This is a genomic window from Mesobacillus zeae, assembly GCF_003570705.1.
GTDB lineage: Bacteria > Bacillota > Bacilli > Bacillales > Cytobacillaceae > Mesobacillus_C > Mesobacillus_C zeae.
Map to the genome: position 1 here is coordinate 57,672 of NZ_QWVT01000023.1, position 50,973 is coordinate 108,644.

General features: G+C 43.0%; 52 protein-coding genes, 1 other RNA gene and 1 riboswitch (1 of these 54 cut by a window edge). Of the genes, 13 read left to right on the top strand and 40 right to left on the bottom strand.

Translation table 11 applies throughout. The annotated features are described in order from the left end of the window. From D1970_RS13705 to D1970_RS13765, 12 genes are all read right to left on the bottom strand, one after another. Nucleotides 1–541 carry the 5' end (the start) of a glycosyltransferase family 4 protein gene (locus D1970_RS13705; RefSeq protein ID WP_119113436.1) on the bottom strand. 551 nt of this gene lie to the left of the window's left edge, so only the first 541 of its 1,092 coding nucleotides appear in the window; its start codon is at nucleotides 539–541; the stop codon falls past the left edge of the window. A 52-nt stretch (nucleotides 542–593) separates the two neighbouring features. Continuing rightward, nucleotides 594–1,103: a PIG-L family deacetylase gene (locus D1970_RS13710; protein ID WP_119113437.1), complete on the bottom strand. Its 510-nt coding sequence runs from the start codon at nucleotides 1,101–1,103 to the stop codon at nucleotides 594–596. Nucleotides 1,104–1,138: 35 nt separating this feature from the next. Continuing rightward, nucleotides 1,139–1,828 (bottom strand): serine/threonine protein kinase, encoded by a 690-nt coding sequence (locus D1970_RS13715; protein WP_119113438.1) that lies wholly within the window; start codon nucleotides 1,826–1,828, stop codon nucleotides 1,139–1,141. 63 nt (nucleotides 1,829–1,891) lie between these two features. Continuing rightward, nucleotides 1,892–2,908, bottom strand: a complete 1,017-nt coding sequence (locus tag D1970_RS13720; protein ID WP_119113439.1) for a glycosyltransferase family protein — start codon at nucleotides 2,906–2,908, stop codon at nucleotides 1,892–1,894. Between the two features lie 34 nt (nucleotides 2,909–2,942). Next, entirely contained in the window at nucleotides 2,943–3,884 is a 942-nt protein-coding gene (locus D1970_RS13725) for a CgeB family protein (RefSeq protein WP_119113440.1), read from the bottom strand. An 895-nt stretch (nucleotides 3,885–4,779) separates the two neighbouring features. After that, nucleotides 4,780–5,547 (bottom strand): GNAT family N-acetyltransferase, encoded by a 768-nt coding sequence (locus D1970_RS13735; RefSeq protein ID WP_246370256.1) that lies wholly within the window; start codon nucleotides 5,545–5,547, stop codon nucleotides 4,780–4,782. A gap of 85 nt (nucleotides 5,548–5,632) precedes the next feature. After that, on the bottom strand, nucleotides 5,633–6,325 hold the full coding sequence (locus tag D1970_RS13740) for an AIM24 family protein (protein WP_119113443.1): 693 nt from the start codon (nucleotides 6,323–6,325) through the stop codon (nucleotides 5,633–5,635). A gap of 1 nt (nucleotide 6,326) precedes the next feature. Further along, nucleotides 6,327–7,013, bottom strand: a complete 687-nt coding sequence (locus tag D1970_RS13745) for a class I SAM-dependent methyltransferase (RefSeq protein WP_119113444.1) — start codon at nucleotides 7,011–7,013, stop codon at nucleotides 6,327–6,329. Between the two features lie 134 nt (nucleotides 7,014–7,147). Then, nucleotides 7,148–7,567, bottom strand: coding sequence for a transcriptional regulator MntR (gene mntR, locus D1970_RS13750; protein WP_119113445.1), 420 nt, complete (start codon nucleotides 7,565–7,567; stop codon nucleotides 7,148–7,150). A gap of 90 nt (nucleotides 7,568–7,657) precedes the next feature. Further along, nucleotides 7,658–9,814 (bottom strand): DNA topoisomerase III, encoded by a 2,157-nt coding sequence (locus D1970_RS13755; protein ID WP_119113446.1) that lies wholly within the window; start codon nucleotides 9,812–9,814, stop codon nucleotides 7,658–7,660. A gap of 417 nt (nucleotides 9,815–10,231) precedes the next feature. After that, nucleotides 10,232–10,543 carry a hypothetical protein gene (locus tag D1970_RS13760; protein ID WP_119113447.1) on the bottom strand — a complete coding sequence of 104 codons (312 nt, stop codon included), beginning with the start codon at nucleotides 10,541–10,543 and terminating at the stop codon, nucleotides 10,232–10,234. Between the two features lie 51 nt (nucleotides 10,544–10,594). Continuing rightward, the gene (locus D1970_RS13765; protein WP_181213413.1) at nucleotides 10,595–11,584 is read right to left on the bottom strand and encodes an HD-GYP domain-containing protein; all 990 of its coding nucleotides are present in this window, start codon (nucleotides 11,582–11,584) and stop codon (nucleotides 10,595–10,597) included. A 285-nt stretch (nucleotides 11,585–11,869) separates the two neighbouring features. Between D1970_RS13765 and cspD the strand changes: the two genes are divergently transcribed. After that, on the top strand, nucleotides 11,870–12,070 hold the full coding sequence (gene cspD, locus D1970_RS13770) for a cold-shock protein CspD (RefSeq protein ID WP_119113449.1): 201 nt from the start codon (nucleotides 11,870–11,872) through the stop codon (nucleotides 12,068–12,070). Nucleotides 12,071–12,134: 64 nt separating this feature from the next. On the opposite strand, the gene D1970_RS13775 is transcribed toward cspD, so the two are convergent. Both D1970_RS13775 and D1970_RS13780 read right to left on the bottom strand, forming a co-directional pair. Then, nucleotides 12,135–12,326, bottom strand: coding sequence for a zinc-finger domain-containing protein (locus D1970_RS13775; protein ID WP_310648622.1), 192 nt, complete (start codon nucleotides 12,324–12,326; stop codon nucleotides 12,135–12,137). A gap of 13 nt (nucleotides 12,327–12,339) precedes the next feature. After that, on the bottom strand, nucleotides 12,340–12,996 hold the full coding sequence (locus D1970_RS13780; RefSeq protein ID WP_119113450.1) for a ribonuclease H family protein: 657 nt from the start codon (nucleotides 12,994–12,996) through the stop codon (nucleotides 12,340–12,342). 134 nt (nucleotides 12,997–13,130) lie between these two features. On the opposite strand from D1970_RS13780, the gene D1970_RS13785 reads away from it, so the two are divergent. Continuing rightward, nucleotides 13,131–13,538 carry a reverse transcriptase-like protein gene (locus D1970_RS13785; RefSeq protein WP_119113451.1) on the top strand — a complete coding sequence of 136 codons (408 nt, stop codon included), beginning with the start codon at nucleotides 13,131–13,133 and terminating at the stop codon, nucleotides 13,536–13,538. After that, on the top strand, nucleotides 13,538–14,482 hold the full coding sequence (locus D1970_RS13790; RefSeq protein ID WP_119113452.1) for a DMT family transporter: 945 nt from the start codon (nucleotides 13,538–13,540) through the stop codon (nucleotides 14,480–14,482). Before D1970_RS13785 ends, D1970_RS13790 begins: the two co-directional genes overlap by 1 nt. Nucleotides 14,483–14,499: 17 nt before the next feature. Here the strand turns inward: D1970_RS13790 and D1970_RS13795 are convergent, their stop codons facing one another. Both D1970_RS13795 and D1970_RS13800 read right to left on the bottom strand, forming a co-directional pair. Next, nucleotides 14,500–14,769 carry a DUF6123 family protein gene (locus D1970_RS13795; protein WP_119113453.1) on the bottom strand — a complete coding sequence of 90 codons (270 nt, stop codon included), beginning with the start codon at nucleotides 14,767–14,769 and terminating at the stop codon, nucleotides 14,500–14,502. Between the two features lie 69 nt (nucleotides 14,770–14,838). Then, nucleotides 14,839–15,300 (bottom strand): divergent PAP2 family protein, encoded by a 462-nt coding sequence (locus tag D1970_RS13800; RefSeq protein ID WP_119113454.1) that lies wholly within the window; start codon nucleotides 15,298–15,300, stop codon nucleotides 14,839–14,841. A gap of 163 nt (nucleotides 15,301–15,463) precedes the next feature. On the opposite strand from D1970_RS13800, the gene sspL reads away from it, so the two are divergent. Continuing rightward, nucleotides 15,464–15,595, top strand: a complete 132-nt coding sequence (sspL, locus tag D1970_RS13805) for a small, acid-soluble spore protein L (protein WP_119113455.1) — start codon at nucleotides 15,464–15,466, stop codon at nucleotides 15,593–15,595. A gap of 157 nt (nucleotides 15,596–15,752) precedes the next feature. On the opposite strand, the gene D1970_RS13810 is transcribed toward sspL, so the two are convergent. The 8 genes from D1970_RS13810 to D1970_RS13850 form a co-directional block, all read right to left on the bottom strand. Beyond that, nucleotides 15,753–16,619, bottom strand: coding sequence for a 5'-3' exonuclease (locus tag D1970_RS13810; protein ID WP_119113492.1), 867 nt, complete (start codon nucleotides 16,617–16,619; stop codon nucleotides 15,753–15,755). 114 nt (nucleotides 16,620–16,733) lie between these two features. Beyond that, nucleotides 16,734–17,567, bottom strand: coding sequence for a sulfurtransferase (locus D1970_RS13815; protein ID WP_119113456.1), 834 nt, complete (start codon nucleotides 17,565–17,567; stop codon nucleotides 16,734–16,736). 183 nt (nucleotides 17,568–17,750) lie between these two features. Next, nucleotides 17,751–21,425 (bottom strand): dynamin family protein, encoded by a 3,675-nt coding sequence (locus D1970_RS13825; protein ID WP_119113458.1) that lies wholly within the window; start codon nucleotides 21,423–21,425, stop codon nucleotides 17,751–17,753. 326 nt (nucleotides 21,426–21,751) lie between these two features. Then, nucleotides 21,752–22,324, bottom strand: a complete 573-nt coding sequence (locus D1970_RS13830) for an isoprenylcysteine carboxyl methyltransferase family protein (protein ID WP_119113459.1) — start codon at nucleotides 22,322–22,324, stop codon at nucleotides 21,752–21,754. Beyond that, on the bottom strand, nucleotides 22,324–23,409 hold the full coding sequence (locus tag D1970_RS13835) for a type III polyketide synthase (RefSeq protein WP_119113460.1): 1,086 nt from the start codon (nucleotides 23,407–23,409) through the stop codon (nucleotides 22,324–22,326). The genes D1970_RS13830 and D1970_RS13835 overlap by 1 nt, the downstream gene beginning before the upstream one ends. A 212-nt stretch (nucleotides 23,410–23,621) precedes the next feature. After that, the gene (locus D1970_RS13840; RefSeq protein ID WP_119113461.1) at nucleotides 23,622–24,395 is read right to left on the bottom strand and encodes an SDR family NAD(P)-dependent oxidoreductase; all 774 of its coding nucleotides are present in this window, start codon (nucleotides 24,393–24,395) and stop codon (nucleotides 23,622–23,624) included. A 353-nt stretch (nucleotides 24,396–24,748) separates the two neighbouring features. Continuing rightward, on the bottom strand, nucleotides 24,749–26,056 hold the full coding sequence (locus tag D1970_RS13845) for a nucleobase:cation symporter-2 family protein (protein ID WP_119113462.1): 1,308 nt from the start codon (nucleotides 26,054–26,056) through the stop codon (nucleotides 24,749–24,751). After that, a complete protein-coding gene (locus tag D1970_RS13850; protein WP_119113463.1) occupies nucleotides 26,053–26,649 on the bottom strand; it encodes a xanthine phosphoribosyltransferase in 597 nt (198 codons plus the stop codon). Before D1970_RS13850 ends, D1970_RS13845 begins: the two co-directional genes overlap by 4 nt. 121 nt (nucleotides 26,650–26,770) lie before the next feature. Then, nucleotides 26,771–26,871: riboswitch (purine riboswitch) on the bottom strand. A 413-nt stretch (nucleotides 26,872–27,284) separates the two neighbouring features. Here D1970_RS13850 and D1970_RS13855 point away from each other — a divergent pair. From D1970_RS13855 to D1970_RS13865, 3 genes are read left to right on the top strand one after another with little or no spacing between them, the layout of a single operon-like run. Further along, nucleotides 27,285–27,434, top strand: a complete 150-nt coding sequence (locus D1970_RS13855) for a cytochrome c oxidase subunit 2A (protein ID WP_119113464.1) — start codon at nucleotides 27,285–27,287, stop codon at nucleotides 27,432–27,434. A 28-nt stretch (nucleotides 27,435–27,462) separates the two neighbouring features. Next, a complete protein-coding gene (locus tag D1970_RS13860) occupies nucleotides 27,463–27,942 on the top strand; it encodes a cytochrome c oxidase subunit II (RefSeq protein ID WP_119113465.1) in 480 nt (159 codons plus the stop codon). Beyond that, on the top strand, nucleotides 27,939–29,591 hold the full coding sequence (locus D1970_RS13865; RefSeq protein WP_119113466.1) for a b(o/a)3-type cytochrome-c oxidase subunit 1: 1,653 nt from the start codon (nucleotides 27,939–27,941) through the stop codon (nucleotides 29,589–29,591). The genes D1970_RS13860 and D1970_RS13865 overlap by 4 nt, the downstream gene beginning before the upstream one ends. A 61-nt stretch (nucleotides 29,592–29,652) precedes the next feature. Here D1970_RS13865 and yunB read toward each other — a convergent pair whose 3' ends face one another. Continuing rightward, nucleotides 29,653–30,405 carry a sporulation protein YunB gene (yunB, locus tag D1970_RS13870; RefSeq protein WP_119113467.1) on the bottom strand — a complete coding sequence of 251 codons (753 nt, stop codon included), beginning with the start codon at nucleotides 30,403–30,405 and terminating at the stop codon, nucleotides 29,653–29,655. 168 nt (nucleotides 30,406–30,573) lie between these two features. On the opposite strand from yunB, the gene D1970_RS22435 reads away from it, so the two are divergent. After that, on the top strand, nucleotides 30,574–30,714 hold the full coding sequence (locus D1970_RS22435; protein WP_181213414.1) for a hypothetical protein: 141 nt from the start codon (nucleotides 30,574–30,576) through the stop codon (nucleotides 30,712–30,714). 192 nt (nucleotides 30,715–30,906) lie between these two features. On the opposite strand, the gene D1970_RS13880 is transcribed toward D1970_RS22435, so the two are convergent. The 10 genes from D1970_RS13880 to D1970_RS13920 all read right to left on the bottom strand — a co-directional run bounded on the left by D1970_RS13880 (nucleotide 30,907) and on the right by D1970_RS13920 (nucleotide 40,693). Continuing rightward, nucleotides 30,907–32,832: an ATP-dependent DNA helicase gene (locus D1970_RS13880; protein ID WP_119113469.1), complete on the bottom strand. Its 1,926-nt coding sequence runs from the start codon at nucleotides 32,830–32,832 to the stop codon at nucleotides 30,907–30,909. 145 nt (nucleotides 32,833–32,977) lie between these two features. Then, on the bottom strand, nucleotides 32,978–33,148 hold the full coding sequence (locus D1970_RS22440; RefSeq protein WP_181213415.1) for a hypothetical protein: 171 nt from the start codon (nucleotides 33,146–33,148) through the stop codon (nucleotides 32,978–32,980). A 73-nt stretch (nucleotides 33,149–33,221) separates the two neighbouring features. Continuing rightward, nucleotides 33,222–33,404 (bottom strand): hypothetical protein, encoded by a 183-nt coding sequence (locus tag D1970_RS13885; protein WP_119113470.1) that lies wholly within the window; start codon nucleotides 33,402–33,404, stop codon nucleotides 33,222–33,224. Nucleotides 33,405–33,501: 97 nt separating this feature from the next. Further along, nucleotides 33,502–34,641: a THUMP domain-containing class I SAM-dependent RNA methyltransferase gene (locus D1970_RS13890; RefSeq protein ID WP_119113471.1), complete on the bottom strand. Its 1,140-nt coding sequence runs from the start codon at nucleotides 34,639–34,641 to the stop codon at nucleotides 33,502–33,504. Nucleotides 34,642–34,812: 171 nt separating this feature from the next. Beyond that, an RNA gene (gene rnpB, locus D1970_RS13895) (RNase P RNA component class B) lies at nucleotides 34,813–35,200 on the bottom strand. Between the two features lie 82 nt (nucleotides 35,201–35,282). Continuing rightward, complete coding sequence (gene gpsB, locus D1970_RS13900; RefSeq protein ID WP_119113493.1) at nucleotides 35,283–35,582, bottom strand: cell division regulator GpsB; 300 nt, start codon at nucleotides 35,580–35,582, stop codon at nucleotides 35,283–35,285. Between the two features lie 84 nt (nucleotides 35,583–35,666). Continuing rightward, on the bottom strand, nucleotides 35,667–36,227 hold the full coding sequence (locus D1970_RS13905; protein ID WP_119113472.1) for an SLOG family protein: 561 nt from the start codon (nucleotides 36,225–36,227) through the stop codon (nucleotides 35,667–35,669). A gap of 139 nt (nucleotides 36,228–36,366) precedes the next feature. Further along, nucleotides 36,367–36,738, bottom strand: a complete 372-nt coding sequence (locus tag D1970_RS13910) for a spore coat protein (RefSeq protein WP_119113473.1) — start codon at nucleotides 36,736–36,738, stop codon at nucleotides 36,367–36,369. Between the two features lie 380 nt (nucleotides 36,739–37,118). Then, the gene (locus D1970_RS13915) at nucleotides 37,119–38,396 is read right to left on the bottom strand and encodes a ribonuclease H-like domain-containing protein (protein ID WP_119113474.1); all 1,278 of its coding nucleotides are present in this window, start codon (nucleotides 38,394–38,396) and stop codon (nucleotides 37,119–37,121) included. A gap of 14 nt (nucleotides 38,397–38,410) precedes the next feature. After that, entirely contained in the window at nucleotides 38,411–40,693 is a 2,283-nt protein-coding gene (locus D1970_RS13920; RefSeq protein ID WP_119113475.1) for a DEAD/DEAH box helicase, read from the bottom strand. A gap of 186 nt (nucleotides 40,694–40,879) precedes the next feature. Between D1970_RS13920 and D1970_RS13925 the strand changes: the two genes are divergently transcribed. Beyond that, the gene (locus D1970_RS13925) at nucleotides 40,880–41,572 is read left to right on the top strand and encodes a Crp/Fnr family transcriptional regulator (RefSeq protein ID WP_119113476.1); all 693 of its coding nucleotides are present in this window, start codon (nucleotides 40,880–40,882) and stop codon (nucleotides 41,570–41,572) included. A 50-nt stretch (nucleotides 41,573–41,622) separates the two neighbouring features. Here D1970_RS13925 and hcp read toward each other — a convergent pair whose 3' ends face one another. Further along, nucleotides 41,623–42,912: a hydroxylamine reductase gene (gene hcp, locus D1970_RS13930; RefSeq protein ID WP_119113477.1), complete on the bottom strand. Its 1,290-nt coding sequence runs from the start codon at nucleotides 42,910–42,912 to the stop codon at nucleotides 41,623–41,625. Between the two features lie 205 nt (nucleotides 42,913–43,117). Between hcp and D1970_RS13935 the strand changes: the two genes are divergently transcribed. Further along, entirely contained in the window at nucleotides 43,118–43,585 is a 468-nt protein-coding gene (locus D1970_RS13935) for an Hsp20/alpha crystallin family protein (RefSeq protein WP_119113478.1), read from the top strand. Between the two features lie 42 nt (nucleotides 43,586–43,627). On the opposite strand, the gene D1970_RS13940 is transcribed toward D1970_RS13935, so the two are convergent. Then, nucleotides 43,628–44,113, bottom strand: coding sequence for a YppG family protein (locus D1970_RS13940; RefSeq protein WP_246370259.1), 486 nt, complete (start codon nucleotides 44,111–44,113; stop codon nucleotides 43,628–43,630). Between the two features lie 197 nt (nucleotides 44,114–44,310). Here D1970_RS13940 and D1970_RS13945 point away from each other — a divergent pair, with 197 nt between their 5' ends. Beyond that, nucleotides 44,311–44,505, top strand: coding sequence for a YppF family protein (locus tag D1970_RS13945; protein ID WP_119113479.1), 195 nt, complete (start codon nucleotides 44,311–44,313; stop codon nucleotides 44,503–44,505). Nucleotides 44,506–44,896: 391 nt separating this feature from the next. On the opposite strand, the gene D1970_RS13950 is transcribed toward D1970_RS13945, so the two are convergent. From D1970_RS13950 to D1970_RS13960, 3 genes are all read right to left on the bottom strand, one after another. Next, nucleotides 44,897–45,298: a YppE family protein gene (locus D1970_RS13950; protein WP_119113480.1), complete on the bottom strand. Its 402-nt coding sequence runs from the start codon at nucleotides 45,296–45,298 to the stop codon at nucleotides 44,897–44,899. A 75-nt stretch (nucleotides 45,299–45,373) separates the two neighbouring features. Next, nucleotides 45,374–45,643, bottom strand: coding sequence for a hypothetical protein (locus tag D1970_RS13955; protein WP_119113481.1), 270 nt, complete (start codon nucleotides 45,641–45,643; stop codon nucleotides 45,374–45,376). A gap of 417 nt (nucleotides 45,644–46,060) precedes the next feature. After that, nucleotides 46,061–47,044: a DUF2515 family protein gene (locus tag D1970_RS13960; protein WP_119113482.1), complete on the bottom strand. Its 984-nt coding sequence runs from the start codon at nucleotides 47,042–47,044 to the stop codon at nucleotides 46,061–46,063. A 126-nt stretch (nucleotides 47,045–47,170) separates the two neighbouring features. Between D1970_RS13960 and recU the strand changes: the two genes are divergently transcribed. Both recU and D1970_RS13970 read left to right on the top strand, forming a co-directional pair. Continuing rightward, the gene (recU, locus tag D1970_RS13965; RefSeq protein ID WP_119113483.1) at nucleotides 47,171–47,794 is read left to right on the top strand and encodes a Holliday junction resolvase RecU; all 624 of its coding nucleotides are present in this window, start codon (nucleotides 47,171–47,173) and stop codon (nucleotides 47,792–47,794) included. Between the two features lie 30 nt (nucleotides 47,795–47,824). Next, nucleotides 47,825–50,485, top strand: a complete 2,661-nt coding sequence (locus tag D1970_RS13970) for a penicillin-binding protein 1A (RefSeq protein ID WP_119113484.1) — start codon at nucleotides 47,825–47,827, stop codon at nucleotides 50,483–50,485. Nucleotides 50,486–50,973: the final 488 nt, after the last annotated feature.

A 50,973-nucleotide genomic window follows, 5' to 3' on the forward strand; every position in this document is an offset into this window, starting at 1 on the left:
GTGAAATGGTAAACCCGTCACGATTCAATCCAAGCTCCTTCATCAGGTGCTTATCCTTTTTCCTAGGATGGAAGATATCAAAATTAATGCCATTCCTTATGATTGAAATCTTCTCGGGTTCTACAACGTTGTTGAGCAAATGCAGCGCCACTCTATAGTCAACAGCAATAATCCTTTTTACACTTTGGCTGATTTCATTGCCGAGTGGAGAATCATCAAAACCAAAATCGTATAGCCCGTGCATGGTTACAACTAAAGGCTTTTGAAGCATAGCAGCGATTTCTTTCCCTTTAATGATCGCTGTAAACGGATGCGAGTGTACGATATCCGGATTGAACCTTTTTATTTCCTCGATGGAATCCTCAGACCAACTTAAGAATGTAAAATTGTCGGGAGAGATTTGCGAGAGGATTGAGGAGGAGCAAGATGCAACATAAAGAAGAACTTCATGACCAAGCTCGGTTAGTCCATTAATTATTGTTACGATATGGGTTTCCAATCCTCCAAAAACTAAATGATCTGCCAGCATAACAATTCTCAACAATATTCCCCCTTTTAGGCTATGCGTTTTTTTAAATTCTTTACCGAAGAGTTTAGTAAACTTTATGAATTTGCTCGTATTTCAATTCTCTTAAAGTTAAGAAATAATCTTTCTGAAGCTTAAAAAGGGAATAGTGATGGAGGAGTGCTAGCTTTTTTCTGTAAATGTCTGGGGAAAGCTTTTGGTCACCAAAGCCAAAGACATATAAATTTTCCTTTACAAGGTCATGAAGGACTTGGGAGAGGGCTATATGCTGAGTATGCCCATACTCGCCCTTTAAATTATGTGTAACGATTTTTGTAAATTTATTTTCATCCAGGATTTTTTTAAGTTTTCGGCTAAGCAGTTTTCTGTCAAAATCTCCTTTCCACTCATCTGGAAAATCCCAAATTTCATGTTCTGCTTTTACTATGTTCATTACGTGAGTGAATTCCTTCGCCCTCTGCACGTTCCCCCCGTTTGTTACACATATGACCTTCCAGCCTGATTCTTTTATTAATTCTCCACCGCCAAAAAGAAGTTCGTCGTCCGGGTGTGCTACAACTAAAAGTTTATCAGCCATTTCATGCACACCTCCCCACTTTTTAATCGTAAAAACTATAATTCTTCCAGGGCTTTTATAAAATCCGTGGCTTTCCGGTATCGCCGTTTAGGATCCTCACGCATTGCTTTCTCTAATATTTCTTTTAGTTTAGCGTGCTTGATCTTTTGTGCCTTGACATCTCCTGTTAAAATATACGTACATACTGCAGCAGCTGAATAAAGGTCATAACTGTCATCTATTTCTTTAGAAGAAGATGGTGCGAAAATCCAGTTCTTCACATCCCCCCTGAAAACGCCTTCAGAGTCTTTTAATCGTGCAGATTCAAAATCAATAATTTTAAGACTCAGCGTTTTATTGTTTGTTAGGATGATATTACTGGGAGCGATATCGGCATGTATGATACCTTTTGAGTGAAGGTACTGTAATCCTTTGAGAATATTGACCGTAACTTGGACAGCTTCCTTTTGACCAAGAGTGTCAAATTCATTGACGTTGAGTAGCTCCATGACAATACACGCATGATTATCATGGATGAAAAAATCGTAAAATTCCACAAGCCGTTCGTTTAGTCCGTAGATGTTCATAATCCATGCTTCTTTTAATCCAAGGGTTATATCCGGCATCTTTTTTATGGCAACTTTTCTTTGATAGAGTGGATCAAAACCAAAATATACAGAACTTGTTCCCCCATACCCTTCTTGGACTAAATTGACTTCATACCTTCCCCATAACTCGGTTTGCAATTTGGTTGTTTCCTCCCTTCTTTAAATTTGCAGATTGAGAGACATTATTTTTAGAGCCAGGAATCAAGTTTTTTCATTTAATTTTTGTTTAATTATCCTCAAGGCTTCCTTTCCACGGTCTAACCAAGAATTTTCACTTGCAGCTTTTTGCCTTTCACTAACCTTTTCCAGGGTGTTCGTATCAATTGCATCCTGAATCTTTTCCAAAACAGTATTTTCATCGGCAAAGAAGCATAAATGCTTGTATATTTCCAGTTCTGGCAGCGGGGCACTTACTACAGGTTTTCCGGCAGACAGATATTCAAAAAATTTAATAGGATTTGTCGCTTTAATCATTTTGGTCATTTTAAAAGGAATAATTGCTAAGTCAAACCAACTAAGGTATTGTGGCAAATCTTCATAAAACTTCATGTCAAGAACCTTAATATTCGGATGATTAATTTCGATGATCTTTGAACCTATAAGGACAACGGGATAACGAGAGGCTATTTTCTTAATTACTTCCACATCCAGCCACGAATAAATGGCACCGTAATAACCTATTAGAGGCTTGCCTTTTGTGACTGGTAAATCCTTTGGCCGATCACCAATTGGAGTGGATGCTACTCTAAAATGGTCGAAATCCGCTCCGTTTGGCAGTAGCCATACGTCTTTTCTCTTTTTTTTATGGGATTGATAAATAGACTTAGAAGTAGCAAAAATAATGTCGCACTTCTTTTCCATTTCGGGAATTAGATCTTTCCATACCGCAAACTCATCTGAAGGAAGGTCGCATGAGTCGAAAATGGTCAAATCTGGCTTCAGGCGGTTTATTTCTTTTCCTTGATTGACTGCACACCAAAGAACTACTTTGCCCACAAGGAAAGGTGATATATCGACATCCTTTTTGACAACCTTGAAATTGGGGAGAGAAGGAAATGGAAGCTCTATTGGCTTATCTTGTTTGAAAAATGTTTCCGGGTTAATAAATAATACATTGGCTCCCAGTACAGCAAGCACCTTCATCATTTGTTGCGGCCTTTGGTGCATGAACTTGTAGTCAATTGCGGGGGGATAAATAATTGTGATCGTTTCTTTCATATAGTAAACCCCTTTTCTTACACTTTTTATAAGTTCATAGGTTAAGCTGGCTTATTATTTCTGCAGCTCTTTGCTTGTACGTATGGTTGTTATATACATACTTTTGTCCATTTAAAGCGATCTTTTCTCTTGCCGAGCCATTTGCAAGATAATAATCCATTAATTCAACAGTTTCTTCATAGCTTTCAGACGAAACCAAATGCTCGTGATTTATAAACATCGCATCAATTGCTTTTGTTCGTTGAGTCAAAAAGAATCCGGAACAACCCAAAACTTCAAAAGTCCTCATCGACTGCATGGTGAGCGAATCCTCGATGGAGTGAACCCCCAACGTGATTTTTGCCGAAGAATACGCATAAACGGTTTCCTCATGTGCGATATAGCCTTTTGCGTAAGGGTCAGGGACGATAAATCGATGATTCGGGTTTTGCCAATCCATTCCGTATATTGCAATCTTTTTTCCCTTATCAATAAAAGGTTTTAAAATATAGTTATAAGCTTTATACCTCTCATCAAAAACATCATAATTATTGCCAATATGGACAGCATCCAAGTCCGAGAAAACTTTTTTAGGGATTTTTTTCTGGTAATAATCCGGGTCAATGGCAAAAGGTATGCAAATAGCCGTTAGTTTTTCCTTTTTGTAGTTTTCAAGCATTTCTACGCAAGGCGTAAGCGTGAGTTCGGATTTTTTTGCCCACTCCATAGCCAGTGAACTGTTGGCTACAGGATCCTCAATTGCCCAATAGATATGAGGGATAGAGTACTTTTCCAAAACGGGGAAAACAAATCTTTTTGTATCTACCCCACCTTCTGTAAATAAATAATCCGGTTTAAAATCCTCAATTTTTTTTATTAGGCCTTCCTCTGACTGTTCAGGTACCTCCAACCGATCGGTTATCCAACCGTTTTTTTCAAACCCGGGCTGCATTCCATATTTTATGATTGGAGGTGGATTAGTGAATAATATCTTCAATATTAAGCTCTCCCTTTAATAACCATTAATAATAAATTGATACTCGCAGTTTCCACACAAAAAAGCATCTCATTGAGTTATTCTCATGATATGCTTATCTCAAAGATGAGTGAGGCATTTGCGCACATTTCAAAAAAATTGGGTTAAACTGTAGCTTTTAAATTAAGTTTGATTAAAATAAACCTAATTAAGGTTGATAAATGAACAAATAGAAAGTGGTAAGGCCTGTTAAATTTCCCTCAATATCGCCGGTTTAGAATTCCCCGGAAGGACTTCTCAGTCCTGCTATTTTTGTGTACTCATTTGCTTCTCTTTAAGACTGTAATCATTTGAAGATGTCTTTAATTAAACGAAAAAAGAGACCTTTTAGTCTAAAGGTCCCCCCCTCTTTTAATATTTTATCAATGAGCATTTATCTCCTCCAAGGATTTATTTAGTATGCTGCCCACCAATGGCTTACAACACTTCTATGCATGCTTGTGGTAGGAAACAAATAAGAGAAGTCGTTATTTCCGCCATATTGCCTAGGTTTAACATGGTGAAGTTCGAATTCCTTCCAATTCCATTTTAGGTCTCCGTAAGTTTCTTTGTATTTTTTTTTCTCTCTTTCTTTTTTGCTATTCCATTTGACCCATTTATCAACTGGAACTATGGCCATCCGCTCTTTTCGGAAGATGTATATACTTTTTGTTATGATTGTTATAGATATTTGGATAGATACCTGCTTTCTTATTGGCTAATACCTGCCCTTGCTGACCAACATCGGTTTTTGGAAGTGAGCCTATCCAACCTGCCGTAACAATATTTCTTATTATTCAGAAATTTGTCGAGGAAACTTTATTGGTTTTTGAATCAATTTCTACATTCTCAGCGCCTGCAATGGCAGCCGCCCTTTTTATCCAATTCCTTTATAATCAAAGTAATCCTGTCCCTGAAATGTTTTAAAACCACAAGACTCATACAGTCCTAAAGCACGGGAATTTTTCGCTTCTACTTCAAGAAAGATTGGAAGTTCTTTCTTGCTCTCTCTCTCAATCACTTTCGACAATGCTTGTCTCCCTATTCCCTTCCCTTGGTACTCGGGCAGAACAGCAAAGCCAAAAATCCATGATTCTCCATCCACTTGGGAAACCCTGATTTTCCCCGCCGATTCCCCTGAGTATTCTATTATATATTGTTGGGTCATTTTCTCGTGACTGATGCTTTGGTTGATTTCTCTTGCACTGAGTTGATCATATCCAAAACAATTGATATCCAATTTTATCACCAATTCGAGATCTTCCTGCATTGCAGGCCTAAGTTTTACATCCAGGCCGTTTTCAGGCATTCTTTCTCCATTCCATTTCATCTGGTATTCAGTCATGATATATTCATTGGGTACTGTTTTCAGAAAGCCTTTCGCTGACAGGGAGGCTGAAGGAGCATTAAGCAATATCATTTTATTTTTATTTTCATATTGATTAATCTCCGCCATTGCAGAAGAAAATAAATTTGTGAAAATTTTATGCCGGCGATACAACGGATGGACCATCCCAGTCAGTTCAACTTTATTTCCGATCCAATAGACTCCCAGAAAGCCCGCAAGCATTCCGTCATGATAGTAAAAAAAAGACTTTACTTCTTGCTCTTTGCTTTCCTGCAGCATATCCCAGTTCAACTTCAATAAGATTCCCTCTTGTTCACAGGTCTGCTGAAGGGCTCGGATTTCATTTAATTGAGTTTGTGTATGCATTTTACATTTCACATCCTTACTGTTGTTCTGCAAAATAGACTTCTTCAAAAGGCTGTACAACCACAAAACCTTCACCTGAAAACTTCATTTGAATGGATTCGCCGCTTCCACGGCCAAGAAATGTTTTAAAAGAAATATCTGTGACGAATTCGGGTTCCAGACTGCCTGACCAGGCTACAGTGGCATTTGGGTCAGTATAAACTGGATTTGATGGCGTGACCATCAAAGTCAATGGCTCGTAATGAGAGGTGATAGCCACCATGCCCGTTCCTGCGAGGCGGACATTAAACAAACCGCCGGAAAGCATTCCTGCCATTCTCCTCATTAGTTTGATATCCCACTGAATGGAAGGCTCAAACGCAAGCAAATCATTTCCGTTTACAAATATCGAATCCCCCTCAAGTTTTAAAATGGATATTTTCTTGCCTCTGTCAGCCAAATATAGCTTACCATTTCCATTTGCTTTCATAAGGGATATCCCTTCGCCAGTCAGGGCTTTTTTGAACAACTTCCCAAGCCCGTGTTCCAAAATCCCCTCCCTCTCGAATTTGATATTCCCCCTGTAGGATACCATTGCCCCCGACTTTGCCCAAACCTGGCCATCAAGGTTAATCTCCATCATACGCTTCGTTTCTAATTCAAAAAGCCCTTCTCCTTTGTCCTGCTGTTTTGTTTGATTTACAAACTCATCAACTGAGTATCTGACCAACTCATACACTCCCTTTCTGCAGGAGGAAAACCCACATGAATGAAACAGCCTGCTTTAATTCAAGCGGTATGGATTCAAGCGGCAACCGCTCTGAAGCTTTTTTATAAACTCCTATTTCCGATTTCTTCTGCCAGCCTGCGTCGAGTGCTAATTTTTCAAACTCCCATGGCATCATTGTATTACAAACAACCTTTTCACCAAGTAATCGTGAAAAGCTGTGTTCCCGCGGAGCAGCAGTCGGTCCCAGTATCCCGATCGCAGCCAACCCTCCATCTTTTACAATCCGGCTCATTTCCCTCAGACCGGCAAGCGGGGATTCCGTCCATTCCAGACAATTGATGGCCACAAGAGCATCGAAACTCGATTGAGGAAAACCTGTATTCGCAATATCACCTTTTAAAAATTGAGGACCCTCATTACCGGCCCGCTGTGATGCGAATTGAATCATTTCCTCAGAAACATCCATTCCAGTCACATGGTAGCCCGACTGCGACAACAGGAAAGATCCATAACCATCGCCGCATCCTAAATCAGCGATTTTTGAACCTGCAGGAACGTGCTTCTTTATAAACGGTACGATATCTTTCCTGCTTCCTGATTCCCACATTTCCCTGCTGCGGGAATTCCACGATTCTGCCATCCTGTTCCATTTATTTTCCGCCTCTATTGACCATTCAAATACACCCAAAGTTCCACCGCCTTTTATTTATTCCAGTCCAATATATTCGATAAATTCCCAAAAAATCCTTTTTATACTCTTTTTCGATAATTAAATGAAGAAGGGATGTAAAAAAGACACCCGAAATTTCCGGGTGCCTTTTGTTATTCATTACTTTGCCGCTGGATGGCCCGCAGTACTTCAACCCTATCCTCATCCTCTTCAAAAAATTGGATGAGATCGCCGACCCGGTCAATCGCGTCCCAGCTTAAATGGTGCTCTATCCCTTCAACATCGGCATAAATGTTTTCCTCTTTTACACCGATAATCCTTAACAGCTGCTCCAGCAGTTCATGCCTGTATACAAGCCTTTTCCCAGTTTTCTTTCCTTTTGCCGTCAGCATCAATCCGCGGTACTTTTCATAAACAAGGTAGTCGTCCTTATCAAGCTTCTGGACCATTTTTGTGACTGAGGAGGGATGGACAGACAGAGCGTCGGCAATGTCCGATACTCTCGCATATCCTTTTTCTTCAATCAATATGTAAATCTGTTCTATATAATCTTCCATACTCGGTGTCGGCATCCCTAAACCTCCAATATGCATTACATCCCCAAATAAAGTGTACTATAGAAAAACATGTCAGACAACCTGGCTTTTCGGGCTGAGCCAGGATTATTGGGAAACCGGTAAAAATTTGATTTTTCGTTCTTTTTCATCCCATACCAGCTTAGCGTTAAAAGGTTTCTCCTTCCCGGAAAATTCGATTGATTCCGTTCCCCCGGAAGAAAGGAGAAGTTTAATGTTTTTTTGTGAAATCGATTTTCCGAGTATTTTCTTCGATATCGTAAAATTACACTTGTTTTTCTGGTAATTTGAGCAGCCGTAAAATGTTCCTTTGTCCACTATATTGCCGCCGCATTTTTTGCAGCTACCGATTGAAGCCTGTCTTGCTCCCCTACCTTTTTTCTTTCCTGGAACAAATGCATCGGTTATTTCCGTGGAAAAGCTCCACTGTCCTGCATGCTCAGAGGTTTCGGATACAAGATGGCTTACCATTTTTTCAGTTAACTCCATGAATTGCTTTGGAGATGCTTGACCCTCGCCGATCTCTTTCAGGCGTTGTTCCCATTTGGCGGTCATTCCGGGAGAAGCAAGAATTTGCCCTCCGACTGCCTGAACAAGGATTTTTGCCTTCGCAGTGGCAAAAACAAGATTCTTCTTGACATCAATGTATGCCCGGTCTTTCAGCATTGTGATAATACCCGCCCGTGTTGCTTCCGTTCCAAGTCCTTCAGTTTTCATTAATACCTTCTCGAGCTCTTTATCCTCAATATGCTTTCCTGCAGTTTTCATCAGGGTGATCAGTTGGCCTTCCGTATATCTCTTAGGCGGCTGTGTTTTGCTTTCTTTAGCATCAGCTTTCACAACTTTCCCTTTGCCGCCTTCCTTTAATGCCGGCAGAACCTGTTCCTTGTCTCCGTCCTTTTGAGGAAGTATCCTCTTCCAACCTTCTTCTACCACAACTTTCCCTTTTGAAATGAACTCTGCCCGCTCATCCACAAGTGTCCGCACCGTTGTATATTCGGCAATTGATTTATTATGATGGGCCGCAATCAACGTCCTTGCGAGAAGATCGTAAAGCTTTTTCTCGTCGGCTGAAAGCCTGTCCATTTTGGGGACCTGCTCTGTCGGGATAATGGCATAGTGGTCAGTCACCTTTTTTTCATTCACATACCTGGAGTTGTACCGAATCGATTCTGCCGGCAGAGGGAAAAAATCACGGTAGTCATCCATATTTTGCAGCTTTTTCAAAATAGTTGGAAAGCCTTCCGCTTCACCTGGTGTGACATGGCGGGAATCCGAACGCGGATAGGAAACAATCCCACGCTGATAAAGCGCCTGGAGCACATCCAGTGTTTTTTTAGGAGGAAACTTGTACCTTCGATTGGCATCTGCCTGGATGGAAGATAGATTATAGAATAGTGGCGGCAGATACTCTTTCTTCTCGGATTTCACTTCAGAGACCTCCGCAGGTTTCCCCTTGCAAAAGCCAGCGATTTTGGCTGCAAGCTCCTTTGTCTTGATACGGGACTCTCCGTCTTTTTCCCATTTCCCCTTATACTTGTTTCCTTCAATCTCAAAGTTTGCCTCTACTTCCCAGAAAGGTTCAGAGACGAAATTCTCTATTTCCAATTCTCTTTTAACAATCAGGGCGAGCGTAGGAGTCTGCACTCTCCCGACGGAAAAAACATCGGAAAAACCTTGCTTCTTCAGTAGGATTGTATACAGCCGTGAGGCATTCATACCGACAACCCAGTCGGCACAGGCTCTTGTATAGGCTTCAAAGTAGAGGTTCTTTGTATCGGTTTCTTGCAGAAGGTTTTGAAAGCCTTCCCTGATGGCTTTCGGGGTAAGGGATGAAATCCACAGCCTTCTCATTGGTTTAGAACAATGGGCAAGCCGAAGAATATTTCTGACAATAAGCTCCCCTTCCCTTCCGGCGTCACCGGCATGGATAATTTCAGTTACATTGGGGTCTGCAGATAATTTCTGGATAATCGAAAACTGCTTTGCCTTCCCTTTTACCACTTCGTATATGAAATGGTTCGGTATCATTGGCAGCGTTTCAAGAGACCATCTTTTCCAGCCTGTTTCATATTTTTCCGGAGCAGCCAGTTCTGTAAGATGCCCGATTGCCCAGGAGACATAAGCGCCTTTAGGAAAAATATCATTCGGAAGGATTTCGATAAAACCTTCCCTCTTTTTGGTTTGAAAGACGGAGGCAAGCGTTCTGCCTTGGTCAGGCTTTTCCGCAACGATCAGCTTCATGTTATCCTCCTCATCAATCTATTAAAAATGTAATATCCCAATATATTATTTTAGCGGTTTTTCTGCTGGCGAGTAAAGAAATTTCGGTATAAAGCAGATGCTGCTGCCGAGAATCCTGGCATATAAATCGAGAACCCATTTCCCAGACAAAAAGGGTGTCTAAGCTTATAAGACTGTTGCAGCCATGTTCGCTGGCTGCCAGGATGTCGGGAATCTCAAAAAGCAAAATTCAAGTGTACCTTGTTTAAATATCGACAGGGTTGTTTGAATTTTTAACGGGGGTTTCAATTCATAGTTGCTATTAAAGCACCTCGCCTAAAAACAAAAAAATCGCCCTTTCCCTGCTAAATTAGCCAGGGAATGACGATTATCTTTTTGCTTAATCTTACTTTCTAATCTAAAAAAGTCCTTATGGCATTAAGGCTGTTTTCCGCCTTTTCGTATATTACTGTCTTTCCTTGTTCCCTTTTCATCATGGATAAACCATTTATCCCATGTCACCATTGCAGAGACATTCACGATAAATGACGGGATTTTTTCGACCTTGAAGACAATGATTCCCATTGCCGGATCATGGATGAGAAATGACTCTCCATGTGAATATCCATTGATGTCTCTTTGTATTTCCAGCAGGGCACGCACGATGGCTTCCCTTTCGGCGGATTCAGCATGGAACTGCGGGGAGAATTTGATAATCCAGTTTCCATCATCTGTCGAAAATCTGTACATGTCCTCACCCTTTTAATATGGATTAATAAAGGGTATGAAGAAAAATCAATTTTAGACCTCCTCTCCGCTTTCCTCCTCCAAAACCTTTGCAATTGCCAAGGTTCTGTTAAACCTTAAATCAATCAATTCTTCCCCAACCTGAATTAATCCTCTTAAAGGCTCATAGGAGTCTACCATAACAAGCGTTCCTTTCGAGCCATCATTCAGTTCCACTCTCTGGCCTACAAGGTTAAGCATCATCCGGTAGAGAAAAACAACCATGATTTTCGGGTCGAATTTTCCGAATACATCGTTTTGCATTTGCGATATGACAATATGAAAAGGCTCCGGCCTATGGTAGACCCTTGCCGATGACATGGCATGATATACATCCGCAATTGCGACAATTTTGGCAAGATGTTCAACTTTATTGGATGTCAGGCCTAATGGATATCCCGCGCCGTCCTCCCTCTCATGATGCTGGAGGGCAATCAACGGGATCTTCCTCCCAATCCCCGGAAGGTCTTTCAGCATTTCGTATCCATAAATCGTGTGTCTTTTCATTTCGGCATATTCTTCTTTTGTGAGCTTACCTGGCTTATTGAGAATGGCAGAAGGAATCCTGGCTTTCCCTACATCATGTAATATTGCTCCAAGTGTCAGGTCAGAAAGCTCTTCTTCTTCAAGATCAAGCCACTTGCCAATCAAAGCTGAAATAATCCCCACACAAATGGTGTGGCGATATGTATATTCATCCTTGGATTTCAATTCATAGAACAAGTGATTAAGATGCGGAATGGCTGCTGCCTCCCTGATTACCGGAACAATGTCTTTCCGAACATCTTCGAGTGGAACCATGCCAGTACGCGCTGTGTGGTCAAATATTTCCTCCATTTGCCTTGATGCCTGGTCAATCCTTCGGCCAGTCCTGCGGATGAGCGCCGAACGGGACATTGGCAAGGCGTTGTCTCCTGACTTTTCACGCAGACCTTTCAGCATGGAATCCATCTCCTCTTTTGATAGGGATAGAAGCCCCGGAGCTGATGGAATATTTTTATTCATATAGCGCCTCCTGGATTCGAGCATTATATGAAAATAATAACAAATATTTCTATTGACTGGTAGCAAAACATCTTATATCGTCTAGTTTTTGAATTTTTAGAAACTAGTAGTGAATTTGTTAAAAAAAACGCTTACATGAATTGACTGACCCGATGTTTTTCGTGTATATTTAAGACATCATTTATCAGAATTTATGTTCAGTTTAATGGAAAATGATCTCTGTTAAATGATAATCTCAACAAAGGCACTTTCTGTGTCTTGATATGCTTAGGAGGCAAGAATCACATGCAAAACGGCAAAGTAAAATGGTTCAACAATGAAAAAGGTTTCGGTTTCATTGAAGTTGAAGGCGGAGAAGATGTATTTGTACATTTTTCTGCAATTCAAGGCGAAGGTTTTAAGTCCCTTGAAGAAGGCCAGGAGGTTTCTTTCGAAATCGTCGAAGGCAACCGCGGACCTCAAGCCGCTAACGTTGTTAAACTATAATTGTAACCACTAATAAAGATATGTAAGGCTGGCATAGTGCCAGCTTTTTTTCATGGAATTAACTTCAATGTTTTTCCAGTTTATCCCCGTATTCCCGGATTTTCGAACCTACCGTACAGTTTGTGATGCAAAATTTATGGGCGTATCTTTTTCCTTTTTCTTTCTTGTGATGTTGCTTTAGAAAGCACCCCGTACAATACATGCTCATTAATTCTTCCACTTCTTCGAGCCATTCTTTTCTCGTCAAGCCGTTCACGCCTTCCTTCCATCTAGATGATTTGCATCTTGCTGCTTATGATTTTCCCTTCAAGAGCCTGAGTTGCGAGTTTATCGGCTTCCTTGTTTTCATTTCTTGGTATTGCTGTGTACTGTGGCAGCAGGGCAAGCTTTTCCATTTTGGCTTCTATCCTGTCAAGCCAGCGATTATAACAATCTTCATAACATGGCCATTCACCCTCAAGCTGCTTGATGACTACCTGTGAGTCTCCCCTGAATTCGCACGGAGTATTGCGGACTCCCAGTTCCTCAAGCATAGTCATGGCATAGTAAAAAGCAGCATACTCGGCTTCATTGTTTGACTCCATCTCATCGAACACTTGGTTGGCACGAAGGCGGAATTTCTTTTTACCCTGCCTGTAATACACGATGGTGCCAAGCCCTCCCCTGTTAGCCGATTTATCAAAGCCACCGTCAAAGTAGACAATAAGATCGTTTGGCTCTTCTTCTATTTCGGTAAGGAGTTTCTTCATTTCCTTTATGGTCCATGAGGTTCCCATTTGGTCTGTGAATGAGAGATATGCTGACTTTCCAGATTTTTCAATGTCGCCTCCAAGTTCGAGGGCTAACTCACCTTCCATCCAGTCAGACGTGAACAAAACGGGATTCTTTCCCTTTAATTTATATTTCCATTCTAATTTATATTTCATTTTCCCCATCCTTCCGGGTGAATGTTTTATCCTATATATTATGATGCACGAGCATAGAATATTTTATCGTTAGCAATTGCTGTTTTATGATACACTAACTATTAACATTATAAACCAATTTGGGGGTGGGTTCTTTGATTGAAGTTTATTTTGACGGGGCAAGCGCTGGCAACCCCGGTCCGAGTGGCGCTGGTATTTTTATTAAAGCCAACGGAGAGGTTTACCGGCATTCAATCCCGCTTGGCAATATGACCAACCATGAAGCAGAATTTCATGCTTTCATAAAAGCGCTGGAAATCTGTCTGGAAAAAGGATTTAAATCCGTATCATTCCGTACAGACTCTGAACTTGTAAACAAGTCAGTCGAAAAAGAATTCGCCAAGAACAAACTCTATGCACCGCTTTTGGAGACTGCCCTCGTGAAAACAGATAAATTTGAACTTTTTTTCTTGAAGTGGGTTCCTTCCTCCATGAATAAAACAGCCGATGATCTTGCCAGGAAAGCAGTCAGGCAAAATGAAGTTATGGAGAAAGCAGATTGATGAAGCACTCGTTAGCTGCTGATTTCTCTTTGCTGATGGTCGCGCTCGTATGGGGAGCCACTTTCGTCCTTGTACAGAATGCCATTGCATTTCTTGAACCATTTTCCTTTAATTTCGTCAGGTTTGCACTTGCGGCGGTCCTCTTGTTCCTATGGCTGTTCCTGTTTGAAAGAACGCAGCTTACAAAGGCAAGTGTTCCTCTACTGAAGTCCGGGTTCATTCTAGGTTTGCTTCTTTTTATCGGCTATGCCTTCCAAACGATGGGATTGGAATTAACCTCTTCTTCCAAAACAGGGTTCATAACAGGTATGAGTGTTGTGATGGTGCCGCTCTTTTCAATCGTATACTTTCGGCAGCGGCTCGGATTTAACGCGCTTGCAGGAGTTATTGCAGCGGCTGCCGGGCTCTACTTCATGACAATGACAGACATCAACAGTCTTAATTTAGGAGACGGTTTGGTCTTTATTTGTGCAATCGCTTTTGCACTGCATATCGTGATGACCGGAAAGTTCAGCAGCCAGTATCCCGCACTGCTTCTCACCACTGTTCAAATCTCAACTGTCGCTGTCCTTTCCGGAATTTCATCATTTCTGTTCGAAGGCTGGGAGAACGCGTTCAATCCTAAAGTCCTGCTATCAGGAAGCGTGCTGTCCGCACTTCTTATAACTTCTATCCTTGCAACGGCTGCTGCTTTTTTGATTCAGACGAATTTCCAGAAGCATACTACAGCTACAAGGGTTGCATTGATTTTCGCCATGGAGCCTGTCTTTGCGGCTGTCACAGGATATTTGTGGGCGGGTGACCGTTTATCATACAGCGCCATTTTCGGATGCTGTATGATTTTTGCAGGTATGATTCTTGCGGAAATGCCTGGTGAACTTCCAAAAGGGTTCAGGAAAATCTTTATTCTTCCTGAAAAAAAGGGAGCTGACAGGGAGGCTTAGCCTCTTGTCAGCTCCTTTTAAAAAGGAAGGAGTTCTTTTTCCTTTATATATTGAAGTGCTTCTTTCTTTGTATTGATCTTATTTAAAGCAAAGGTTTCAAGCAGTGAAATATAGAAACTTCCATCAAAGGCCTTCTGTGCTTTAAGAGTTACTTCAATGGCGGCAATGACTAATTCATCCGACATCCCAGTATAGTGCTTGCCAAAATAAATAAAACCGCTGGCGTCTTCCCCAATTTGAAAGCCCTTGCTTTGCAATGTGTACAAATAATCATCTAATGTTTGCACTACGGGTCAATCCTCTCTGCCTTCACTTTCTAACTCTAATTAAATAGTACCAGAGGAATCGACAAAATCCTACCATTTTTTTGATAACCGGTATCCCGCAAAACCAAGCAATGCTCCTAGTAATGCGCCGCCGAGCACTTCTCCAGGCTTATGACCAAGAACCTCCTTGAGCGGGTCAGGAGCTTTCTCAACATAAGGTACCGGATCATTTTCATGAATTTTATCAATCAATTCATCAAGATCATTCACCTTTAAGGTTAGTTCTCCTGTCTGCCTCCTGATTCCCTGGGCATCATACATGACGATTAAACCAAAAACCACCGAGAGGGCAAAGTCGATGGTAGGTGTTCCCCTGTTTAAAGCTATGTAGGCAGCCAGTGAAGATACGCCTGCAGAATGGGAGCTCGGCATCCCGCCTGTTTCGAATAACTTCTCCGGCCTCCATTCCCCTTTTCTATAGTAATGGATTGGTATCTTGAGTCCCTGTGCTATACCAATGCTCGATAATGCAATTATCACACCTTTATTCATTCCAGTTCACCTCTGCTTTATTTTTTAATAAACGTGTTGATTTTATACTGCATTAGCGCTCTTGTTCTCTGTCTTGTGTGAACTAATAATTATCAGGAGAGGTTATCTATTTATTCCACTATTTAAGGGCATGTTAAACAACAAAATGACGAGGAGGGTTAGCATGAGCAAAAAGACAGGCAGGGGAACAAAAGCCCCCGGAGTCAATCCACAGGGGTACGGCCAGGATGCCGATCGGACAGAAGATCCAAAAACAGCTTTGGAAAACGCAGCTAAGCGCAGCAATACAAAGTAGCAGCAGATAAAAAACCAAAATTCGGCATTTAAACTATTCTGCGGAATATTCATTGTAAAATACAAAAAACTGCCGCTCCCTGCCCTTTCGGGGCAGGGTAGCGGCAGCCTTTTTCAAAAAGACCATTTTCAACAACTGAAACGCTCACTGTTTTTCTTTAAGCGAGAATTGGGTTTGCAGGCAGCATTTTGTGAAGGCCTTTCAGTCCAATTTCGTCAAATTTAGCACTTACTTTTTCTCTGTCCAACTGAAAAAATGCGTGGTCAAGATGGCACTCCACAGGGACATCACACTTGATTTCCGCAAGCCTTCTGCTCAAATGCAGCATTTCAAGGTCTTGTTCAATCTTCGTTTTTTGCCCCTTTGTCAGGTTATCAAGATTTTCGATGATCCCTTCAACACTGCTGTATTGCTGAAGAAGCTTGACAGCAGTCTTTTCGCCAATCCCGCGAACTCCCGGATAGTTATCGCTTGGGTCACCCATCAACGCCTTCAAATCAATCATTTGTTCAGGCCAAATGCCTTTTTCGCCAAAAAGTGTATGGCGGTCGTGAACAAAATAGTTTCCATAGCCCTTCTGTAGCAAAATGACAGAAACTTGTTCGTCAATCAGTTGGAGGATGTCTTTGTCGCCAGTCAAAATCGAGATCCTGACATCCTTCGGTGCATTCTTTGCAATCGTACCAATGCAATCATCCGCCTCAAAACCCTCAAGTCCGACATTTGGAATATCGAAAGCGGACACAACTTCCTTGGCTAGGGAGAACTGGGGAATGAGTTCAAGCGGCGCCTCTTGCCGATTCGCTTTATACAGGGGAAACATCTCATTCCTGAAAGTTTTGCTCCCCATATCCCAGCATACCGCCACATGTGTTGGCCCAAAGCCCGCAACTGCTGAAAGCATATGTTTGACAAAGCCATGGACTCCATTAGTTGGCACACCCTTAGAATTGAACATAAACTGACCGGTAACAGCAGTTGCGTAAAAAGCCCTGAACAGCAGTGCCATCCCGTCAATCAACATGAAATCTTGTTTTTTCAAAATCGTACCTCCTCGGTTGGAAGCCGGACACAACTCATCTATTATATCATGGGGCGGAGCTGTTGGGCCTGCCAAATAATCCTGTGAAAATCCAGCTTATTCCTTGCCAGTTGAAATTATATTATCTTTATGCGATATCCAGTCGCTGAAACTGCCTGTGTACAGTTTTACATTTTTAAAGCCTGCTTCCTTCAGAGCAAGGAAGTTTGGTGTCGCTGTTATTCCAGATCCGCAATAAACAACAATCGAACGATTTTTGTCATATTCCGAAAACCTTTTAGCCTGTTCTTCAGCACTCTTAAAAATTCCCTGCTCAAATGCACCTGCCCAGGGCATGTTGAGTGCACCAGGAATATGGCCTGCTTTTTGATCGATAGGCTCCTCGATTCCGAGATACCTTTTTTCCTCTCTGGAATCGACCAGGATGCTGTCCCGATGTTCAACTGCGTGCTTAACCTCGTATAAATCAGCAGCTATTCCCTGATTTATACGAGGTGTAAAGGAAGTTTCCTTATAAGAAGGAATTTCGGTTTCCGTTACCTTACCTGCTTTACACCATGCTGAAAAACCGCCATTCAGAACATATACCTTCTCATGCCCCGCATATTTAAGCATCCACCACAGTCTTGAAGCAAAGGCTTCACCGCCATTATCATAGGCCACCACGATTGTATCATTGCCTATCCCGTTCTTCTCCAGCTTCTCCCGGAAGCTTTCCATATTCGGCAACGGATGTCTTCCGCCGTGTTTCTCAGCGGCCCCTGACAAATCCTTTTCCATATCAAAATGGACAGCTCCCGGTATATGGCCCTGTAAGTAGTCAATCCTTCCTGCATGGTGATCAGCCAGCGAAAAGCGGCAGTCCACCACCCTTACACTCTGTTCATTGAGCCTCTCAGCCAGCCATTCAGGTTTTACGAGATTTGTCATGTTCTCCCCTCCATTTTTCCTTTTCCATTAGGTTCTTCACATGCTCCTTTGGTTCCCAGCAGTTAAACTTATAGTCTGGCTTTGTTTCGTAACCAAGCCGGCTGCAGTAATATTGGACACCTCTCTCGTCTCTGACCGAACAAAAATTAACACAAGTCGCACAAGCATGAAAGCGATTGTTCATTAATGGAGATCCTCGCAATTCTCCCTGATGGCAGCCAGTTTTTCTTCAAGAGTACTAACCGGTATTTCAGAACCAATCGCGGATGAGATGGCCATGAAAAATTCAGAAACCTGATCTTCAATGTCATCGAGCAGGAAAGAAAATTGGTTCTGCAATGCTTCACTGTAATGTTCTTTCATTCTCGCGTTTTCCATTTTCAAATATTCATCAGCAGGCAGCTGAAAAAGGTGCTCCAAATCTTCGCTCATCTGCTTTTTTTCGTTTTTTTCGAAAAAGGCTTTAGGATTTTTAAAGGCCCCGAGAGTCTTTCTGAAAACACCCCTGTCCATCGTCTTAAAAGCTTCCTCGAACTCCATTTCAGCAAAAGTCAAGGGATCTGCTTGCGTAAACGACAGTCCTGAATGGACTTTTTTGAGTTCCTTTGAAAGATTTTCCTGGAAGTCACTCATTATCTTCCCAATAAAATGTTCAACCCTGACAGTAGAAGCCCGAAGTTCCTGGGCAAAGTCGTAGCCGATGCTTGCTAGCAAATCCTCCAGCGAGGACTGCAAGGCTTTTTTCAGGTCCCTGCCGTCATCCTTCAAAACTGCCGGGTTGAATGCTTCGCGGAAGAATTCACCAAACCGGAAAAAGACTCTTTGCTTAATATAATATACAAGCTCATCCGCTTCCTGCAGCATACGGAAAAGCAGCTGCTCCGGCACCTGATTTCTAATTGCAGCGACCGCTGCCTCCTTCGTCTCTGCCAATTCATCAAGCCTTCGCTGCTTCTTCTCACTGCTCTCCAGGGCAGACTGGATCATCTCCTCAAGCTGATTTACAGCCTGCTCCCATTTAGCGTTTGCTGAATCAATCGCCATCCCTGTCAGATCGTTCGCAATAAACGAGTAAAAAGATTCTTCAAAAGTAGCGAAACCGGAATGCAAAGCTTCGGCATTTTCCCTTTTTTCCTTTAGGGCCAACATACTTGAAACTGGATAGAGATTTGGTTTCCTTATTCCGTATTTCATGAGTTGTTCACGGACATACTCAAGGACAGAATGCAACTCCACTTCTGAACCTGCGAGGTCAACTGCGTTTACCAGGAAGAACATTTTGTCTAGCTCAAAAGCATCTTTCACCCTGCCAAGCTGGATGAGAAATTCACGGTCAGCCCTTGAGAAAGCATGGTTGTAATAGGTGACAAACAGGATCGCATCAGAGTTCTTAATATAATCAAAAGCAACACCTGTGTGGCGTGCGTTAATTGAATCCGCTCCAGGTGTATCAACAAGCGTGATCCCTTCCCTCGTCAATGGACAATCGTAGAAGACCTCGATTACTTCCACAAAGCAGGACTTTTCTTCATCGGCCACATAAGCAGGGAATGATTCCAGATCAAGGCTGAGCATTGATCCAAACCGTCCTTCAAACAAGCTGAATCCATTGCAGAATGCCTTAAGGAAAGAAGCATGGAGCCTCTCTTCCGCCCCTCTATCCTCTGCTCCATTTATTGCGGCTGCTTTTAATACAGCCTCGTTCAAATTTTTAGCTGAAAGCCCAAAAAGCTTTAATGACCGGTTCACTTCTCCTAGCAGCTGTTCTGGATCCTTAGCTTTGACATGGACGGTTCCGTGCGGGTGCAGTCCATCAACAGGCTTGATTTTATTAATTGCCGCCGTCGTTGGATTGGGCGAAACAGGAAGCAGCTTTTCACCAATCAGAGCGTTGGCAAATGAAGATTTGCCGGCACTGAATGCACCAAATAGCGCAACGGTAAATTGTCTGTTCTGAAGCCGGTATGCTTTATCCGAAAGCTCTCGTGATAATTTGCCAAGGCCGGGAAGATCGTTAATTTCATTCGCAGAATGCGTAAGCTTTCCAATCACCTCGCTGATATGCTGATGGAATTCTTCGAGGCTCTGGTCATTTTTTTTCTTCTGTCCCGTTTGGTCCTCCTCGGCAAAGACGTGCTCTGGCTTGTCATCATGAAGAGGAAGGACGTCGCCATTCTCCATGATTTCTTCATCAGCCTCAGGGGATGCGAACAGTTCTTCCGGTTGGACACCGACGAATAATTCCTTGTCTGAATAGAGGATATCGAACACTTCACCCTTCAGATTGGACAAGGTATTCTTCCCCGCTTTCATTTCTTGATAGGCAGCTTCAAGAACGGAAAGCCGCTCCATATCTTTAAGCAGCTCATCTTTCTCTTCTTCAGCCTGTGCGGCTGCAGCCTTGGCAAGCGAAACCTTAAGCTGCTGGAGCTGTTTCCTCACTTCCATTTTCACTGCTTCTGTTGCATCATTTGTATAGACAAGCACATAATCCCCACTTAGCCCTGCACCGTCCTTGACGGTTTCTTCAAGAAGCTTAGGAGTGATTTCAACTTTAAAAGATTGCACACTTGCTGTCAGTCCGCTATCTTGCACTCCTTTATCTTTCATCCATTTCAACAAGTATTCCTTTAGATGCCACTCAATTTGAGTCTGTACTTTATCATTTAGGTTTGAGTGAAATCGTCCCAATCTTAGCGAACGTTCCTGCATCGTTTTTTGTTTGGCAAAAAACAGGCCGGCCTTAAAACCAGGCTGCATCGCCTTAAGATATTCCTCGGCAAGCTCTCTTGTCTCGAATGGCATAAGATAGGCATTCTTAAGGATTGAACCGATTCCAACGGATATCTCTTCCTCAAACCTGCTAGCCTGCTGTTCCAGTGCCCCAAGCTTCTCCTTTGCGTCTGACAGTGCGCCTGAAAGCTTGGGCCGCTCTTCATTTGGTACTGTGTGCAAAGCTTCTTCAAAAGGGGTTATTTTTCCCTCGTACTCGTCTTGCAGGTCATTGATATGGTCCTCGGCTACTTTCACGAGCGACCTGCTGATGGAGCCCGGAAGAAAGGCTTCACGCGCTGAAATTTGATTCTTGATAAACTGGCGGAGCTCATCAAACTGGTTCCCCGGCAAGTTCTCCTTTTTCAAAGAGGTATAGAAGATTCCCCCCGGCTTAACACCCCATGCTGCAAAAGAATCCGAAACACTTCTTTGAAACTCATCAAACCCAAGCTCCCCGCTGTTATGCTTGTCAATCTGATTGACAATCAGGTACAGGCTTTTTCCAGCATCAGTCAGTTCTTTAGCGAACATAAAATTCAGTTCAGATTGCACATGGTTATAATCCATGACATAAAAAATAAGGTCTGCAAGATGCAGTGCAGATTCTGTCGCAATCCGATGAGCGTCATCCGCAGAATCAATCCCCGGCGTATCAAGAATGACGCAGTCCTCAAGCATTCGGGCGCCTCGGTGACTGATCTCAATAGCCTTAATACTATCTCCATCCCTGCAGTGATGCTTCACAGTTTTATAATCATATGGCGCCGGATAAAGCCGCGGCTTGCCTTCCTTGAAAAATACCCTGGCATATTCTTTCCCCGAGCGGACCTTGACGAGATTGGCGCTGGTCGGGATAGGGCTTGACGGCAGAATTTCTTCCCCAACAAGAGAGTTAATCATACTCGACTTTCCTGCCGAAAAATGCCCGCAAAAGGCAATGGCGAACTCCCTGTCAATTGCTTTCCTCCCAAGCTCCATCGTCCTTTCTAAAGCCTTCTGATCATTCCTTTCGGCAAAAAGTTCATGCAGCTTTGCTAGTTTTCGAATTAGTTTGCGCTCTTCTTGAGCAATTGTATGACCCATATTCCAGACCCCTTGTGACAATTTTGTGAATAGCTTCATTATAATTAATTCTTTACTATTTTCCTATATTTACAGCCTATTCTGTGAAAAATAAAAAGCCCGGTACAGGGACCGGACTTCAATCTAAGTATAATCGTTCATTTTAGTGGGGTTTAATCACATTGCCCAATACATGTTTCATAACTGCTGCATAAATTACGACTGTTGACAAAACAAACAAAGGAACCATTTGTTCACACCATCCTCAAGATGAGTTTTTTAAATGAGAATAAATATCAACCTCAATGAACAGTTTATCACCATTGATTCTCATTTTCAACTGGTCTCTATTGATTGTCATACTTATTTAACAAATTGGGCAAAAACCTGTTGCTTTTCTCGAACGCCGAGCCGTAATGAGTAAGCTCCTTCAAGGCTTTTTCCTCAGCAGGAATCCTAAAGGACAAAATGATGATGTTGAGGACTGTAAAGACAACTGCGGTGATTACTGCGTTAAACATAAGCGGGATCACAATGATTTCAGTTACGACGACAACGTAATTAGGATGCTTCATTATGCGGTAAGGACCCTTTTGAACAACGTCTGCACCCGGAAGAATGATGATTTTTGTATTCCAGAAATTCCCTAGGGATGTAAGCGCCCAAATTCTCATTATCTGTGCAGCAAAAAATAATGAGAGCAACAGCGGCCAAAAATCCGAGAGTTCCCTGTTGAACCACTTCACTTCCAGAATCGTTGATAACAGGAACGCAACATGAATGACAACCATTGCTTTATAGTGTCCCTGTCCTGTTTCTACAGCGCCCCTGGACTTCATCCAGCGTTCGTTTTTCCGGGCAATTATAAGCTCAGCCAGGCGTTGAAGGATCACAAAACCAATAAACAGATAAAAGGGCATCATTCCCACCTCAATAGCAGCAATTCCGAACTGAATCCTGGTCCTAACGCTGCGGCCAGCCCGATTTCCCCGTCTTTTGCCGTTTCCATAAATCGTTTTAATACATACAAAATTGTTGCCGAAGACATATTCCCATGCTCACTTAATACATCGAGAGAGACATTGGTCATGGTTTCACTGAAACCCAATGCATTGACATAAGCATCCAGCACCTTCTTGCCTCCAGGATGCGCAATGAAATGGTTAATGTCATTAATGGAAACTTCTTGCGAATCCAGAAATTCCGTGACATTCGGCTTAAGCCAGTTCTCGACAATTGATGGAATACTTCTTGAAAAGACGACGTACAGACCTTCATTTTTAATGTCCCAGCCCATGACATCAAGTGAGTCAGGCATTAAAGTAGAGCTTGTTCCTAGGATGTGTGGTGATATATTTCCCTTCCGGTATCCTTCATACCCTGATTCTTCCCCGCAAATAAGGGCACAGGCCACACCGTCCGCGAATAGTGATGTTCCCACCAGATTGCTTTTTGAACGGTCGTTTCTTTGGAACGTCAGGCTGCAGAGCTCGATGGTTAAAACAAGTACCTTCGCTTTTGGAAAAGCAAGGCAGTATTCATAGGCCCGTGACACCCCTGAAGCGCCGCCGGCACATCCAAGCCCCCAGATTGGAACCCTTTTTGTATGGGGAGAAAATGGCAGGATATTCATAATCCGTGCTTCGATGCTTGGAGTACTCATCCCCGTGCTTGTAATTGTAAAAATGGCATCAATTTCATTAAACGGAACTTGTTTGTTCAAAAAATCCACGCTCGAAAGGCATGACTTTACCGCCCTGGTCCCCAACTCAACAGCAGACTCGATAAAAGCGTCGTTCTTTTCCTGAAAAGAATGATCTTCGCCAAACCAGGAAAGCTCCTTGGCAAAATGGCGTTTCTTAATTTGTCCGTTACTAAAAACATTCAGCAACCTTTTTATATCTGAGAATGACTCCGAAAATAATTCTTCTGCAAACTTCATGACCTCGCCCTGCTCAATGGAATGGGGAGGGATGGTTTCGGCTGTTGATAGAATGATTGGCATCTCTGATTCTCCTTACATGTCCTAAGGTTACTTTTTCCATTTACCCTTAGACTATGCATCGGAAACTAACCAAAGCTTTCGTGATATATTTCAATATAAAAAAAGACTTTCCCGGTTGGCGGGAAAGCCTGACGTTCTGAAGGAGTTGCTGTGCATTTATATTATACCGCAAAGGTGCTTCCTTAAACAAAAGTAAATATCTTCCTAGCGAATCAGAAGCCTTGGATGGTCATCCCGCCATCTACAAACAATGTTTGCCCTGTTATGTAGCTACCAGCGTCTGAACTCAGAAAGACTGCGGGCCCAACCAGCTCAGGCAGCTCGCCGATTCTATTTAATGGTGTAACAGCAAGGATATCACGTACATAGTCCTCATCCTCGAGGAGCTTCTCTGTAAGTGGTGTCTTGAAATACCACGGACCAATAGAGTTTACATTGATCCCATATTGGCCCCATTCCATCGCAAGCACTTTTGTCATTTGGATCATAGCCGCTTTCGTAGCAGCATAGACGACTCCTGTCCGCAATGCGACATGCCCGGCAACAGAAGCAATATTGATGATCCTGCCGCCCCTGCCGTCTTTTTTCATCTCTTTGCCAGCTTCCTGTGACATCATGAATGCAGATTTAAGATTTGTATCCAGTATGGCCTGCCACTCGTCATCGGTTACATCTAGCGCTTTTGAGCGGATGTTCATCCCGGCATTGTTAATAAGGATATCAATACTCCCACACTCGCGCGCAATATGTTCCACAGCATGCTGTATATGGCCCCGTTTGGTTACATCTGCTGGTACAACCATTGCTTTTCGTCCATGATCTTCAATTATGCCTGCTGTTTCCTCTAGGTCTTTTTCTGTTCGCGATATCAGGGCTACATCGGCACCTGCTTCAGCAAGCCCAATTGCCAGAGCACGTCCAATCCCACGGCCTGCGCCAGTCACTATCGCGGTTTTACCGTCAAGGCGAAATGAAGGTAAGTACATCGTCTATCACCAATCCTTTTACTGCGTTTTTTCCATTTTAACATTTCCCTCAGAAAAACACCTTGTTGGCACATTGAAAACAGTTTTTCAGCAAATGCGCTCAAAAAAGACACCGGATTACTTCCGGTGCCACCGATGTTTCTTTGTGTTCGAATGATTCTGAACTTCTATCGTAATTTTCCGGACTGCCAAAATTCCGCAACGGCTACATTGGCGCAAGTCATCATAAAGCCGCAGGCACCTTTCACAATAATACTTCTGCATGTCCCCTTCACTTCCCTGGACGATCACTTTACTAATAGTTTATTCGCAAAGATAGGAAATGTGATGAAAAAGGCAGAAAAAGTTGCCAATCAGGATGCCTGCTGTTTGACTGCAGGAAGGGCAGTTGGTTTTTTATAAGGAATGACATTGAATACGATATTTAAGAGGATTGCTGTAATGCTGCCTGCGACAATTCCATTCCCTGTAAGGATCTGCAGGCTTTCAGGCATTTTTGAGAACAATTCCGGCACTGCTGTTACCCCGAGACCCATCCCAACCGAGCACGCGATGATCAATAGGTTTTCCTGTGAAGAAAAATCAACTGCGCTAAGCATTTTGATGCCGTATGAAACAACCATGCCGAACATCGCAACCATCGCCCCGCCCAAAACGCTCGCTGGAATGACTGTTGTAAGTGCGCCAATTTTCGGCATAAGCCCTAATATGATGAGGAATGCGCCTGCTGTATAGATGACATTTTTTCCTTTTACTCCTGACAGCTGAATCAGCCCGACATTTTGGGAGTAGGTCGTATAAGGAAAAGCGTTGAATATACCGCCGAAAAGTATGGCAAGCCCTTCTGCCCTGTAGCCTGCCGCCATATCTTTTTCAGTCAGCTTTTCATCGCAAATATCGCCAAGAGCGAAATATACACCTGTTGATTCGACAAGGCTGACAGAAGCTACAAGAATCATTGTAAGGATCGGAGTGATTTCAAATGTAGGCATTCCGAAATAAAAAGGTTGTGCAATATGGAACCAGGATGCTTCCGAAACTGCGGAAAAGTCTACCTTACCCATGAACATAGCCACCGCCGTTCCAGCAACCAGGCCAAGGAGAATGGAAATAGAACGGATAAAGCCATCGAAGAACCGGAACAAAACAATGATGAACAGGAGCGTTCCAAATGCTAGGGATATGTTTGGCAAAGAACCAAAGTCAGGGCTGCCAACACCGCCAGCCATATTGTTCATTGCTACAGGAATCAGTGTAATCCCAATGATTGTTACAACAGAACCAGTCACCACCGGCGGGAAGAATCTTACAAGCTTCCCAAAAAAATTTGAAATAAGGAGAACAAATAAGCCAGATGCGAGGATAGCCCCATAGACAGCTGGTATACCATATTTTCCTCCAATTGCAATCATCGGGCCGACCGCTGTAAAGGTACAGCCTAGGACCACTGGAAGGCCGATTCCGAAAAACTTGTTTTTCCATACTTGAAGCAACGTAGCGATACCGCACATAAGAATGTCAACCGAAACGAGATATGTCAGTTCACGGCCATCGAGCCCCAGAGCCCCTCCAACGATCAGAGGCACTATGACTGCTCCCGCATACATCGCTAATACATGCTGAATGCCAAGGGATGCGACTTTTAATGGATGTTCCTTCATTGTATGGTTTCCTCCAATTCATTCGATAAAAACTCCACCTGGCCGTTTTCCAGGGAACTGATCCTCGCAAGTGATTCAACTTTAAAGCCTTTTTCTCTCAGTTTCTTTCCACCATTCTGAAACGCTTTTTCAATGACAATGCCTATACCTGCCACCGAAGCTCCAGCGTCTTCCACAATTTTCGCCAGTGCGAGAGCTGCCTCTCCATTTGCAAGAAAGTCATCAATGATTAGAATGCTGTCATCATGATTGAGGAAAGAACCCGAAACTGAAATTTCGTTCGTTTCTTTTTTCGTAAAAGAATATACATGCGCTGTCAGCAGGTTATCAGTCAATGTCAGAGATTTACGCTTTCTCGCGAAAATGACCGGTACATTCATTTGGAGTCCTGCCATAACTGCCGGCGCGATGCCAGAGGACTCTATTGTTAAAATCTTGGTAATTTTCTCTTCCCTGAAAAGATAAGAAAACTCTTTTCCCATTTCATACATCAGCTGTGGATCTATCTGGTGATTGAGGAAAGAATCCACCTTCAATACAGTCGGGCCCAGCACTTTACCTGCCTCTATAATCCTTTGCTCCAGTGCTTTCATCATTCACTTCTCCTTTTCTCAATCAAATTAAAAAAGCCCGGGAACATTGCTTCACTCGTTTATGAAGTGAAGCAATGTTCCCGGGCCGAATAATCGGAAGAAAAGAAGCTATCATTCCGGCAGCTTCCCATTGCCCACTCATAGTCGGTTCGTTTACGGCGACCGGTAGAAACTTGCAGGCCTTATCCCTGCGATTATACAAGTGCTACTATCAAATTTTAAAACAATTATATTATCATTCTATAATGATTTCAACATTTTAGTTGAAAAAACGAACATTTTTTATTTTAAATAGTATTATTATTCGTAATTAGATATAATTTTCAAATATTTATCTCTCTGAAAGATATGTGAAAATACTTGCATATGTTTTCCATTGTTGTTTGTCCAAAGAGAGACTTTCATCACTCTTGTTCAAAACATCACAATATCATTTTCACAAAATGTCCACATTTACAATCTTCGGACTGTGATTTAAATCACCGGTATAACAACTTTCCACTACTTCCATAGTGAATACAGAAACAATGAACAATTTGTGAAATACCAAAAGCGTATGGAACTTTATGTTCAATTTTGTATGATGAAAAAGTAATCATTGATTTTTTCAATTTTTCAAAGGGGAGTTGAGCTCAATGGCACAGCCTGGACTTCAAAAGAAAACAAGCACAAAAACAGAAGATACATCCTCGCTGAAAGGAACACTCATTTCTGTATTCCTGGTCGGATTATTCCTGATCATCACGTGGGTTGGCGTTTTCTATCTATTTATGGATCGTTTTTAACTAAGAACATTAAGGGGAGAGAGTAGCAATGCATATTCATAAGTATGAAAAGATCTGGCTCATCTTCGGATTGACAACACTTCTCATCTTTTTATCGGTACTTGGAGTAAGCGCTTTTTATCTTGGCAACCAGCCTCCAAGCTGCCTGGCAACCATCAATCCGGAGAAAGTGGATACAACCAAACCGTTCAACAAGCCCGGCCTGAAGAAAGTAAAAGGAAAGGCTTGGGATTACGAACTAGTCTTCGTTGCATCCGCATTCAACTATAATCCTGGAGAAATAGAAGTACCAAAAGGGGCTAAAGTCAAAGTGATTGCGACAACTAAAGATGTAATTCACGGATTTGAGGTAGCCGGAACCAACATCAATATGATGCTTGAGCCTGGCTTTATCAGTGAATTCGAAACGACATTTGATAAAACAGGAGAGTTCCTGATCGTCTGCAATGAGTATTGCGGGGCAGGGCACCATATGATGACCTCAAAGATTAAGGTGGTGGAATCATGAAAACAGCTGCACTGAAAACGGTTGATCGCCGCGACGGCAAACTGGCGATGGCTCACTTCTATGTCGCATTTATCGCGCTTGCTCTCGGCGGACTCGCTGGTCTTCTTCAAACACTGGTCCGCTCGGGAAAATTTGAGCTTCCAGCAGGGATTGGCTACTATCAAATCCTCACGGTTCATGGCGTTGTTTTAGGCCTCGTGTTGACTACCTTTTTTATTATGGGCTTTCAATTAGCTGCCGTCAGCAAAACTTCCGGCACTCTGACAAATAGGCAAAGATTGATTGGGTGGATCGGCTTTTGGCTAATGACTGCAGGCACCTTGATGGCTGCAGCAATGATCCTTTTAAATAAAGCATCTGTGCTTTATACTTTTTACGCTCCACTGCAGGCACACGCCCTCTTCTATATCGGCCTTACCCTCGTCATTGTCGGCAGCTGGCTGGATGGTGCGGCTATCATCATGGCTTATGCTCGCTGGAGAAAAGCAAATCCAGGAAAACCAAGCCCGCTATTGACGTTTATGTCACTTGTCAATACGATTCTATGGATTGTCGCAACAATCGGCGTAGCTTCAACCGTATTGATTCAGCTTCTTCCATGGTCGCTTGGCCTTGTAGACCGTGTCGATGTCCTGGTCAGCAGGACGCTGTTCTGGTATTTCGGGCATCCGCTCGTTTATTTCTGGCTGCTTCCAGCCTATATGGCATGGTATGTGGTCATTCCGAAAGTCATTGGCGGAAAGATTTTTTCAGATTCGCTTGCAAGGATGTCTTTCATTCTGTTCCTGCTGTTCTCTATCCCTGTTGGATTTCACCATCAGCTGACAGAACCGGGAATTGATCCTGCCTGGAAATTCCTGCAGGTCATCCTTACCTTCCTAGTCATCATTCCATCGCTCATGACAGCCTTTTCGCTGTTCGCAACTTTCGAGTCGTATGGACGTTCAAAAGGAGCTACAGGACTTTTTGGCTGGGTGAAGGTTCTTCCATGGGAAGATGCTCGTTTTACTGTTCCATTTATCGGTATGCTTTCATTCATTCCCGCTGGTGCGGGCGGTATTATCAATGCCTCCCACCAACTCAATCAGGTGGTCCATAATACGATTTGGATAACAGGACATTTCCACCTGACATTGGCGACAGCCGTTATCCTGACTTTCTTTGGCATCACCTATTGGCTTGTGCCTCACTTGACAGGCAGGACACTGACAAAAGCGCTGAACAAACTTGCCATTATCCAGGCCGTCTTCTGGGCTGTCGGAATGACTTTTATGTCCGGTGCTATGCATGCTGCCGGGCTGCTGGGAGCTCCGCGCCGCTCCTCCTACTCTGAATACGGCGGAGCAGCTCAGGCTGCAGAATGGATTCCATACCAGGTCGCACAAGCAATCGGCGGGTCCATCTTGTTCCTGGGAATTATCCTTATGCTCTACATCTTTATCAATCTGGCTTTCTTTGCTCCGAAAGGTGAAGAGGAATTCCCGGTTGGAGAAACTTCTGAAAAAGCCGAAAAAACTCCAATGGTATTTGAGAATTGGAAGTTGTGGCTTGGAATCACCGTCCTTTTGATACTTTTCGCATACACCATTCCATTTATTGATATGATTGAAAATGCGCCAATTGGCTCCAAAGGATATAAGCTTTGGTAGTCTTGTAAAAGGGAGAGGCTGGCAGTAATTCTGCCAGCCTCTTCCTTTTTATTCACCGACTCTATTGTCCATCCGGCACGATAATAGGGTTAACATCACTTTTTCCCCCACTGTTTCCATTATAATATTGTGGTACATCCCCCTGTAAAAATAAATCACCAATTTTAATAGAATTAGAAATTTCGATTTGTTTTTCGACAAGCGGGATGACCACATTCATTTGCACGGTTACTTTTACATATATTTCAAGAAAGGTATTGTTAATTCCGGTTTGCTTGATCCTTGTCTCCACATCCGATATGACGTTTCCAAGGATTTCAAATTTAACAGGGATTTTCGGGCCCATATTCATGAACAAAGTGTTATTTGTAGCCATACCGAGCGGAATATTATAAATGATTTTTTCACCATTATTATCCTTGCCTTTTTTTAGGTTTGTTTCATTTTCCTCTTCAGGCAATGTGTCTACAATATTATCAAGGTTATGCTGAACTCTTTTTGAAGCATCCGAGATGACCTTATTATATATTTTCGGGTTAAAGCTGTAGCCAAGCGTATCCTTATCCTTATGGATGATAATCAAGTCCGTCATATCTAGGTTACCGACAATCTCCGTTGAAATCGCATCATTGATGGCAAGTGCCGCAAACTGCCTTGCTTTTGTTTCCGCAACGCTGATCAGGGTGGGTTCAATATACTTATTGATCAGCCAAAGGCTCTGGAATGTACAGATGACAAAGGTAATGAACGTAATGATAAAAATCTGGTTGAGGGAAAGAGGCCCCCTCTTGATCACCCTTTTTCGCAATCGCATATGATTCCCCCTCCTACACTATAATATGTTGGATGGCCGCTAATAGACGCCAAGCCTTCATGTATTCGGCAGGCCGTTGCCATTTTTCTGGTATATCAGGGAATAGGATGGAGAAAAGTTATTTTGCTTGGGCAGCCATGGTATCATGATGAAAAGGGAGGCAAGAAGATGGAGGAAATGGTAGGCCGATGTGACACATGCGGCAAAACAATTTATTGTCTTGATGGCTTTCTTAATGGTGTTCACACAGACTCCGGTTCCCTGCAATGTTTTCAATGCTATGAAGCAGATACTAAAAAAGAAAACTAAAAAGACCGCCGAAAAAACTATTTTCTGTGGTCTTTTATCGTTTTCTTACAAGCTTCCAAAACTTTTTTCGGCTCGAATACACTGAACTTGAATAAAAAATGAGCCTTCCATTGAAATTTCAGAAACCGTTCACGAAAAATGCGGCCCATCTCTCAAGGAGAACGGCCGCATTTATACTACATGACAGGCTTTTTACACAGCAGCTGGTGGAACAGGCAGGACTTCAAGAATACTGGAGCGTGTTTCCTCAGATATTCCCTGCTCAAGAAGGATATCCACCCTCCCGCTGTCTTCATGCGTCCTGATCAGGCGACCAAGGCCCTGGCGCAGCCTGAGAAGCATGTAAGGCAAGTCCACATCGTTATACGGGTCAGCCGCTTCTTCTCTTCTTGCTGAAAAAACAGGATCATTCGGCGGAAACGGGAGTGAGAAAATAATAACATTCTGAAGCGAGCTGCCTGGTACATCAAGGCCTTCCCAAAGGTTCACAGAGCAAAGGACAGAATTCGCCTCATTTTGAAATCTTGAAACAAGCGTGCTAATTTCCGCATCACCCTCAAACAGGACAGGGAAAGGTGTATCTTCCCCGATAAACTCTTTAAAGGAATGTAGTTCAGCTTTGTTTGAAAAGAGGATAAGCGCGTGCCCGCCCGTATCTATTAATCTTTCCAAGGTGAAATCCGCCTTTCCAGCAAAATCACCTTGAGGGAATTCAGGTATGGAAATGCTCATCCTGCTTCCATAATCAAACGGTGAATCAACAGAAAAAGATAAATAATCATCAATTCCAAGGCTGGAAGCTACGTATTCGAAAGACTTTCGGTCTGACAATGTAGCAGAAGAAAAAACATACGGTTTCTTTTCTGAGAACACTTCCTTACGAAGGATTTCACTGACCATTTTTGGCATGATCACAAGCGTTTTCTCTCCATAGCGGCTCTCGAGCCAATTGATACCTTCTCTTCTGCGGACAAATAAGGAAAGAGAAAAACTGATTTGATCGAGATATTCTTCAACAATTTTCAGGCTATATTCATTGAGAATGAACATTTCGCTCTCAAATACAAGTTCCTCCTGTATTTCATCAATAAGCGCCAGGAGCCTGTCCGCTTTTTTCATGATGCCTTCCGTTTTATGGACCGCCATCTTATCAGATGACTGGCTATCTGTGCTATTTGCTGCGAGTTCCGTAAAAAAGTGCTCATTTAAAGAAAGTGCCTCTTCCATAAGCAGCAATGTTCTTTCCCTAATATCATTTCCCATAATTCTTTCAAGAAGGGTTTCAAGCGTCCGTTCTGCAAACCTGTAGGTCAGTGCCTTTTGGCTGGCGAATTCCAGAAGGTGCCCCTCATCAAAGACTACGCACGAGCTTTCAGGCAAAAACGGGAGCTGGCCTTCCCTCTTTCGTGATTCCCGTGTCCATATATGTTCCATATAAAAGTCATGGGAACAGACTATTATGTCAGCGGCATTTCGATAATGTTCGCGCTGCAGGGTCATTCCGCAACGGTGATAGCGGCTGCAGGCAAGGCAGTCCTGTAAAGGATCCCATCCGATCTTCGCCCAGTGTTCATCAGGCAGTTCAGGATAATCCTTGCGGTCACCATACTTTTCAAATTTCTGAAGGACCTGGCCCTCACCCAGAGCAAACCTGGGCAGGCTGTCGTATACATCATCAAAAACTTCTGAATCCCTCGAAACTTGAGCATCAAGCTTGTTCAGGCATAGGTATTGGTCCCTCGACTTGGCGAGCCGGACATCAATATTAAGATTAAGGGCCTTTTCAAGCTTCTTGATGTCCCCTTCCTTTTTGACAAGCTGTTCTATCAAAGTTTCATCTGCACATGCTATGATTGCAGGCTGCCTTGTATAGCGGGCATAACAGACTGCATACAGCAGGTAAACGATTGTTTTCCCGGTTCCGACTCCGGCCTCCGCGAAAATTGACTTCTTTTCCTTAAATGCTTTTTCCAGCTGGAAAGCCATATAAATTTGCTCGTCCCTTAATTCAAATCCCGCCTCCGGCAAAATATCGTAAAAAACGTCTCCAATCCAGTCTCCGAGTTTTTCATAAAAATTTTCAGTCTTTTCTATTGTAAAAGGCAGGCTGCCAGGCATATAATCCCTCCGAACAAATGATAAAGCGCCTATTAAGGCGCTGTAGTGTCGTTTCTCTAATTTATTATATTAAACCATTTCATTATAATAAACATCCGGGCGGTCTGCCACTGTTTTAGCCTGCCTGAACCAATTTATTTTCTTCCTACTGCCTTATACAGACTGAAAGTCCATGAACCAAGGCAAGCCGGAGATTTTGCTCTGCCGATTCGAGGTTATGGAAAGCCGGCCCGTAAACTCCTCTTTCCTTAGCGATATCTCTCGTATGTAATAAAGCCCTGTATATTTTATCATAATCAATTGACGGTTCATGCATAGGCCTTCCCCCATTCTTATCATTCATTTTATTATATTAGGCGAATGGCTCTATTATTCCCGTTAATCCTGTTTTACATACCTGGCTGACGTCTCTTTAATTGCTTTTGTACCGCTTTGTCCCTTTCTCCACCATCTGAAAGTTCCTCAGTAAATCCCTGACCTTTCAGCCCTTCTTTCCCGACAAGCTTCGATGTGCGGATTGTTGTTTGATCCAAATTATTATTCGGTGCACCTTGTTCATTCCAATCATTCATTATCTTCGCCTCCTTTTCTTTATTATCGCCCCACTGGAAGGCTGTCATGCAAAAAAAAACAAGGTATCCATCAGGATACCTTGTACTTATCAAGCCTCTATTCTTTTCTCGGCGGCCTTTTTCCCCAATACTGGTAGTAATCGGTCCTGATAAATCCATTAAACAGTTTTCTTTTCTTTGTTGCCGGCTTGCCGTATAGCCCCTCAAAATGCTCGTTTGATGTCAGTATATAATAGGACCATGTATCAAAGCTTGAGAAAGTCTCTCCCAGCTCCCTATATATCTGATCAACCATCTTCTTTTCACCAATCCGCTCCCCATATGGAGGATTGCAGACAAGCACGCCATACTCTTTTTTTGGACTGAAATCCTGCACTCTCATCTGTTTGAAGCTAACAAGATCTCCCAGTCCTGCTTCAAAAGCATTTTCAGCGGCAATTGCAACCATTTTATGGTCTATATCGCTGCCCGTGATCTCGAGCGGCTGATCATATTTCGCCAAATCCTCCGCTTCATTTCTAGCCTGTTCCCAAACAGAATCAGACATCCAGCTCCATGATTCGGAAACAAACTCCCTGTTAAAGCCTGGGGCAATATTTTGGCCAATCAGTGCAGCCTCAATTGGAATTGTGCCAGAACCGCAGAAGGGATCCGCGAACGGACGATCAGGTGTCCAGTTTGTCAGGAGCACGAGGGCAGCAGCAAGCGTCTCTTTCAATGGCGCTTCACCCTGCCCTGTCCTGTAGCCCCGTTTATGCAGTCCGCTTCCGCTTGTGTCGATTGTTAAAATTGCCGTGTCCTTTACCAGGGATACCTCAATTTTGAACAACGGACCATTTTCCTCGAGCCAGTCAGTTTTCTTGTAATGTTTACGTAAACGTTCAACAATAGCTTTTTTTACAATAGCCTGGCAGTCGGATACACTGAAGAGCTTGGATTTTTGCGATTTTCCCGATACAGGAAATTCAGCATTTACAGGAAGAAAGTTCTCCCATGGTATAGCCTTTGTCCTTTCAAACAGTTCATCAAAGCTGTATGCCTTAAATTCGCCGGCCTTGATTTTGACACGGTCTGCTGTCCTAAGCCAGAGATTGGCCCGGGCAATCGCAAGCTCATCTCCCTTAAAGGTAATCCTGCTGTTTTCCACTTCACATTCGTACCCAAGAGCCCTCACTTCCTTGGCCACAATTGCCTCAAGCCCCATGGCGGAGGTTGCAATCAATTCATATGGTTTCATGTTTTCACCCTTATAGATAATTACTTACTGAACCTCTATCATAACAGTTTTCAAGTGGAATCACCAAGCCTCCCATTTAGTTAAAGGCAGGGGCAAATAAAAAAGCCCTTCCACATGGAAGTGCTTTACGTAACAAATATTTGATTACGTTAGTTGTATCGACTAATAACGTTCTGTAAGCCATGTTTTGTTCCTCGGTGCTGCAAGCGACTCAGAGTCTCGCACTGAGGCGGTAACCATCTATCTACAGACCAGGCGGCCTGTCCTTCTCTTCGTTCATTTCCTCCGAGAAAGTTCCCCTACCATTATTTGGGTTTCTCGCTCGCGGGGTTTACCTCGTTCCACTCTTTCCATTTCTGAAAAGACTTCGTCACTGTGGCACTTTTATAGGTATTCATGCCATATCGGTTACCCGACTTAGGCATTTTCCCAGCCGTCAGCCGGGAGGATTCCCGGCTGCCCTGGCTTATGAATTGGCCAGGCACGAACACTACAGGCATCTCAGCCTGTGCGAGCATGGACTTTCCTCTGCAGCAAGCTGCAGCGGTTACCCGAACGCTATTAACGACTACATTGATTATTATAAGTAATCAAGATCAAAATAGCAATGGGATTGTTTTTACAAAAATGGCTTATACAGGTCAATCGTACAATTTGTTTCCAAACACGTGTTTTTCCAAGTTAGACAGCCTCTTCAAAATATCGAAGTTAGTCGTCCCGGCTGCTTGTGTGCTCGGCCGGCGCGAAGCTTCTTCAAGCTGCTTCCTCAAACGCAGGTTTTCCTGTTGCAGATCATCAACTTCCTGATGGAATGCTTCATAATCCTTGATAATGTCATCAAGAAATTTGTCCACATCCTCCGGCTTGTATCCGCGCATTGCTGTTTTAAATTCTTTTTCCAAAATATCTTTAGCATTTAGCTTCACTTTATCGGATATCATTTCTCTCACCTCGATATGCCCAATCATCAAATTATATTCTTTCAAAAACCTTGCCTTTTGTCAATTTTTCTTTTGGACTATAGTCTAATAATCGAGCTTTTTCTGTTCTTCTTCCTCAACAATCATCTGGAGATCATAAAAACTGATCAATCTTATATCATATGGCTCTGTTTCCTGCCTCCTTTTAGCTGCCTCATAAAGGAATCTTGGGCTTCCTTCTTTTTCTGCATCATAAAGAAGGACAAGCGCGTCTGTTTTTCCAACAATGAACTCATTTGCTGCACGAAGCTGCCATGGCTTCTCATAAGGCTTCCTCGATACTGAATCAACATGGTCGGCACCTGCTAAAACAGACTCATACCATTCCCTGTTAGTTTCACTCCATTTCTCTTCCTGATTTAAAAACGGAGTAATGACGGACAGCTTTAAATCCGGCAAATATTCCTGAAGGTGGAAGACTGCTTCGGCTGCCCAGAGTTCAACACCTGGCTGGCCTGTGATGACTACCCATTCCAATCCTTCTTCCGCCAATGCTCCAAGCTGTTTCAGGAGTGCTGCCTTTATGTATTCTGCAGCTTGGTGATTAGGCTTAAAGATTCCCAATTCATATGCTTTATAGCCTGATACTGCTGCAACTTTCGCCATTTGATCTCCTTTTGCAATCCCCTAGTGAATGTATTCACTCGGAACTGGAATTATTATCACATTCAACAATAAAGAAATATTAGCAAAACAACAAATAATAAAAGCAAGGGCTCCTTATGAAGCCCTTGCAGGAATGCTATCAGCGATACATATGTTTAAAGCCAGGGCGCGGACCATGATGAGATCCCATTGGCAATACCATTGGACCGCCCATTGGACCGCCCATTGGACCGCCCATAGGCCCACCCATAGGGCCAGCCATTGGTGATCCCATTGGCGAAACCTGAGTTGGAGCAGCTGGTCCTCCTCCTCCATAAAAATGCTGATGGCTCACCTCATTTATCACCGATTGTGTTTGCGGGAAGAAATGAACGTGGTCGAATTTCACATGGTTTATATTTGTGGTGTGAGCCGGATGGATATGCGGCACGACATTTTCGGAGAAACTATTGTTAACGCAGCACTTCGTTGGGTGGACAATTGCCGGCAAAATATTTGGTCTGCAAAACATTACTTAAAACTCCTTCCTCATGGGTATTTTTTTTATTTTACATTAACAGCGTATGACCCGAGGAAGACTCTTGTACTAATGAAAACACCTATTTTTCTTACAATATCCCTTTCAGCCTGCCCAATTTTTTACATAAAAGTATAAAAATTATCCTTCAACCCTGTAAAAAGAATCATCGTTAAGCATAATACGACAAAAAACAACACTAATACCGCTTTATACATATATCCCGCCCCGTAATTATTAATTTTCATGTTTTCAATCTAATATTTTACCTGGGAATAAAGAGGTATACAACTAAGAACTTTCTTTTTTTAGTGGGAAAATATGAAAATTTTGTTACAGTTCGGGATTTATTAAAAACTTGTCGCTTGGTGCCGTTAAATTGACGAAATATGCGCTTGCCCGGGAAATGTTTTTTTAATCAGTCTGCCCTTCCTTTTCTGGCATTCTCCTAGGAGCCTATCCCTCTTCCTACCAGGTTCCAGACTTTCAAGCAAACCTAGCGCTCTTTCTGTATAAACTAAAGCTAACTCTGTATTTTTTCTTTTGTGCTCCTCCACTTTTGCAAGTTCAATGCATGCCTCAAGCAATGATTGGCCGCACTTTCCGTCTCCGTCCGCGACAGCTTTCCATAATTCCGCTGCTTTTTCCCATTCTTTACGACGTTTATATTCTAATGCAAGTGCAAGCTTTGCTGCCTGTGATTCTTCCGTTTCGCTTTCAGAAAGTGAACTGAATGTTTCCTTTGCTTTATCGGTTTCCCCGATATAGGAGAACCAGCGGCCGACTTCAAAAGATTCCTTCGCACTTATGTCAGGATCCGTACCAAGGAGCTGGCGGGTTAGGTGTGTATATAGGGTTATGAGCGATAAAATGTCCTGTTCATTATGTTCCATGACCCCTAAAATCCCTTCAGGTTCCTTCCTTTCAACAAAATCAAAGTAGATCATCGGAGCGAGGTATCCGGGAATATCGTCTTTCCGTTCATAACCAAGTACTTCCTTTTCTACGGCGTTCAGCTTGATTCTCTCCAATTTGTGCTTCCACATTCTCCTGGCTGCATGGTAAAGATCAAAGTGCCCGAATAAAGGAAGCTTTGGCACGTGTTCTCTTACAAGGGTATGCCTTGTTTTCACCTGCGGCCAGTCGAAAGCTTTCCCATTGTAAGTAACCAGTGTGGTGTAATTGACATTTTCAAGAAAACTTTGGTATAAGGCCACCTCCGCACCCGGATGGGGAAGGAAATGCTGCTTCACAATTAACTTCTCTCCCTGGAAACTAGCATGTCCGAGAAGAAAAATCGTATTGCCTGTCCCTCCGCCTAGCCCTGTTGTTTCGGTATCGAAAAAGAACAGATCATCCGCATTATGGCCTGCTGCAGATAAAGGATGGCTGAAGAATCTCTCTTTGTTCCACTGTTCCACAGCTTCTTTGAAATCGGCAAACTGGTAATTTCCATGCCGATCGGAAAGCGAGTACTCCACCTCTCTAACAAGACAATACGTATTGTCAAAAAAATAAGGAAACACGTTTTCCTCATTCCACTTTTCGATAAACGGTATTTGGTCTCCCATATTATTTTGATTAATTGAAGCTAATGGTTTCCCTCCTGAAATGTGAGGTTTAAGCCTGTTTAATTTATTTTTAAGCGACAATGCTTTTCCTCCCCCTACACGCCATCCGGATTCTTCAAAAACAAGGCCAGAAGAATTGCAGCATCCTTTTTTGCAGTTTCAGAAGCAGTTTCGGTCCCAATACATGAAGGGCAACCCGAAGAGCATGGACAGTTTGCCACCATCTGTTTTGCTTGTAACAGGATGTTCTCAAGACTGGCGTATATTTTTTCACTTAGCCCTATGCCGCCTGGATAGCGATCATAAAAGAAAATGGTCGGTTTTTCATTATGTGCAGCCTTTACCTGGGGAACAACATGGACATCAGCAGGGTCACACATGACAAACAAAGAGACAATATGCCTTAAAGCCTGTGCGGCACCTATTAGCCCCTCTTCAATCCTTTGCTGTGAAAGCGCTGAAGAGTCCTGGTTTATGGAAATCCAGGCCGAGCTTGTATGGAGCTCTTCTTCAGGCAGTGAAATTGGCCCCGAACCGATGTTTTCATGAGTTTCAAACTTTATCTTTTTAAAAATGGTTGCCATCGCTCTCACACTGACATCTCCATAGCCAACCTCTGTTGCTTTCAGCTCTCTATGCCGGTCTTCTTCAAGAACTGTCAGGCTTACAGCAAGGTTGGCGTCCGTGAAGTAATCTACGTCCACTTCTCTGACAAACGCTTTCTTCTCTTCCCAGTCAAGCTTCTCAACCTGATATTGGGTTCCCTGGTGGAGATAAATCGCTTCTTCGTGCAGCAAAGTCATCGCTGAAAAAGTATCCATTTCACCGATTACGTTTACATTGGCTATATCAGACTGGTCAATGATCACCACATTTTCCTGGGATGCGGATCTTAAACTGATATTATGAGCCGGAAATGCGTCATTCATCCAGTGCCATTTTTCCCCATGATGATGCAGGATTCTTTCCTCTGTGAGATACTCAAGAATCTCTTCAGTTTCTGATATGCCAAAAGTTTCGCCCTTTTTAAAGGGAAGCTCATAAGCTGCGCATTTAATATGGTCCACCATAATAATAAGATTATCAGGGTTAATCCTCGCTGTCTCGGGACTCTGGCTAAAAAAGTAATCCGGATGCTGAATGATATATTGATCAAGCGGACTTGAACTCGCCACCATAATGACAACTGATTCTCCGTGCCTTCTGCCTGCGCGGCCGGCCTGTTGCCAAGCGCTTGCAATCGTTCCTGGATACCCATTCATGATACACACCTGCAGCCGGCCAATATCGACGCCAAGTTCGAGAGCATTCGTACTGATTACTCCATATATCTCCCCCGACCGCAACCCCTTTTCAATGGTCCGCCGTTCTAATGGAAGATATCCGCCTCTGTATCCCCTGATTGCCTTTGGTCCCAACTGATTCTTTACCAGTTCCTGAAGATAGGTCAGCAGGATTTCAACCCTCACCCTGCTTCTCGCAAATACAATTGTCTGGATTCTGTTTTTTAAGAACTGTCCTGCGAGCCACCTTGTTTCCAGCGTTGCACTTTTGCGAATATTAAGCGGTTTATTGATGATGGGCGGGTTATAGAACAAAAAGTGCTTTCGCCCAGAAGGCGCGCCATTGTTATCAATCAGCATCATTTCTTTTTCAGTCAGCATTTCCGCAAGCTCAAGAGGATTTGCGATGGTTGCACTTGTACAGATAAAAACAGGGTCGCTTCCATAATACCGGCATATCCTGCGAAGCCTTCTAATGACATTCGCCACATGGCTACCAAAAACTCCTCGATATATATGTAGCTCATCAATGATGACAAAACGAAGGTTTTCAAAAAGCGATACCCATTTAGTATGGTGCGGCAGGATAGCAGAGTGGAGCATATCGGGATTTGTAATGACAACCTGGCCCGCCTTGCGGACTTTTTGACGGATATTCGCCGGAGTGTCCCCATCATATGTATAGCTATTTATATCAAGTCCGGCTTCCTGAATTAACTCGTTGATTTCGCTCTTTTGATCCTGTGCAAGCGCCTTTGTGGGAAACATGTACAATGCCCTCGAATTTGGATCTTCAATGATCCGTTGTATAACTGGAAGATTATAGCAAAGTGTTTTTCCTGAAGCAGTTGGAGTAACCGCTACAAAACCTTGGTTTTTGCTGGCAAATTCATAGGCCGTTCTTTGATGCGTATATAATTCACTGATTCCCCGCTGCTGCAGTGCAGCTTTCAGTGAGGGATGAATCCCTTCAGGAAGCGGGACAGTTTTTGCCAACTTCTCTTCCACCGTATGCCAATGGACAATATTTTCCTTTATCTTATTATCTATTTTCAGCTCTTGCATGATTTCCTGCAAACTTTTCCGCATCTTCATCCAATTCACCTCATAATTTCTATTTTACCGAATAAATGTTCGTTTCAAAAGATATTCGCACCAATTTATATCATTCTATTTTCTGGGAATACCTACATACCGCTGAAATTCAGCCTTCCGGGGACATCGGATCTTTTTTTTGTTACAATGACCTTACAAGGTTCTTTTAAGGGCAGGGATGAAAAGATGAATCAAGAAGAAATTATCAAAGTCCTTTCAGAATTCATGTTATTCAGGGACTTGAGTACAGAGGAAATGAAAGTGATTGCCGATATCTCAATAACAAGAGAATGGAAAAAGAACAGCCATATATTTCTTCAGGGCGACCCGCTTGAAAATGTCTATTTTATTTCCGATGGCAAGGTCAAGGTTTACAAAAGCGATATAAACGGCAGAGAACAGATTGTTGCCATCCTTAAAAAAGGTGAAATGTTCCCGCACGTCGGTTTTTTCCGGAAGGGCTCCTACCCTGCTTTTGCCGAGACGCTTGAATCATCCATTCTGGTGGTGGTGCCAATTTCCCAGTTTGAAAAAGTCCTGGTGGATAACCCACAGCTTTCCATCAAAGTGTTTAAAGTATTGGGAGAAAAAATTGTCGACCTTCAGGAGCGGCTCGAGGAACAAATTTTGAACAATACATACGAACAAATCATCAAGCTGTTAATCCGGCTTTGCAGACTTCATGGTGAAGAGCAAACGGATGGAACAGTCCTTTTAAAATCGGAATTCACAAACAAGGATCTCGCTAACATGATTGGTACAACCCGAGAGACTGTAAGCAGAACGTTGACGAAAATAAAGAAAGACGGACTCGTTATAACAGATGAGAACGGAAATATGAGGCTCAAACCTGATGATCTACTTGATGAATTAATTTAAACAACCCGCTGCCATTATACGGCAGCGGGCATTTTTGTTTCTTTCTCCTATTATTGACCGAGCATTTCTTCCATATCTTCCTTTGCTGTTGTAATCAATTTTAGATTGAAAGTTTCCTGCAATACATTCATGACACCTTCGGAAATGAACTCAGGCGGTTTAGGCCCAATCCGGATATCCTGGATGCCAAGACTGAAAAGGCCTAGAAGAATGGCGACTGCCTTTTGCTCAAACCATGAGAGAACGATGCTGACAGGCAGTTCGTTCACAGGGCAGTCAAAAGCATCCGCTAGGGCCAGTGCGATTTTCACGGTTGAACCTGAATTATTGCACTGGCCTAGGTCAATGTATCTTGGAATATCTGTTCCCGGAACAACGCCGTAATCTACATCATTAAAGCGGAACTTCCCGCATGACGTGGTTAGGATCACTGCTTCCGGCGGAAGTGAAGTTGCAAGCTCCCGGTAATACTCCCCGCCTTTTCCTGGTGCATCGCATCCCGCAATAACGAAGAAACGCTTGATTTTCCCCATTTTCACAGCCTCGATCACTTCAGGGGCCAGCCCGAGAACCGTTTCATGATGAAAACCCGTCAGCAACGTTTCATCCGATTCTATATTTGCTTCAGGCAATTCTAATGCCCTTTGGATCAATGGGGCAAAATCATCCCCTGTAATCTTTCGGACATTTTCAAGCCCTGCGACTTCATAGGAGAACATCCGGTCTGCATAGCTGCCTTTGATTGGCATAACACAGTTGGTTGTTGCCAGGATGGCACCCGGAAACTTCTCAAACAGGCGACGCTGATCATACCATGCTTTCCCGATATTCCCTTTTAAGTGAGGATATTTCTTCAGGGCAGGATAGCCATGTGCCGGAAGCATTTCCGAATGCGTATAAATATTGATGCCTTTTCCTTCTGTCTGCTTTAACAGTTCCTCAAGGGCAAAAAGGTTGTGCCCTGTTACAACAATGCACTTTCCCTCAATCCTGTTCTGTGATACCCGGATTGGCTGAGGAATCCCAAGCCTTGATGTATGTGCTTCATCGAGCAGTTCCATGACCCGGACAGCCGACTGGCCAACCTGCATCAGCATATCGATGTGTTCCTGAACATTGAAATTTGAATTGGTCAAGGTCATATACAAGGCTTCATGTGTTGTCTTATCTACAAAAGAATCGGTAAACCCAAGCTGGTTCGCGTGTGTGCGGTATGCCGCAATTCCTTTCAATGCAAAAATCATCGTATCCTGCATGCTCGCAATTGTTTCATCTTTTCCACATACCCCAACAACTTTACAGCCGCCTGACGGTGTCTGTTCACACTGATAACAAAACATAATGATCCCCCTTATTTTTCATACTTCAGATTATTTCCTGTTTTAAGGTTACCTTCCTTTTCATCTCTTCAGTGTGATTCAAATCACACTATGACCAAATGTCAAAAATCGTTCACAAAGCTGCGGCAGAGAGCACGGGTTGAACAGGACAAAACGGTAATGCATAAAATAGAGAACAATTAGTTTTTAGGAAGGAGTAAATTTAATGAAGCACAGTGATTATGATCAACAAAAAAAAGCGCTGCAGCCATTTGGTGAACTTCTTGATACAATGAATGTATTTTTAAGCGAAAAGCGTGTGCGTGGCTTTTTGCAGACAATGGATGACTTTTTCCAGATATCATCCTCACACTCCTCTTTTCCAGTTCATGTATCCGAAACAAAAAATGAAAATATTATCACGGCGGAATTGCCTGGTGTAAAAAAAGAACAAATCAAATTAGAGGCATACGCGAGCCATTTAACGATATCAATTGAATCTCATGAGTCCCAGAGCGGAGCTGATGACAAAAGTAAGGCATACTTTAGGAAAGAGGCCTTTCAACAATCGAGCAGAACCGTCGCTTTGTCCCATCCGATTGATGAATCCGGCATAACAGCTTCATACCAGGATGGAATTCTTGAAGTCCGGGTCCGCAAGCCAAATGGAAAAAGCATCAGAATCCATGAATGAAAAAACAAGCAGGTCTTAGCCCCTGCTTGTTTTTCATTCCCCCTATGCTTTAAGCATCCCACCAAGACCTTTTACCATCGAGGATACTTGAGTGACAGCGGACATCATTTGCCCGGCTGTATCCACCATTTTATTGATGTCAAGCGAACCATCCTGGCTTTTGAAAGAGTTCATGATCGATTGCATTCCTGTTGGCTGCTTCGGAGCGAAATGCTGTGCTGGATACGGGTTCATAGGCTGCATCGGGGCATGCTGCTGGTATTGGCCGTACGGCGATATTTCCCCTTGCTGCAGCGGGTTTTCAAAAAGCATTTTAGAGTAGTCCTGATCCTGTATATTTTCGTTCCAGCCCTGACCCATCTGCGGCTGCTGATAAGGATACTGGGCCGGTAAGGGAAACTGTCCAGTTGGCCCAGGCAGCGGCCCTCCCCAATAGGCATTCTGATAGGCTGGGTGATAATACCCCAGCTGGCGCAATGGCTGGGCTGGATTCGTAAAACCCCAAGTTGTATCCATCTGTCTGTTCATTCCATACACGGGAATCCCTCCTCAAATTCATTCATTACTGCATGTTATGATTCGATTGCCTATATGGTGAAACCCTCGCTCCCTCCATAACTTTGTCAAATCCTGCAGAATTCTGTCTGAAGTCTCAATTTTTTAAATACAATCTATATCGATTTTTTCATGCTACGATGAAAGAAAGTAACAGGGGAGGAATTTTGATGAACATTCACGAACTAACGTTGAAGTTTGCCGAGACGAGAGACTATAGCCCTGGGAACATGAATGAATTGCTGGACTTTGCCAAAATGGCGTATGTACACAACGAAATCAACATTCTTGACTACCGAAACCTTGTTCGTGAGTTGGAAATCAAGGGTGCATCCACCCCTGATGACATGAAGCAATCCTGTTAATAAAGAAAAGCGGAGGCGCCCGGTTAGCGGCGTATGGACTGGAGCACACTGACTGAGATAAAGGAAACACGATGAGCGTAGCGAATCGATGTTGACTTATCGTAGGGAAGTGGGCGAAGTCCACTAGACGCTGGGCGCTGCAGCTGGACAAAGAAAAGCGGAGGCGCCCGGTTAGCTGCTCAGTTAAAGCTACGAATAAAAGCACCCTAAAGGGTGCTCAGCTTGTAGAAAAACCCCCTTATTTTAAAATACCTTTTGAAAAAGAGGGTTTTTGATGTTTTATTTGTCTTCGACCACAATATACAAGTATCAAAATACTACCTAAACCACTATATGTTGTAGGTTGAATTTATAAAAAAGCTGCCGAGACTTTCTCGACAGCCTGAGCACCCTAAAGGGTGCTTTTATTTTTCAATTGCGCCTTCTGTGGAAATTGGTTGACAGCAGTAAGAAGGGAATCAAGGACATAGTGGATCGACTGAATATAGCCCATGAATCTTTTCCGGCCCGTTTCCGGAAAAAATGCCTGAACGGAAACCAATTCAATATTTTCAGCAGTTGCTTCGATTTGCCTGCTATGGATGTTTTTGGGCTGATTATTTATGATCCATTCAACAGCCGATACCTTCCAGCTATCTGCCTCCTGTTTCACAAGATCCGCAAAAGGTTTGACTTCCGAAAAGAAATCACCACTTTCCCCTGTTTCTTTTGCCATTTCGTAACGGGTAGCCGCTCTTTCTGTATATTCTATTAACCTTAATGTCTGTCTGGCGAGATTATGAAGATTTTCCATCCTTGCCTCCTGTTTGGGTAAAATAAGCAAGCAGTATCCAAAGTATTTTAATACTGCTATTTCATTTTAGGCGAGTCAATACCCCAGTTCAAGGCTGACGGGTTTTCGATTTGTGAGATCCATGGATTTGCTATCTGAAATACCCGAATTAGAAATGAAATAACTTTCCTCAAGAACATCTAACCGTTTGTCGCAGTCTGCAAGGAGTTGATTCTGCTTTCCATACCAATCAGCACAGTGTATATTTACAGCCGATTGAAATTCAGTATCCAGTTCCCCAAGCTGTCCGTGCATCTCCATAAGAATTGTCAGTATTTCTTCTTTTTTTATACCTGCCGCTTTCATGATAAAATCCCCCTCTGGCTTTTTGTTCGCCTGGTCTGTCCATGATCCGATCCGTACTAATCTATCAGGAGTCTATGGCCGTGTCCTTTACCACTCTCGTTACTTAGCCATATTCGCCCTTGATCGTTTCAGTCCTCCAAGGGTGACAAAACTAGAAGCATTTCGCCAAAGAAAGCGTGATTTCTTATACCCGAACGGTTTTCGACAGGAGCCGCAATGAATGAAACCTAATGTCTTGAAACACAATATAGAACGGGAGGTGTAATCCATGAGTAAAGGAAAAAAAGAAAATAAAGTGCAGCCAAAAAATCTGGAAGAGAAAAAGACTGGTTATGGTGATAAAAAGCTGGAAGGGCCAGACAGACCGGCTGAATGAACAGCAGAACAAAAAGCAAGGGCAACCTTGCTTTTTTCAATTTATAACCGAAATCCAGATAGTTCACCTAACGTAATCATCATATGCAGACTTCTCTGCTTTTCTGTAAACCAATGAGTCAGTTTTATCGGATGAATATGCCTGACATCCCCCTCTATCCAGCTCTTATGAAATTTTGTGCTTGAATACCAATCCTTTTGGCTGTGAAAATGGTGTTCGATAATGGGGAAAGTACATCTTAAGAACGGAGTGTCCTTTTTTTTCCTAGAATGAAAATACTGCTCATAATCATACCTTGACCCTGTATGCTCAGTGGTTATGGCAAAATCAAGGAATCTGGGATAATGCTCAGGATCAAAAAGAATGCTGGCAAGCCTTTTCCCAAGATTTATTCTTTTATGTAGAGACCGAAAACCATTAACACTGGCACCGTACAGTTCCCCTTCCCTGGTGGGCAGCAAAACAGAACTGAAATGAAGAAAATCCTGAAAAGAAAAAAGCGATGAGCGGAATACTTTTTTTCGGTATAAATGGTGTTTGATAACTATGTTATGAATAACATTTTGTTCGTTGATAATCAAAGCCGTGAGCAGCCGTTTTCGGTTTCTTCTATTCCAATATAAGTACCACTCTTTTTCCATAAACTCAGAGACATCCAGATGCCGCAGGAGGTGAAACAACGGGCGGTTAAATTTCGTCGAATACTTATAGAGCAACAGCTGTGAATACGCGTCCCTGAATATAAGCCAGTTTGCCCGTTCATATGCAAAAAACAACAATCGGCGCTTTTCGTTCCCAATCAGCCTTGGAAACCAATCACCTTCAAGGTCGCACATATTATATCCGCCATTTCGTGAGACCATGCTGGCAAGAAAAGCCCAGATCATGTCAGGCTTGTTAAGGTAAAACTCAAGGTATGCTGCTGTCCTTGAAATATTATCAATATTTAAAGCGCTTGTTTCTTTTCTGATGATCCGGATTAATTGGGCTTCCTCAGAAGTCAGATGGGGGGGCTTTAAACTCATCCAAAATATTCCTCCATTTTCCCTTTATGCCATTTGTTGTTATATTGCTGAAAAACAGCAACAATTATTCAACCACAAAGCGCCGGATTTTGGTATGATAAGTAGTAGTTTGCGAGGGGGCTACATATGAACTTTCATTATCCAAACGGGAAAAGGTTTGTTCCGAAAAGCAGCAATATGGAGCACGCCGTCCGTAAATCCCAAAAAGGCAAAAACTTCGTATACAGCAACAGGGGCATGACACTTGAAGAAGATTTAAACGAAACCAACGCCTTCTATCTTGAAAGCGGCATTGCAGTCATTCATAAAAAACCGACACCAGTGCAAATTGTAAATGTGGATTATCCGAAAAGAAGTGCTGCAGTAATTAGGGAAGCCTACTTCAAACAAGCGTCAACAACTGATTACAACGGTGTGTACAAGGGAAAATACATTGACTTCGAAGCAAAGGAAACTAAATTCACAACCTCTTTTCCCTTAAAAAACTTCCATTCACACCAGATCAGCCACATGAGCTCGGTCCTGGACCAGGGAGGCATTTCCTTCGTGATTTTGAGCTTTACTGCGCTCAGTGAGGTTTTCCTCCTGGAAGCAAGCCGTTTGCTTGATTTTTGGTCACGAATGGAATCAGGAGGGCGAAAATCTATTACGAAGGATGAAGTGGAGCAATCAGGCCACAAGATTATATTTGGCTTTCGGCCCAGGATTGACTATATTAAAGTAATAGATTATCTTTATAAACTTAGTTAGATTTTTTGCTCCAGAAAGGAATGAACTGATATGACAGAAAAATACCAGACTAGAGAGGAGCGCAGAAAGCAGCTTGCCGGCAACAAAAGCAATAAGGGGAACAAGGAAAGCAAGGGAAACACAGGCAATAAGAAAAAATCCAGGTCAACTTTCAAAAAAGTGCTGATCTCCCTTTTGATTCTTGGAATAGTCGGTATGCTGACAGGCATTGCAACCTTTGCGTTCATGATTCAAGATACACCTAAACTTGACGAATCAATTTTGAAGGACCCGATTTCTTCGAAAATATATGATAAAAACAAAAACCTTGTAACAGAGGTTGGTTCCGAAAACCGGGACTATGTAGATTATAAGGATATTCCCAAACAAGTTGAAGATGCTTTCCTGGCTACGGAGGATGTCCGTTTTTACAAACACCACGGAATTGATCCAATTCGCCTTGGAGGAGCCGTTGTTGCCAACTTTACGAACGGATTTGGTTCGGAGGGGGCAAGTACGATTACTCAGCAGGTAGTCAAGAACTATTTCCTTGGATTTGAAAAAACACTCAGCCGGAAAGCCCAGGAAGCATGGCTTGCATTCCAGCTTGAGCAGAAGTATTCCAAACAGCAAATTTTTGAGATGTATGTAAATAAAATTTATATGTCGGAGAACAGCCATGGCGTTGCCACTGCTGCCGATATTTATTTTGGAAAAGAATTAAAAGACCTTGAGCTTCACGAAGTGGCACTGCTAGCAGGAATGCCTCAAAGCCCGAATAATTACAACCCATTCACTAATCCTGAAAAAGCAGAGAAACGCCGGAATGTCGTCCTTTCTCTCATGAACCAGCACGGGTTTATTTCCAAGAAGGAAATGGAAGAAGCACAAGCTGTCCCAGTCACTTCGACACTTGTAAAAGAAGAAGACCGGAAGCATCGAAACGAAAAACCTTTCGATTCTTTCGTTGATACAGTCATTGATGAAGTGGAAAAACAAGGAGACTTTGATATCTTCTCTGACGGTCTTAAAATTTACACAACGCTTGATCCAGATGCACAAACGCATGTGGAAAATGTTCTGAACACAGATGCAGCTGTTAATTACCCTGATGAAAAAATGCAGGCCAGCATCGTGCTTCTCGACACTGAAACAGGTGAAATCCGCGCAGTCGGCGGCGGGCGAAAGCAGGAAGAAAACGTCCAGCGCGGCTTCAATTATGCAACGGATCTGGAACGCCAGCCTGGATCGACAATCAAGCCAGTCCTTGATTACGGCCCAGCCATCGAGCATCTCCATTGGGGAACATACCATGCGCTTGAGGATAAGCCTTACCAATACTCCACCGGCCAGCCTATCCGTAACTGGAACAATACTTATGAAGGCGTCATGTCAATGAGAATGGCTCTTGCCAAATCCCGCAATATTCCAGCCCTCCAAGCTCTGCAGGCTGTCGGACCAGAAAAAGCGAGAGACTTTGCCGTTGGATTAGGACTAAAGCTTCCAGACCCAATTTATGAATCTTCGGCTATTGGCTCTGATGAAGTTTCCCCAATGCAAATGGCAGGTGCCTATGCCGCATTCGGAAACAATGGTTTCTACACGAAGCCGCATGCAGTGAAAAAAATTGTCCTGCGCGACAAAACGGAAATCGACATGGCTCCTGAGACCGAAGTTGCCATGAAGGACTATACCGCGTTTATGATCAGCGATATGCTGAAAAGCGTTTTAAAGGAACCATATGGAACGGGCTACGGGAATGCAAACATTCCAAGCCTGCATGTTGCCGGCAAAACAGGTACAACAAACTATTCTGATGAAGATAAATTAAAATACAATATACCAGACGGTGCAGTCCCAGATTCCTGGTTCGTCGGCTATACGACCAAATATACGGCCGCAGTATGGACCGGTTATGAAAAGCGCAATAATTATTTGCCTTCAAATGGCTATGACCAGAAAATTTCGCAGTTGCTGTTCAAGGACGTTATGACCCATGTGTCAGCAAATGTGGAAACACCTGATTTTACAATGCCAAACAGTGTTGTAAGGGTAGCGGTGGAAAAAGGAACAATGCCAGCAAAGCTTGCGAGCAAGTACACACCTAAAGAACAAATTGTGACGGAATATGCGGTTAAAGGAAACATGCCTAAAGAGGTTTCCAAGAAATATGACAAATTAGAAAGCCCGACAAATGCTAACGCGAGCTATGATGATAAAAAGAATGCAATCACTCTATCCTGGGGCTACAAAGAGAAGGATGGCGTAAAATTTGAAGTTACAGCTTCACTTGATGAGGGTCCCGACCAAGTGCTGACAACCACGTCGGACACAAGTCTGAAAGTGACCAACCCTGCTCCAGGGGGGATTTACTCATTCAAGATTACCGCAATCAGGGGTGATCAACGAAGCGATCCTGCAACAGCCAGCATCCAAGTCCCTGAACCTGAAGAGCCTGAAAGTGAAGAACCAGCACAGGATGACAACGGTGATCAAGGTGAAGGCAATGAAAACAACAACGGCGAGAACGGTAATGATGACGGACAAGGAGAAGGAGATACCGACCAGGGCGATAATGGTAGTGGTGAAGGAGATACCGGACAGGGCGATGACGATCAAAATGGCGGCGGCCAGGAGCCTGCCCTCCCTCCTTCCGGAAATAGCGGCACTACAACAAATGGCTCTAATACTAGAGAAAATGGAAACGAATGATTACTAAACAAAAAAGATTGACGCTGTGTTTAATCAGCGTCAATCTTTTTTGTTATGGCAAGCAATTAGGAGCTCTGAAAAAGCGAACGCTCCCTTGATATTCAGCAATATATTGTTGAAGCAGATCGATACCTTGAGCGAGTTTGGCCGATATCCTGTCCTTGTTGGTGTTGGTTTAGAATAAAGATTGATTAAAATTCACTCTAAATCCTTGATTTCACTGCATATAAAAAGCCATTGTTTTGAACAAAGATTGATCAAAACAATACGATGGCTCTCTTCTACTTTTCAGAACTGTTTTTTATAAAAAAGTTTGATTAATTTAATACTCCTTATTCCACTAACGCAACCTAATAGTTTAAGTGCAATATTTCACAATCTTTCTTGTGGAATAAGAAAAAAGCGACCTACACCTGTAGCTGAATCAGCCTTAATTTCTTAAACTCAAGCACCTTTTAGCATTCCTGTAGATTGCTAAATATCGGCTT

Coding starts and splice junctions, on each gene's coding strand:
- D1970_RS13710 (WP_119113437.1), bottom strand. CDS start 1,103: ATGGCTGATAAACTTTTAGTTGTAGCACACCCGGACGACGAACTTCTT.
- D1970_RS13720 (WP_119113439.1), bottom strand. CDS start 2,908: ATGAAAGAAACGATCACAATTATTTATCCCCCCGCAATTGACTACAAG.
- mntR (WP_119113445.1), bottom strand. CDS start 7,567: ATGCCGACACCGAGTATGGAAGATTATATAGAACAGATTTACATATTG.
- D1970_RS13755 (WP_119113446.1), bottom strand. CDS start 9,814: ATGAAGCTGATCGTTGCGGAAAAGCCTGACCAAGGCAGAACGCTTGCC.
- D1970_RS13760 (WP_119113447.1), bottom strand. CDS start 10,543: ATGTACAGATTTTCGACAGATGATGGAAACTGGATTATCAAATTCTCC.
- D1970_RS13765 (WP_181213413.1), bottom strand. CDS start 11,584: ATGAATAAAAATATTCCATCAGCTCCGGGGCTTCTATCCCTATCAAAA.
- cspD (WP_119113449.1), top strand. CDS start 11,870: ATGCAAAACGGCAAAGTAAAATGGTTCAACAATGAAAAAGGTTTCGGT.
- D1970_RS13780 (WP_119113450.1), bottom strand. CDS start 12,996: ATGAAATATAAATTAGAATGGAAATATAAATTAAAGGGAAAGAATCCC.
- D1970_RS13790 (WP_119113452.1), top strand. CDS start 13,538: ATGAAGCACTCGTTAGCTGCTGATTTCTCTTTGCTGATGGTCGCGCTC.
- D1970_RS13800 (WP_119113454.1), bottom strand. CDS start 15,300: ATGAATAAAGGTGTGATAATTGCATTATCGAGCATTGGTATAGCACAG.
- sspL (WP_119113455.1), top strand. CDS start 15,464: ATGAGCAAAAAGACAGGCAGGGGAACAAAAGCCCCCGGAGTCAATCCA.
- D1970_RS13810 (WP_119113492.1), bottom strand. CDS start 16,619: ATGTTGATTGACGGGATGGCACTGCTGTTCAGGGCTTTTTACGCAACT.
- D1970_RS13815 (WP_119113456.1), bottom strand. CDS start 17,567: ATGACAAATCTCGTAAAACCTGAATGGCTGGCTGAGAGGCTCAATGAA.
- D1970_RS13825 (WP_119113458.1), bottom strand. CDS start 21,425: ATGGGTCATACAATTGCTCAAGAAGAGCGCAAACTAATTCGAAAACTA.
- D1970_RS13830 (WP_119113459.1), bottom strand. CDS start 22,324: ATGCCCTTTTATCTGTTTATTGGTTTTGTGATCCTTCAACGCCTGGCT.
- D1970_RS13835 (WP_119113460.1), bottom strand. CDS start 23,409: ATGCCAATCATTCTATCAACAGCCGAAACCATCCCTCCCCATTCCATT.
- D1970_RS13840 (WP_119113461.1), bottom strand. CDS start 24,395: ATGTACTTACCTTCATTTCGCCTTGACGGTAAAACCGCGATAGTGACT.
- D1970_RS13845 (WP_119113462.1), bottom strand. CDS start 26,056: ATGAAGGAACATCCATTAAAAGTCGCATCCCTTGGCATTCAGCATGTA.
- D1970_RS13850 (WP_119113463.1), bottom strand. CDS start 26,649: ATGAAAGCACTGGAGCAAAGGATTATAGAGGCAGGTAAAGTGCTGGGC.
- D1970_RS13855 (WP_119113464.1), top strand. CDS start 27,285: ATGGCACAGCCTGGACTTCAAAAGAAAACAAGCACAAAAACAGAAGAT.
- D1970_RS13860 (WP_119113465.1), top strand. CDS start 27,463: ATGCATATTCATAAGTATGAAAAGATCTGGCTCATCTTCGGATTGACA.
- D1970_RS13865 (WP_119113466.1), top strand. CDS start 27,939: ATGAAAACAGCTGCACTGAAAACGGTTGATCGCCGCGACGGCAAACTG.
- yunB (WP_119113467.1), bottom strand. CDS start 30,405: ATGCGATTGCGAAAAAGGGTGATCAAGAGGGGGCCTCTTTCCCTCAAC.
- D1970_RS22435 (WP_181213414.1), top strand. CDS start 30,574: ATGGAGGAAATGGTAGGCCGATGTGACACATGCGGCAAAACAATTTAT.
- D1970_RS13880 (WP_119113469.1), bottom strand. CDS start 32,832: ATGCCTGGCAGCCTGCCTTTTACAATAGAAAAGACTGAAAATTTTTAT.
- D1970_RS22440 (WP_181213415.1), bottom strand. CDS start 33,148: ATGCATGAACCGTCAATTGATTATGATAAAATATACAGGGCTTTATTA.
- D1970_RS13885 (WP_119113470.1), bottom strand. CDS start 33,404: ATGAATGATTGGAATGAACAAGGTGCACCGAATAATAATTTGGATCAA.
- D1970_RS13890 (WP_119113471.1), bottom strand. CDS start 34,641: ATGAAACCATATGAATTGATTGCAACCTCCGCCATGGGGCTTGAGGCA.
- gpsB (WP_119113493.1), bottom strand. CDS start 35,582: ATGATATCCGATAAAGTGAAGCTAAATGCTAAAGATATTTTGGAAAAA.
- D1970_RS13905 (WP_119113472.1), bottom strand. CDS start 36,227: ATGGCGAAAGTTGCAGCAGTATCAGGCTATAAAGCATATGAATTGGGA.
- D1970_RS13910 (WP_119113473.1), bottom strand. CDS start 36,738: ATGTTTTGCAGACCAAATATTTTGCCGGCAATTGTCCACCCAACGAAG.
- D1970_RS13920 (WP_119113475.1), bottom strand. CDS start 40,693: ATGAAGATGCGGAAAAGTTTGCAGGAAATCATGCAAGAGCTGAAAATA.
- D1970_RS13925 (WP_119113476.1), top strand. CDS start 40,880: ATGAATCAAGAAGAAATTATCAAAGTCCTTTCAGAATTCATGTTATTC.
- hcp (WP_119113477.1), bottom strand. CDS start 42,912: ATGTTTTGTTATCAGTGTGAACAGACACCGTCAGGCGGCTGTAAAGTT.
- D1970_RS13935 (WP_119113478.1), top strand. CDS start 43,118: ATGAAGCACAGTGATTATGATCAACAAAAAAAAGCGCTGCAGCCATTT.
- D1970_RS13940 (WP_246370259.1), bottom strand. CDS start 44,113: ATGAACAGACAGATGGATACAACTTGGGGTTTTACGAATCCAGCCCAG.
- D1970_RS13945 (WP_119113479.1), top strand. CDS start 44,311: ATGAACATTCACGAACTAACGTTGAAGTTTGCCGAGACGAGAGACTAT.
- D1970_RS13950 (WP_119113480.1), bottom strand. CDS start 45,298: ATGGAAAATCTTCATAATCTCGCCAGACAGACATTAAGGTTAATAGAA.
- D1970_RS13955 (WP_119113481.1), bottom strand. CDS start 45,643: ATGAAAGCGGCAGGTATAAAAAAAGAAGAAATACTGACAATTCTTATG.
- D1970_RS13960 (WP_119113482.1), bottom strand. CDS start 47,044: ATGAGTTTAAAGCCCCCCCATCTGACTTCTGAGGAAGCCCAATTAATC.
- recU (WP_119113483.1), top strand. CDS start 47,171: ATGAACTTTCATTATCCAAACGGGAAAAGGTTTGTTCCGAAAAGCAGC.
- D1970_RS13970 (WP_119113484.1), top strand. CDS start 47,825: ATGACAGAAAAATACCAGACTAGAGAGGAGCGCAGAAAGCAGCTTGCC.